Genomic DNA, 57,671 nt, shown 5'->3' with positions numbered 1-57,671 from the left:
ACATGAAGATGGATGTTCGAAATGTCGTCCTGCTTTAAACTACTATTTACGTATGGCGATTCCAGAAGAATATGAAGATGATAAATCATCCCGTTTCGTGAATGAAAGAATGAATGGTAACATCCAGCACGATGGTACCTTCTCTGTTATTCCACGTATGTACGGAGGCGTTACAACAGCAGATGATTTAATGAAAATTGCTGAAGTTGCGAAAAAGTACGATGTTCCACTTGTGAAAATTACAGGTGCGAGCCGAATTGGCTTATACGGTGTTAAGAAACAAGATTTACCTAACGTATGGGCTGAATTAAATATGGCTTCTGGATATGCGTATTCAAAATCTCTTCGTAATGTAAAATCATGTGTTGGCTCTCGTTTCTGCCGTTTCGGTACGAAAGATTCATTAGGACTTGGTATGTTGCTTGAACAATCATTAGAAATGGTAGATACACCTCATAAAATGAAGATGGGTGTAACGGGCTGTCCGCGTAACTGTGCGGAAGTACTGACGAAAGATTTTGGCGTTGTTTGTGTCGAAAATGGATACCAACTTTATATTGGCGGAAATGGTGGTACGGAAGTACGCGAAGCTGATTTTGTAATGATTGTCCCTACTGAAGATGATGTCCTTCGCATCGCTACAGCTTACATGCAATATTATCGTGAAACTGGTATTTATGGAGAGCGTACTGCCTACTGGACAGAACGATTAGGCTTCGATCACATAAAGGAAATACTGCAAGATGCAAATATGGTCACTAAGTTAAATGAACGTTTCCAAAAAGCTCGTGGCACATATAAAGAAGCATGGGGACAAGCACTAGAAACGAAATCATTAAAAGCGATGTATGAAGTAGAAACTGTGAAATAAGGAGCTGTGATCTATATGATACAAACGAAAGAAAAAATAAAAGTTATGCGTGCAGAAGACCTTCCTATTCAAATCGGTAAAGAGGTACAAATGAAAGGTATGTCTATCGCCCTATTCCGCCTTTCAAATGGCGATATTCGAGCTGTAGAAAATCGTTGTCCTCATAAAAACGGGCCATTAGCGGAAGGTATTATATCTGGAGAATTCGTCTTTTGTCCACTACATGATTGGAAAATTTCACTACTAACAGGTGAAGTTCAAAAACCTGATGATGGTTGTATTCAAACGTATGAAGTAGAAGTTATTGACGGGGATATTTATATATACATGTAATTTACAAAAGGAAGCCTCCCCTGGCTTCCTTTTAAATAAAAATAGACGAGGTGCGAATATGAACGGATATGTATATTTAGTTGGTGCAGGACCAGGTGATGAAGGGCTTATTACAAAAAAAGCGATAGAGTGCTTAAATCGTGCAGATATCGTCTTATATGACCGCTTATTAAACCCTTCCTTTCTTAATTATACAAAAGAAACATGTGAACTTATTTATTGCGGAAAAATGCCAAAGAATCATACTATGCGTCAAGAAATGATTAACGCACACCTCCTTCAATTTGCGAAAGAGGGAAAAATCGTAGTCCGCTTAAAAGGCGGAGATCCATCTATTTTTGGCCGTGTTGGTGAAGAAGCAGAGACTTTAGCATCAGCAAATATTCCATATGAAATTGTACCAGGTATTACATCTAGCATCGCCGCTAGTATCTATGCAGGTATTCCCCTCACCCACCGTGACTACAGTAATAGCGTCACTTTATTAACCGGACATGCAAAAGGTCCTTTAACCGACCATGGAAAATATAATTCATCTCACAATAGCGACACAATTGCCTACTACATGGGTATAGAAAACTTACCTACAATTTGTGAAAACTTACTACAAGCAGAAAAAAAAGAAGATACGCCAGTAGCAGTCATTGAATGGGGTACAACTGGTAAACAGCGCGTTGTCACAGGGACACTGTCTACCATTGTTTCTATTGTCAAAAACGAAAATATTTCTAATCCTTCTATGACAATTATTGGTGATGTCGTTTCCTTACGGGATCAGATCGCTTGGAAAGAACGTAAACCATTACACGAGAAAAAAGTTTTATTTGCATCTGCAACGAATAAAACAAGTTCAATGAAGCAAAAGTTACAAGAAGCCGGTGCAGAAATATATCAAATTCCTACTTTCAAAAAGGTAGAATACACATTAACACTTGAACAAATCAATGAAATTTTTAACGTTAATCGTCTTGTTTTTTGTTCAGCTGAAAGTGTAGAAATATTGATGCAATCATGTAGTAAACACCAAAAAGATATTCGTTCTTTACAAGCGCAACTACAACATATGAACGTTGCCACTCAAGAAAAACTTATGCAATATGGGCTACTAAGTAAACAAGCAGAGTTCTCTTCCAATACAACAGTTTATTTAGGACGAAACATTAACCGAATTGCTGTTATTCAAGAAAAAATTGGTGCTGGTTCCTATATGATGACTCATGAGTACACAATTGATCATCGCTTCGATGAAATTCATTCACGTATGCTTTCTGAATTCTCATGGGATAGCATTGTATTTGAAGGTCGTGCTTCTATTGATACGTTTCTAGCAGAAATAAAACGCCTTGGCTTTATCAATATTCTTACTCTCCCATTCTCGTATACCGATGTTCCAACTTTATACTATGCAAATAAAGTTGGGTTTCATAACGTAGATCATCAATTACAAGAAACTCTTATGAAGAAAGACATGGTGAGACAATGAAAGGAATTGTATATGTTGGACATGGGAGCCGGCTACAAGAAGGTAATGAACAATTCATTCAATTTATTCAATCTGTTATGAAAGAGCGAAACGAAAGAATTCAAAAAATAGCTTTTCTAGAACTAACGACACCTACTATTTCGGATGCAGTTACAGAAACGATAATAGAGGGAGTAACTGAAATAATGATTGTACCTGTTTTATTATTTGCAGCAGCTCACTATAAACGTGATATTCCTTTTGAAATAGAACAACTACAAAAGAAATATCCACAAATAACATTTTCAGTTGTACCTCCTTTTAGTACACATCCACATATGGTGGAACTTGTAGTGAAAAGAATACGTGAAGCTATGCCAATGCAAAATAGTAGTATTTTACTCGTAGGACGAGGCAGTAGTGATACACAACCGATATATGAGTTACAACAAATCGGAGCAGCTATCGAACGAAAACTTGGTATGCCAGTATCCTGTTCCTTTTTAACGAAAGGAACTCCCTCTTTTACTGCCGAGCTCAAGGCTATAACATCGACTGCGTCCCATGTATATGTCATGCCATACCTTCTCTTTACCGGATTATTACTTCAAAAAATTGAATTGCATACAAAAAAATACAATCATGTTACGACTTGTAACTGTCTTCAGTTTGATACATATATGAAACTAACATTGTTAGAACGAATGGAGGAATGCATATATGTATAACATGTACCCTCTTATGTTTAATCTACAAAATAAAGTGGTTGTTATCATTGGTGGAGGTAAAATTGCATATCGAAAAGCGTCTGGATTAAAAGATACAGGCGCTTTCGTCACTGTTGTCAGCCCAGAAATTTGCGAGGAAATGAAGGAACTTTCTTATATTACTTGGAAGCAAAAAGCTTTTAGTAATGATGATATTAAAGATGCTCACCTTATTTATGCAGCTACAAATCAACACGCTGTAAATATGATGGTCAAACAGGCCGCTCATGATTTCCAGTGGGTTAACGTTGTAAGTGATGGTACAGAATCATCTTTTCACACACCTGGCGTTATAAGAAATAATGAATATGTTGTCACTATTTCAACTTCTGGTAAAGATCCATCATTTACGAAGCGTTTGAAGCAAGAACTAACATCTATATTGCCTAAACTTATAAAAAAGATTTCTCGTACACATAAATTGTAATCTATTTCTTAGTTAAAATAGTAATTACCTTTGGACAAACGTTTTTTAGGGGACGTTTGTTCTTTTTATTGTAGTTCTGTTCTTTTATTTCACAAGCAATCTATGAAGAAAATAAATGGTGTTTGCAACTTGTAAACAAATAAATTTCATGACAAGTGTAACATTACGAGCAACTCTTTCTATTCAGTTTTTATATTGGATATTCATTCAACCAAATTAGCGCTTGTTCATAATCATCAAAAAACTCCACGGATTCTTTTGTATTGGATTGTTGTAAATACTTCAGTATCTCTCCTTCTTCAAGAAGAAATGCAATTGCCTTACTATGATTCAAAATGGTTTCATTGAAGAACTTATCTTTCCATACTTTTTGAACAGAAAAATGATTTGGGGTATACCCTTTTCTATCCACCAACAATTTGTATTTCCGACCCTCAGAAATAAATTGCTGACAAACCTGCTCAAAATCATTAAACCATTCATACACATCCTCTGTATTAATCTGGCCAATTAGATGGGTAACAATCAAATCTCCTGAAACTATTGTGCTGATATTCTGTTTACTCAACTTTTAATCATCTCCCTTAGTGGCAATTATGCATAAAATTCTTACTTGACACTCCCACCCCATCGCTATCACCCTAAGCTCATATAACTTTAATTATAAGCGAGATTGTGTCTTTTTTTCGCAAGTCTATATGTAAATACTTTAAAGATTTCCATACGAAATAAACCCTAATAAGTTTCTTTTTTTGAATTAAGTCACTAGATTTTGAAACATGGTACAATTGTAAACGACACCCAATATATGAAAGACTGCTTTCTTCTCATATCTATAGGACTTCTGTCCATCATTTACCGCCTCAAATCTTTTCGTTTTTGCACGTATATTCAAAACAAAATATATGATAAATAAATAACGACAGTTACTGTAATAATGCTGAAAATTGTTGAAAATAAAACGATTTGTGCATGTAATTCAGGCTCTATTTGATATTCCATAGCAATGGTTGATGTATTTCTTGAAGTAGGAAAAGAACTTGCAATAAATAACGATTGTGCAACAATACCATCGATGTTTAGTATGTATATTACAGCAAGTGCTAATAATGGTCCCATCAGTAACCTTCCAATTAAAGCCCATGTTATGACTCGATGGAAAAAATTAAGTTTAATGTTGGATAATTGCGCCCCTAGCAATATGAGTGCTATTGCAACAAAACCATTCGCAAGCTGATTAAGAGGTAGCAAGATAGAATTAGGTATTTGAATTCTAAAAGATTGAAAGAGAACCCCTAATACGAGCGCATGAAATACAGGCAGTCTTAGAAATGATTGAATAATACCTCCGATTGTTTTTGTTGCTGATAGTAAGTTATATATCCCATATGAATAAGTTAAAAGATTCTGGAAAATCACAATAAAAATCTGAATGGAAACCCCCACTGGATTGTGACTGAAAATCAATTGACTTACTGGTAACCCATAATTACCGGAATTCATTAACGAAATGCTATTTTTTAGAGCTGCACTTTCTCCTTTTTCTAACTTTAATGTTTTTGAAATGAAATGACTTACTATGATTAGACTCAGACTATAAAGCATTAAATAGTATATTATTTGGAGCAACAAACCTGTCTCTATACTAATATCATATATATTCACAAATACAGCCGCTGGCATTAAGCAATAAGTAATAAGTGTAGAAAGCTGCTTTAAGTTAAATTGGAACTTTCTTTGTAAGATTGCACCAATTAGCATTAATATTAATATTGGTAATATTACGTCTAGTATAATAAAAACAAACATGTAAAACCTCATTCTAAATATATTTTAGTTGGATTAAACACTTTACTAAATATGAATCACATTTAATCAGTCGGAAAACCCCTTCAATTCTCAATAATCAGAAAAACTTAAACCAATAATATGAAAATGTGCATCAAAAATTCTTATTTCATTTCCCTCTCCTCTCTTTTCTTTAACATACCAAATATAACTCATAAAGAAAATTATGGATTATTTATACAAATTCATAATTTTATCTTATTGACCTAAACTATCTTCTTTATTTTAAGTATACTTTTTCACAATATCCATTAACCTTACCAAAAAATTTGGCCCTAAAAAAATCTGATAATGCAGTTACTATGCGAAGGATACTTGCATCAATCCTATACTTGTCGCTTAAACTACCTAACACACCTGATACTTGTTTATCTTGAGTGGACTTATATTTTTTTCATCTAAACATCCCGATTCAATTAAATATTTGCATTCTAAAAATGAGTTCGATCTTTAGAATAGATTTAAGATTTCCTTAATTAATCTGCCCTTTAATTGAATAACTTTTGACATCTTCATTTTAAAAGCACATTCTTATAGAAAACAAGCGTTTATTGAGAGATCAATAAAAACATGTTGAAGCCTATTACTAAAAGAACCATCCCAAAATACTTTGGGATGGTTCTTTTTCCTTATTAATGATTCTTTAACATCACTAACAGCTTTTCTTGACTATACATCCACACTGTAATGATTAAACAAGCAAGTGCGACTTCTGATAATGCCATAAATCCAATTGCATAATGGCCTGTTAGTTGGAATAGTAATGTTAAAATTAGGGGCGGGAAGAACCCTCCTAGTCCGCCTAAAGCTGAAACGAGTCCATTTACAATACCTGCTTGTTCTGAGAAGTACATTGGAACGAGTTTAAAGATTGTACCATTACCAATGCCTGCACAAAATGCGACTAGTAAGCAACCAAATGTATACACGTTCATACTAGGCATGAATGATAAAATAATACCTGAAAGTGTTAAACCGATAAATACGAAGATTAATATTTTAAATGGATTAAACTTATCGCCGAGCCAACCACCAATCGGACGCATAATTGTTGCGAGTACGATGAATCCTGCAGTTCGCATACCAGCATCTACTTTCTCTAATCCGAAGTGAGATACTAAAAAGTTTGGTAAGTATACTGTAAATGCGACAAATGATCCGAATGTTAAAAAGTAAAAGATACATAAAAACCAAAGTTTCTCATTTTTATATACACCTTTTATTTGTTCCATTAATGGTGTATTCACCTTTTTCTCCTTACGATCACCTAATAAAAAGTTCATAAGTGCAAATGCTGCAAGTAAAACTAAATAACATTGTACTGTCGTTCTCCAGCCAACTGAAGTTGCGATAACAGGCGCTAAAAATGAAGTAATTGCTGTTCCGGCGTTACCGACACCGTAAATACCATTTACAAAACCATGACTCTCTTTCGGAAAGTATTTTGGTAAAGAAGTTACTCCTACAGAGAATACAGCACCACCGATTCCTACAAATAATCCACCAATAATTAAATCCATCATAGAATTGGCAACACTAATATAAAAGACAGGAAGTAATAATAGAATAAAACTAATAAAGAATAATTTTCTTGCTCCGAAACGATTTGTCCAATAACCAATTGGAATGCGAAGAACAGAACCTAAAATAACGGGTACTGCTGTGACCATAGAAATTTGCCCCGCAGTTAATGGGATATCCACTTTAATATAAGGCATTAATGATGATAAAATGACCCATACCATAAAACCTATAATTAGATTAGAAGTTTGTAAGCTTAATTGAAAATTAGGACTTTTCATCCTGTTCCCTCCTATGTATGCATAGTTATATTCATTCTCTCCAGCCTAATCACGTCGTAACATGATTAGGTCGAAAAGAATCAACCACCACTTACTGGCGGAATCATCGCCACAGTATCACCAGTTTGAATGATGTCATTCTCATTTGCATACTCTTCATTTATAGCTACCATGATTTCATTTGAAATCGCTACGTTGTATTTCTTAATGAGTACCTTCTTTAGTTCAGCAACTGTAATATTTTCACAATCGATTTGTAATGCTGGCTTACTTACTTCTTCTTGTAAATGTGCAAATAATAGTACTTCAATCATATTCTCATCTCCTCTTCAGGCTCACCATTCTCATATGCTACATTCTCTAACTGATCACCAATCCATGATTCACCATCTTCCCAAAATTCTTTCTTCCAAATTGGAACGATTTGTTTTATACGCTCCATAATATATTCGTTCGCCTCATAGGCTGCTTTCCGGTGTGGTGTAGAAACAGCGACGACAACAGCAAGATCAGAAATTTGTAATGTACCAATGCGATGTGTAATGGCGACAAATGTCCCAGGCCACCTCTCTCCTACTTCAGTACCAATTCTCTCAAGTTGTTTTTCTGCCATTGTTTTATATGCTACATACTCTAAATGTAGCGTACGACGTCCTTTCGTAAATTCTCTAACAGTACCAACGAAAGTAGTAACTGCGCCACACTCACGACGAATTACTTTGTTTGTAACTTCCTCAATTGAAATAGGTGTATCAATTACTTCATAATACGTTTGTATCATTTTGCACCTCTTATCTTTGTATAAGTTAGTAATCTATTTTTCTATTATTTGTATGATCGAAGTGGTTCTTCCCAAGGCCACTCACTTCCAGCGTTTGATTCTAATAACAGTACCGAAACAGTTATTCCTGCTTCAAATCCTCTCGTTCCTCCCGGCAGGACGATAAATGCGTTCGCCTCTGCAAGTGAAGAAATTGCACTAGATTTATCTAAACCAACTGGTATAGCTTGCAATGTTCCATCTACAATTTCCACTTTCCCTCTTACAAATCGAGTAAATGGATTTGCTTTCGGAAAGTCTTTTTGTAATATTGCCTCTGCACGAAATACGTGCGGATTTTTCTTATACAAGTATGTTCGAATAACTGGCCGAACAAATAATTCACAACCGACATAGCAAGCAGAAGGATTACCAGATAAACCAAATAGTAGTTTTCCTTCTACCTCAGCTACAGTTGTCACACTTCCTGGTCGCATCGCTATTTTGTTAAAAAGTACATTAGCTTGTAACCTCTTATGAATAGCAGGTAAATAGTCATAATCTCCTACCGAAACGCCACCAGTTGTAATTAAAATATCGACTTCTTTCATCGCTTTTTTTACAGTGTTATAACACGTCTCTAAATCGTCAGCGAATTGCCCATAATACTGTACAACTCCGCCGGCTCGTTCAATTTGAGCAGCAATCATATAAGAGTTACTATTTCGAATCTTTCCTAGCTTTAATTGTTCATGTACTTCAAGCAGTTCGCTTCCTGTCGTTACAATTCCAATGACTGGCTGTTTTACAACATATACCGTACTATAACCAAACGTAGCAAGAAGCGCTGCAACTCCAGGATTAATAACAGTCCCTTTTTTCACAAGGATGCTATTTTGGTTTACATCTTCTCCTTTAAGAGAAATGTTATCGCCAGAAGAGAAAGAGCGTTTTAATACCATATAAATCTTTTCGTTTTCTTCAAATCCTTCCGTTAGCTCTAACATAACAACCGCATTACACCCTTCCGGAATTGCGGCACCTGTCATAATACGGACAGCTTGAAATGCTTTCACTTCTTCTGTAAAAACAAAGCCTGCTCCAATTTCGCCAATTACTTCAAACTGAATGGGGTTACTACTACTCGCTTCTTTTGTATCTTCCGCTCGAATCGCAAACCCGTCGTACGGAGAGCGATCAAAATGCGGAACATCATGATCTGCAATAACATCTTCTCCAAGTGTTCTACCGTAGCTTTCTATAAGAGAAACCTTTTCTATTTCACCTTGGTAAGCATATTCCATTACACGTGCAACTGCTTCTGCCACTGGAATTGGTATACGTTTTTCTAACATTCTTTTTTCACCTCGTTTTAATAAGGGGCAACTCTCTTTCTGTTCATCCTATATATTTTGCGTATAATCGTTTTGCTATTTTCACATCATTTGTTCCATGAATAAATGCCCTACCGTCTGTAAATAAAACGAAACGATATTCATCAATTAGAAATGATAGTAAGTAAGGCGTTTTTTGGACAAGTACACTTTTTTGTAATCGTTTTTGAACTTCCTCTAAATGAAGAACACGTTTTATCCCTGGACGGATTTGAACCGTATTCCGTCCACATAGCACTTCCGTTTTCATCTGTGCTTCAAATGTTAAACTTGGATACGTGCGTGTATTTCCACAAGATGGACATGTATTTTTCTTCTGTCTATTTACTTTTAATGAGAGATATTGATTGTTCCAAATATCAAATGATAACATTGTCCCTCTTAATGATTCATAATCATCCACCAATATTTTCATCGCCTCTGTAACTTGGTGAGCAACAACCATTTGTACAGCTGGCTGAATGATTCCGGCTGTATCGCATGTTGCACCGCCCATAGGATGATCCATTAGACAGCGAAAACATGGTGTTTTCCCAGGAAGAATTGTATACGTTACACCGTAACTCCCAATGCATCCGCCATATATCCAAGGTATATTTTCTTTTTGTGAAATGTCATTTATAAGTAGACGCGTATCGAAATTGTCAGTCGCATCTAATATGAGATCCACATCTTTTGTTAACTCTTCTATTTCTCGCATTGTGACATCTGTTACAACTGGTACAATTTCCACTTCAGAATTAATCTTTCTTACATGTTCTGCTGCTGCAATTGCTTTTGGTTTACACTGCTGCGCATCTTCTTCTGTATATAACTGCTGCCGCTGTAAATTACTCCATTCGACGTAGTCACGATCAGCAATTGTCAATTTCCCAATTCCCATCCTAGCAAGTGCTTCTGCATTCGCAGCTCCTAGCGCACCCGCACCGATTAGGAGCACATGCTTTTCTCTTATTTTTCTTTGTCCCATTTCACCAATTCCAGAAAACAACACTTGTCTTGAATAACGCTCTTGCATAAGAAATCCTCCTTTCACTATCCACCAATGTAAGACATTTCAACTTTTGGACGTTTACTTGTACTTTCAACCGTTCTTTCATCTGAATATCGATCTGTTCTATATCGCCATGTATCATTTAAAATTTTTAATAGTGATGCATCAGAAATATTTTCTCGAAGAAGCGTTCGCAAATCCGTTCCTTTCGCTCCAAATAGGCACGTGAAAAACTTGCCGTCTGCCGAAATACGAGCTCTCGTACAAGAAGAACAAAATGACTCAGAAACAGAAGTAATAAATCCAACTTCTGCATTACTCCCTACATATCGATACAATTTCGCAACCTCTCCAAAATAACGAGGCTGAGCGGGCTCAATTGGATATACACGATTAATTTTCTCTATTAATTGTTCCTTCGTAATGACTTCTTCAAAATTCCATCCGTTTGTACTGCCTACATCCATAAACTCAATGAAACGGAGCTGAATTTCTTTTTCTTTAAAATAACGAGCCATATGAAGAATTTGACTATCATTCATCCCTTTTTTTACGACCATATTTACCTTTACTTCTAATCCAGCAGCATTTGCTGCTTCTATTCCTTTCAGTACAGGTTTTGTACTTACATTTCTTCCGTTAATTTTTTTGAAGACATGGTCCTCTATCGCATCTAAACTAATATTTACACGTTTTAATCCCGCGTCTTTTAGCGCCTTAGCTTGTTTTGCTAAATGAATTCCGTTTGTTGTGAGTCCGATGTCTTTTAAGCCTTCTAGATTTGTAAGTCTTGCAATTAATTTCGGTAAGTCTTTACGCAATAAAGGTTCACCGCCAGTAAGCCTAATTTTATTAACTCCCATACTTATAAATAATCTCGCTAACCTTTCTATTTCATTAAATGTTAATAAACACTCTTCCTGTAAAAAAGCATAATCAGGTCCGAACACTTCAGCAGGCATACAATATGTGCACCTAAAATTACAACGATCAATAACTGAAATGCGTAAATCTTGAAGTGGCCGCTTTAAAGAATCTTTCATGTTCTCGTGCATCTATATCCCTTCTTTTCTGCTGCAATCCTTAGTAAGCTTTCATTTTTTTATTTGCCTTCATTATAAAAAAGAAGCTACATATTCAATGTGACTTTTCTCACATCACTTTCCCCATTCAAAAATTTTTCACAAATCCGTTCGCATTTTGTTCACATCTTTAGCCACTCCTCCTTACGGTCATTGAAATTTCAATTTATTTTTAAATAGCTCTTGCATTTTCATCATACTTACACTCAAAATAGGAAATGTATTGCTTATAAGAAGAAAGGTGATCACTGTGGCAAACAGTATGACATTATCTCAAGATTTAAAAGAATTACTTGCATCTGTTGAATATAAAATGCAGATAAAAAAAGGTAGTTTTATTTTTCAAGAAGGTATGGAGGCAACAGAACTCTATATCATTCACTCAGGAAAAGTACAAATTAGTAAACTTAGTGCTGACGGACAAGAATTAACACTTCGAATTTGTTCGGAATATGACATTATTGGAGAATTAACATTGTTCACGGATAATGCAAAATATTTATTAAACTCAAAATGTCTTGAAGATGTTGAAGTAGGTGTAATAAAACGTGAAGCGTTAGAAAAAGCATTACTCCAAAAACCCGCTCTTGTATTTGAATTTATGAAATGGATTAGTGAACATTTAAGAAGAATGCAAACGAAGTTCCGAGATTTAGTATTACACGGCAAAAAAGGTGCCCTGTACTCTACTCTTATACGAATGACAAATAGTTACGGTGTATTAAAAGAAAATGGTATTCTCATCGATTTACCATTAACGAATCAAGAACTCGCTAATTTCTGTGCAACTTCACGTGAAAGTGTAAATCGAATGTTAAATGAATTAAAAAAGCAAGGTACAATTTCAATTCATAAAGGAAAGATTACAATCCACGATTTACAATTTTTAAAATGTGAAATTGCTTGTGAAGATTGCTCTGCTTCTGTTTGTAGCATTGATTAGCATCTTATTTAGATGCTAATCTTTTTTCAATTTAAACTACTTATTAACGTTTATTCCCTATGTAAACAAAAACGAGGCCTTCCATATTAGACCTCGTTTCGTTTTAACCATTAGCTCCTATCCGTTTACAGCAGTATTATTTTTTCAACTCATTAGGAATACGTCTTCTGTAAATCACATAACTACGGCTTACATATTTAATTGGGGCACTAAATACATGTACAAGTCTTGTAAATGGCCACACTGCGAAAAGCCCCATCCCTGCGAGAATGTGAATTTTAAACCATATTGGTACTTCCATCATATATTCAACTTTCGGTTGGAAAATAAAGAGACTTCGGAACCAAGGGCCAATCGTTGTACGATAATCAAATCCTTTTGAATCGATATTTAAAAATGTTGAAGAAAGTCCTGCTAGCATTACGATAAGTAATAAAATAAGCGCAATATAATCTCCCTTTGTACTCGTTGCAATGATACGTTTTACAGTTACGCGGCGGTACGTTAATATAATTAAACCGATAATAGAAGCAACACCTGCCGGAAGTCCGAAACTAATTGCTACTACATGATACATATGCTCAGAGATACCTATTGAACGGTATACAGCTTCTGGAATTAAAATTCCCATAACATGACCGCCAATTACGAACATGATCCCAAAGTGGAATAATAGACTCCCGACCCGGAGCATCTTCTTTTCTAATAGTTCACTAGATTTTGATGTCCATCCAAATTGATCATAGTTGTATCTAAAAATATGTCCACCGATAAAGATTGCAAAAATGATATAGGGAAACAATACCCATAGAAATTGATCCATCATTTTAACAACTCTCCTTTCTAATTTGTCTGTACACCCCATGTTTCGATAGCGAGTAGAACAGCCGCAAGAATTGGTTCATACATACTGTCTGCTTCTTTTAATTGAACGTGTAACGCTTGTATATTCTCCGTGTATTTACTCATAATTGGTTCACTGTCTATCTCATTTGCATTTGCAAAGAACTCAAGCAATAGCGGTAAATAATCAGGTAATTCTTTATCTGTTACTTCAAAACCAGATTTTTTATAATGCTGTTTTAACTCCAGTAATTCAATACCTCTTTCTCTTTGTTCACCAGTGTTCATATAAGTAAGATACATATTTGTTTTCTTACCAAAATCGAATGTATATACGTAACTATCAATGAGTTGATCATTCGTTTTATTTAGCACTTGCTTTATAAAGGCTGTAAGTGACGCTTTAACGTCTTCCTGTTTTATTGTTTCAACCTCTTCTTGCAATTCAGTTACAGCTTCTCTCCACCCTAGTTCAGGATAGGAGAGAAGAAAAGAAGAACAAGAAAAAGCTGTTTGTAAACTTTGTCTCATAATTTTCTGCCCCCTTTATTTAAGAAATTGTCATACAAGAGCCTGGACCACCTGTGAATGATAAACCACAGCTTCCTTGTTCGCTATATAAATCTGCCACTTGTTCACGGTGAGATGTCGGGATAACGAAGCGATCTTTATATTTTGCAATGGCAAGAAGACGATACATATCTTCTACATCCTGTTTCGTTAAACCAAGTTCTTTTAATACAGCTTCATTTGGCTCTTTATTAATTTGCAGTGCTCTCATATATGTTCGCATAACAGCCATTTTTTTCAATGTAAGACGAATGTGTGATTCATCCCCTGCAGTGAGTAAATTCGCTAAATATTGAATTGGAATACGCATATTATCAATTGCAGGGAAAACCTCTTCTGCTTGCCAGTTACTACCTTTCCCTTCCACCATGTTCATAATTGGGCTAAGCGGAGGGATATACCAAACCATCGGCATTGTACGATACTCCGGGTGAAGAGGCAGAGCAATTTTCCAATCGATAATCATTTTATAGATAGGTGACTGTTGTGCTGCTTTAATCCATTCTTCAGGAATGCCTTGTTTTTTCGCTTCAGCTGCTATTTCTGGATCATTTGGATCTAGGAAAACAGTAAGCTGAGATTCATATAAATCTTTTTCGTCTTCAACAGAAGCTGCTTCTTTTACTTTATCAGCGTCATATAGCATTACTCCAATATACCTGATACGTCCTACACATGTTTCTGAACAAATTGTTGGCATACCAGCTTCAATACGTGGGAAGCACATTGTACATTTTTCAGCTTTATTCGTTTGCCAGTTAAAATACACTTTTTTATATGGACAAGATGATACGCAGAATCTCCATGCGCGACATGCATTTTGATCTACAAGAACAATTCCATCTTCTTCACGTTTATACATCGCACCAGATGGACAAGATGATACGCAAGATGGATTCATACAATGTTCACATATGCGTGGTAAATACATCATAAAGACGTTTTCAAAATCTGTTTTAATTTCTTCTTCCATTTTCTTTACGTTTGGATCTTGCAATCCAGTTATATGTCCACCTGCTAAGTCATCTTCCCAGTTTGGACCCCATTCAATTTTGTCGATAAATTCGCCTGTAATTGCTGATTTCGGACGAGCAACTGGCTGATGCTTACGCTGCGGACTATTTGTTAACGTTTCATAATCATAGTTCCAAGGTTCAAAGTAATCATCAATCGTTGGTTGATCTGGATTGTGGAAAATATTCATAAGACGTTTCATTTTCGAACCGGATTTTAGCTGAATTTCACCATTTTTCAATTCCCAGCCGCCTTTATATTTCTCCTGATCTTCCCATTGTTTCGGATAACCAATACCTGGTTTCGTTTCTACGTTATTGAAATACATATATTCAGCACCTGGACGATTTGTCCAGGTGTTTTTGCATGTTACGCTACAAGTATGACAGCCGATGCATTTATCTAGGTTCATTACCATTCCGACTTGTGCTTTAATCTTCAAGCCAATCTACCTCCTTCAGTTTACGGATTACAACATTTAAATCACGCTGGTTCCCAGTTGGACCATAATAGTTAAATCCATAACTTAATTGACCATATCCACCAATCATATGTGTCGGTTTTACGTGAATTCGAGTTGGACTATTATGCGTTCCCCCGCGATTACTTGTTAATTTCGTACCAGGTACGTTAATGTGACGATCTTGCGCATGATGCATAAATGCCATTCCTCTCGGTATACGGTGCGTTACAACAGCACGCGCTACAACAACACCGTTACGATTAAAGCACTCAATCCAATCATTATCTGCAACACCCGCTTCAGCAGCGTCCTCTTTATTCATCCAAACAGTTGGACCACCTCTAAATAGCGTTAACATCGGTAATGAATCGAAGTACATACTATGAATCGACCACTTATTATGCGGTGTTAAATAGTTTAATGTAATTTCTTTCCCTTCTACTTCAGGTCGTGATTTACGGAACGGTTTATGTTGCAGAATTGGTTTAAATGTTGCCATCGTTTCACCAAATTCTTTCATCATGTCATGGTCTAAGTAGAAAGATTGTCGACCAGTTATCGTTCTCCAAGGGATGAGACGTTCCACATTTGTTGTAAACGGTGAGTAACGTCGTCCACCTTTTTCTGAACCTGTAAAGGCCGGAGAAGTAATTACTGTTTTCGGTTGTGCTGTAATTTGTTCGAATGTAAAGCATTCTTCTTCACGTTCTTCTGCTAAATCACGTAGTTTTAAATCTGTTTGTTTTTCAAGTGCTTCCCATGCTTTTACTGCCATATGACCGTTTGTTGTAGAAGATAGTGTTAATACCGCTTCAGCAGCATTGATTGCTTCTTTGATGTCTGGACAACCTTTCGCGATAGAATCCGTTCGAACGACTCCTAATTTGCTCTTTAATTGCTCATACTCTTTTTCTGCTGACCAAGAGATCCCTTTCGTACCAATCGGTTGTTTTCCGGCATTTGGTCCAAGCGCAGTCATTTTGTCATAAATCGTTTTATAATCCCTTTCAACAACGTGAATTTGTGGCATCGTTTTACCTGGGATTGGTTCACATTCACCTTTACTCCAATCTTTAATCTTGCCAAGTGGTTGCGCTAATTCTTGCGGTGTATCATGAAGAAGCGGTGTTGCCACAACTTCTTTCATTGGTTCAAGATCGATTTTCTTCGCTAAATCAGACACTGCTTTAGAAAGAGAAGTGAAAATATCCCAGTCAGAGCGCGCTTCCCACGGTGAACCGATTGCCGGATTAAATGGATGTACAAATGGATGCATATCTGTACTGCTTAAATCGTGTTTTTCGTACCAAGTTGAAGCAGGTAAGACGATATCAGAATACAGTGCTGTTCCAGCCATACGGAAATCTAAATTAATGAGTAAATCAAGCTTCCCTTCTGGCGCTTCTTCATGCCACTTTATTTCTTCTGGTCGTAATGAATCACTGTCGTCATTCATTAACCCGTTTGTTGTACCTAATAAATGTTTTAAGAAATATTCATGTCCTTTACCAGAACTCGAAATTAAATTCGCACGCCATACGAATAAGTTGCGCGGGAAGTTGTTTTTGTTATCTGGATCTTCAATCGCAAATTTCAGTTCTTTTTCTTTTAATTTTTGTGCAACATATTTTCCGATTTCTTCTTGCGTTGTTGCACCAGCAGCAACAGCCTCTTTATATAATTCAATTCCATTTTTCTCGAATGTTGGATAAGAAGGTAACCAGCCAAGTCGTGCAGCTAATACGTTGTAATCACCGTGATGTTGATAACGAGAGTTACCTTCAACTGGTGATGCTAAATGTCCAACAGGTGTATCTTCATAACGCCATTGATCTGTTACGAAATAGAAGAAGGATGTACCGTTTTGTAATTTCGGTGGACCTTGCCAATCTTTTGCCATCGCGATTGTTTGCCATCCTTCTGCTGGTCTTAATTTTTCTTGACCAACATAATGAGCCCAACCACCGCCGTTTACACCTTGTGCTCCAACGAGAAGAACAAGATTTAAAACGGCGCGATAAATCGTATCAGAGTTAAACCAATGGTTAATACCCGCTCCGACAATTATCATTGAGCGACCATTCGTATCAACAGCATTTTGTGCGAACTCACGAGCGATTTGAATAATAAGCTCACGTTTTACTCCTGTCATTTTCTCTTGCCATGCAGGTGTAAACGGTATATCATCATTGAAGTCTTTCGGTTCTTGTCCGCCAAGCCCTCGGTTCACACCGTAATTTGCTAACGTTAAGTCGTATACAGTTGTAACGAACAATTCGCCCTCTTCTGTCATAACCTTTTTCACTGGAATTGTACGTTCTAATACTTTGTTTCCATCATCAGAGAAGTACGGAATTTGTACAGTTCCAATCGCTTCTTCCATTCCAAGTAAAGAAAGACGTGGATCAATCTTTTCACCTGTTTCTTCATCTTCTAAACGCAAGTTCCATTTCTTTTCATTATCCCAACGTGACCCCATTGTGCCGTGAGGTGTTGCAAAATCATTCGTATTCTCGTTCCAAAGAACAGGTTTCCATTCCCCTAACTTCGTTTCTCGTCCAATATCAGAAGCATTTAAGAACCGATCAGCAACGAATTGATCTCCTTTTTGTTTCAATGTGACAAAGAAAGGAAAATCAGTATATTGCTTCGCATACTTTGTGAAATATTCCACTTGATTATCCACGTAAAATTCTTGTAAGATTACGTGTCCCATTGCCATCGCAAGTGCACCGTCTGTACCTTGTTTCACACTAATCCAATCATCCGCAAACTTTGTTGATTCAGCGAAATCAGGACTGACAGAAACGACTTTCGTTCCTTTATATCGAACCTCTGCTAAAAAGTGTGCATCTGGTGTTCTCGTCATTGGTACATTTGAACCCCATGTCATAATGTAACCAGAGTTATACCAGTCACTACTTTCTGGTACATCTGTTTGATCACCCCAAATTTGAGGAGAAGCTGGTGGTAAATCCGCATACCAATCATAGAAGCTAAGCATCGGTCCACCCATAAGTTGCATAAAGCGACTACCAGCAGCATGACTTAACATCGACATAGCTGGAATTGGTGAAAAGCCAACATTTCGGTCTGGACCGTATTTCATTACTGTGTACAGTAATGAAGCTGAAACGAGTTGTAACACTTCATCCCAATTCGCACGAATGAATCCCCCTTTACCACGCGCCTGCTTATACGTACGTGCCTTTTCACGGTTTTCCACAATGCTTTTCCAAGCCTCTAATGGTGACTCGTTATTTTGCAATTCTTCTTGCCACATATTCCAAAGAACACCACGTACATACGGGTATTTCACACGAAGTGGACTATAAATGTACCAAGAAAAACTTGCTCCACGTGGGCATCCTCGCGGTTCAAAATCTGGCATATCAGGACCTGTAGTCGGATAGTTAAGCTCCTGCCCTTCCCAAGTTACAATTCCATCTTTCACATATATATTCCAGCTACATGAACCAGTACAGTTCACGCCGTGTGTAGAACGAATTACTTTATCATGCTGCCAACGCTTTCTGTACACATTTTCCCATTCGCGATCTTCATATGTTTCTTGTGTATGATTATCGTTATAACGATCTATTGGCGAAAAATATTTTAAACGTCTCATTAGTGCTGAAGTTTTTTTCTTCATACTGTTCACTCCTTTAATACGTCTCTCTTACATACCCTTACTATAAGAGAGGTTGTAAAATACAGATGTGACATTTCGCACAGTTCAAGAGATTGTCAAAAATTCAGTAGAAAATAAGTTTGTGAGAAAATCTTGTGTTCCGTTGTGAAGATTATGGTTAATCTTAATTATTAGGAGAATGCTATTTTGAGGTATCGACTATTTTGCAAAAGAAAAAACGTAGGAGAAATTCCTGCGTTTTTCTTTTTAAGCACATCGAGAAAATTTTTGATATTTTTTCAAAACTTATTTCGGTTAAACATTTGATAATAATATATTTATTCTAGAATTGGTATTTTACTTCTTTTAATATTGAGACTCATCAGCAGAAGATTGGAAGAAGGCTTTCCAAAAAACATAATAAAAATCAAATTTTTAAAAAGATATGATAAAGTTAAGATCCAATGCGATTTCAACAGATCTTGTCTACTATTTCAGGTAAAACTATATTAGATGCTACTAAGTGTTTAATCAATTAAGCAAGTCAAGCTGGTCATTATGGTCTGGCTTTTCCCTATTTTTATAAAATGTATGTATTAATACCTTGGGATTTTAAATATAGGAGGCATGACCATGAACAAGCATTTCATACAAGAAACTCAAATCAATAAAATAAGACACCATGAAAATTTTTCAATCCCTATTGATGTTCATACATCTAAACGTCTAATTATAACTGGAAAGAATGGATCTAGAAAAACCTCATTGTTGGAAGGAATTAAAGATTTTCTAACACTCTTTGAAAATTATTCTATTCCTCAATTATTAAAATGGAAATAATTATTCATTTATAATGATTATGAGTTAAGTAATAAAGTTGAAGTCTACTATAATCAAGATTAAATGTGCAGTAACCTAGAACATTTCACTTCATCAATACATAAATATTGCGGAAAAATTGAATAGATATATTGTTATATTCATTTCCCTACTTTATTTTATTGTCTTCGTAAATTGCATACTTCCCACTGAAATCTCTAGGATTTCTCAGTTTTTTATCAAATAAGTTTTTATTTTCAACCATAATTAAATGTTGTTCATAATACGCAAGCTTTCTTCTTAGAGTTGAAAATTCACTAAAAATAGTCATTAGCCAACCAAAATAAAGTAGTATTAAAATAAGAGAAGCAATACCATAAGTATTTAAATCAATAATTTTACTTTTTTCAAATACACCTCCAATAAATAGAACTATTATTGGAATCGGTGAAAAAGACTTTAATATATCCACTTTTAATTTTAGCAAATCAATTTCACCATTTATATATACAATACTCCATTCGAAAACAGCTTTTGGATTTTCAAAATCTCTACTAATACTGTACAAATGATCTAATGATTGATGAAATCTATACCGTTTGTAAAATTCTCTAATTATAATCAGTGATACACTCAAAACTATCAATTCTAAACGGATTGGCTTAAGAATTCCTTGCATTAATGACAACAAGTCTATGCCGTAAATTTCTTTAATAATTTTATACACAATAAAAGTAATAATTCCCAATCCAAACGTTTGAAATAACATATTTATTAAAATAACTTTAATTGTAGTCCATTTTGCATTCTCCACAATATCCCCCCTTAAAATTTTATATAAATATAATATAATAATATATAATATAAATTTTATCATCATAAAAGAAAATTGAGTATAAATTAGTACTCAGTGATTCCTCAATTACTTTCCTAATCTTCATCTCTAAATTCACCAACTTCGTCCACGATACAAATCATCCCCATGGTTTTATTGCCTGTAAGGAATTTATTTTCCTCCAACTATACTATTGTATAGTAAGACATATTTCATATAAAACGAGAAATCATTATTTACCATATTGCCCTAAGTTACGGAAACAATTATACTAGATGTAATCAGAATAAATAATCTGAATATTCTTAGAATTAAAGATAAAATCTTTACTGGCCGCAATTAGATGGATACATTCTATTTTCCGCTAAATAGATTAGAAAACGATAATAACATTAGGAGGATTACGATGCCCCAGCTTGATTCATTACATCCCATTGTAGAAAAAATAATCAATAATATTAGAAAAAATAATGGTCGGAAAACGAAAAGAAACAATCTTAGCTTTGACAGCTCTCTTAGCTGAAGGTCATGTGCTATTAGAAGATGTTCCTGGTGTCGGGAAAACAATGCTAGTACGTGCTCTTTCTAAATCCATTGATGCTGATTATAAGCGAATTCAATTTACACCTGATTTATTGCCGTCAGATGTAACAGGAGTTTCTATTTATAATCCGAAAGAGCTCCAATTTGAGTTCAAGCCTGGACCAATTATGGGGAATTTTGTACTTGCTGATGAAATTAATCGTACATCTCCAAAGACACAATCTGCTTTACTTGAATGTATGGAAGAAGGCAATATTACAATAGATGGTATTACAAGACCTTTACCAAAGCCGTTCTTTGTCATGGCTACACAAAATCCGGTCGAATATGAAGGAACATATTCTCTACCAGAAGCTCAGCTCGATCGTTTCTTATTGAAACTAAAAATGGGATATCCTACACCAGAAGAAGAATTTGAAATTTTAAACCGGATGGAAAAAACAAATCCACTCTCTCAATTACAGACCATTACTACAATAGAAGAATTACTTTATTTACAACAAAGCGTACGGGTAGTAAGTATGGACAAAGCAATTAAGCATTACATTGTAAAGCTTGTTAATCAGACTCGTACGTACAGTTCTATACAGCTAGGTGCAAGTCCACGTGGCTCAATTGCTTTAATGAAAGCTTCACAAGCTTATGCATTTATCCATGGCAGAAATTATGTTATTCCAGACGATGTTAAACTTTTAGCTCCTTACGTTTTAGCGCATAGGCTCATTCTAAAAATGGAAGCAAAATTTGAAGGAATAACTGGCGAACAAGTTATCGCAAAAATCGTTGCACGAACTACCGTGCCTACTCAAAGGGCGATGAACCCTTGATGAAACGAATGCTGCGAGCGCTATATCACGTTATGAAGTTATTGCTACTCCCTTTATGCCTAGTCTTAACATTTGTGTACGCTATGTTTCAAGGAGGGTTTGTCAGTTGGTTTTTATTTTACAGCATAATTCCCATTGCTCTTTATTCACTACTACTCCCCTTCTACGCTTTACGGGACGCTGAAGTAAAGCGAATAACAAACCAAAATGGATATGTAGTAGGAGAACAATTTGTAAGCACGATTACAATAAAAAGAAAATTTCCTTTTCCCTTACTTTATTTAGTTATAGAAGATGAACTGCCACCACAATTTATAAGTTGTAAACAAATAAAGATGAATAAGGTAGTACTCTTCCCAGGATTGAAACGAAATATTTCGTTTCAATATGTTATTGACACAATCCCTAGAGGCGAGCACACTTTTTCAAGCGTTCGTGTCAAAACTGGCGATTTATTCGGCATGATGGAGAAAGAAGTAACTTTTTCAGTTCCAAATACATTTTTAGTCTATCCCCAGTATGTAGATATAGCGTATCGACAATTGGAAAATCATTTCGAACAAGGAGCGCTTTCAGCAAATATAAATTCAGCAAAAGACTCTACAATCTCGGTCGGTGTCAGAGACTATAAACCTGGCGATCGCTTTTCATGGATCGATTGGAAAGCAACTGCACGAACAAACAATATTATGACAAAAGAGTTTGAACAACAGCGCAGCCATAATATCATGATATTCATAGACAGAACCGAGTCTCCTCTATTCGAATCAGTCGTCACATTTACTGCCTCTATCGTAAGGGCTGTCTTGAAACAAAATTCACCAGCATCATTCGTGTCTATCGGAAAAGAACAAACTATTTTCCCTTTAGACAATGGAGATACGCAGTTACAACAAATCCTTTGTCATTTAGCAAAAGTACAAGCAGACAGTGTATTCCCGCTCTCCCAGAGTGTAGACATGGAACTAAGAAAAATTTATGAGCCCGTCACGGTTATACTCGTGACCAGTAATCTTTCTCCCGATATTCAAAAGGCGGCTGATTGTGCTGCTATAAGAAATAGAAAATGTATGGTTTTTGTCGTGAAAGAAAAAGCGAATCAACTTTCACACCGAGAACTCAGTATACTAGAAACTCTAAAAAAACGACAAATATTTGTAAACACGGTTTATGAAAACCGGTATACAAACGTGTTTTTTGAGGTGAACAAATGATGATATTACAAGCAAAATACAAGTGGGATACGAACAGATTCTTCATGCATGCATGTGTATTTCTTCTTTTACTAGAATGGCTAAGACCTCTTATAGGTATTACAAATGTAGGTAGATTAGATATTTTCGTAACATTTATAGGAATTTGCTTCGCTCTCTCTTTTTTTCAAACGAGGTGGCAGATTCCTATAAAAATTGTCACAGTCTTATTTATCATTCATTCCCTATATTATAAAAATGCTTTTATAAATCCATCTTGGCTAACAACATTCTTTTCTGATATGTTTCGAAATTCCTCCCTGTTTTTCCAAGGGAATTTACTAGATATTTCTCCAGTTTTTCCGACGGTTTTATTTTTTCTCTCATTTTGGTTTTTGAGTTCTTTCACTTCATTTTGGATTATTCATAAAAAACGTGGGTTTCTATTCCTTGTATTGACTATTATTTATATCGCAACTTTTCATAACTTACATTTATACAATGCAAACTACGCTATTATTCGTACTGTTGTCATCGGCTTTTTTATGCTTAGTCTTCTTCAAGTAGAACGAATAAAAGAACGTGAACACTTACAAAATTATGCTAGAGAAATCTCAAAATTACTTAGACCACTTACAATATTTATCGTATTATTAGCAACCATTGCATACTTTGCTCCAAAATTTGGCCCTCAATGGCCAAACCCAATGGATTTTTTAAAATTCAACACATCTGAAGCAAGTAAAGAACAAAAAATTTCTACAATTGGGTATGGTTTAGATGACTCGCGATTAGGCGGTCCTTTTAAGGCGGATCCTACAGTTGTTTTCACAGCACGAACGCAAAACAAACAATATTGGAGAGTAGAAACAAAAGATTTTTATACAGGAAAAGGCTGGGAAATTTCTGAAAATCCGAAAAAGATTTCTTTTAAAAATAAAAACGACGTCGTAAGCTGGTACGAACAAAATACAAAAATGAAAACGACTGAGGCAACAATTACCATGCAAAAAAGTTACCCTCACCTTACCTATCCAGCAGGATTAGTATCAGTTGAGGCTGCTTCTGATGTATCATACAGTGTTGACCCGTTTTCAGAAAAAATTTATACAATGAATGGAGACTCTTCTACTACTTTACATTCGTATAAAGTAACATATGAGATCCCTGAGTTTTCCATAGAAAACTTGAAAGCTAGTAAAAACAAATGAAGGTCAAGAAACAAATCCTTATTTTATGACAAAGTACACACAACTTCCCAAGTCATTACCACAGCGCGTAAAAGACTTGGCTGTCAATCTTACAAATGATAAAGACAACCGATATGATAAAGTATTAGCTATTGAAAATTACTTCACAGACAACTCTTTTACATACGAATCAACGAATGTCTTATTCCCTGCCAAAAGCCAAGATTATGTAGATCAATTCCTTTTCGATACAAAAAGCGGCTACTGTAATAATTTTTCGACGTCTATGATTGTACTACTTCGTTCTGCCGGGATTCCTGCTCGCTGGGTAAAAGGCTATACAGAAGGAACTCTTGACAATACACTTGCCTCTGCAGAAGGTGAGGATGTTTATACAATCACGAACGATAACGCACACTCTTGGGTCGAAGTATATTTCCCAGGATACGGATGGATTCCATTCGAACCAACAAAAGGATTTACTAATCCCTATAATTTTATAAATAATACGCCTGCTCCTATTTCACAAAATAGCGAAACAAATAATTCTAATAACACGCAAATACAACAACGAAATAATGAAGCAAAACTTAAAAGTTTAATAAAAAATACAGAAGAAGCTTCTACTAAAAAGGTCACAAATTCTCAAACTAGTTTTTCTTGGTGGTACGTATTCCTCTCTACGATACTAATTAGTATTATGGGATACATTCTCTTCACCACTAGAATGATATGGAGGACATTTCTTATTATTCATTTCTATAAATACCGAAAAAATGATGCTGTTTATCAAAAAGCTTACGGTGCACTTTTAAAACAATTTGCGAGAATTGGCATGCCACGGGGTGAAAGTCAAACATTCCGAGAATACGCTCTCCATATCGATACACTTTACAACTCGGCCGATATGCAACAACTTACTGCCAGTTATGAGAATGCTATGTATAAACAGGGGCAGGTTGCAGCAGAATGGAAGAAATCCGTACACTTATGGGAAGTGCTTATGAAAAAAGCAGCTTCTCTACCTAAATCAGATGGCTTTGATACAGTAATTTAATCTTGAAAATGTGAGTTTAAAGAAAACGTCTCAAAGAACTACATTGTTCTTTGAGACGTTTTTTAATAAAGTGAAACTCCTAATTATTCTCCAAGTACCTTCTCAATCTCAACCTCTAAATCTACCGGCTTCGTCTGCGGCGCAAAACGCCCTACTACTTTCCCGTCTTTTCCGATTAAAAACTTCGTAAAATTCCATTTCACTGCTTTCATACCGAGTAAACCTGGTGCTTGTTCTGTCATGTATGTATATAAAGGATGAGCCTTATCACCTTTCACATCAACCTTTGCAAACATTGGGAAGTTTACACCGTAGTTTAATTCACAAAAACTAGTAATGTCCGCTTCTGTACCTGGTTCTTGTCCTCCGAATTGGTTACAAGGGAATCCGAGTATTTCAAGTCCTTGGTCTTTATATTTATCATACACCTCTTGTAATCCTTTATATTGCGGTGTGAAACCACATTTACTAGCTACATTTACAATAAGAAGTGCTTTTCCTTCGTAATCTTTTAACGATTTTTCTTCACCGGTAATTGTTTTAGCTGAAAAACCATAAACTGTCATTGTCTTTGCCCCTCTCTTCACTATCATTCTATGTTTATACTATACTACATTCGTGAATATACATCTCTTATTACGTACTTATAAGATATAATGATAGCGCTTTATTTTCGTTCAAAATTCGACACATACTACTAGACTTTTATGATGGAAAGTTTTACAATTGAAATGTGAACAAAATGTGACAGTTTATATTCCATTATAAAAGAAAAGGATGGTGTCCATTATGAAAACTGCACAACATGAAACGATTTCAAATCGCGAGTTTTATTTCGTACTATATATGATGTTATTGTATGTTACTGGCTGGGTAATCGATGTAAATGGTTTATTCTTAAGCTCCTACTTTAATTTAGCAGGAGAGATTATGCTTCCATTAGTAGGCGGGATTGTTGGACTGTTCATTATGTCTATTAATAAACAACAAACGAAATAATAATATTACAAAAAGGCAGAAGACGAGCTTCGTTTTCTGCCTTTTTTCTATTTTAGCGTATAATAGAAACATGAAGTATATAAGGAGTGGTAAATATGAAAAAAGTAGAGCAATTATCTTCTCACCTATATCTGATTGATGATTTCGATTTACAACATAATGAACGAACTGGTACGTACGTTTTATTAGGTGACGATATTACTTTAATTGAAACTTGTGCAGCCCCTTCTCTTCCGTATATTTTAGAAGGCTTACAACAATTACATATTGATTTAAACGCAGTTAAAAACATTATCGTTACACACGTTCATTTAGATCACGCAGGGGCTGCTGGTTTAATGATGGAAAAGTGCCCAAATGCTACTTTATATGTGCATTCTCGCGGTGCTCGTCATATGATTGACCCAACAAAACTCATTTTAGGTGCAAAAGCTGTATACAAAGAAGATTTTGATAAACTATTTGATCCAATTCTTCCTATAGAAGAAGAACGTGTTCGTATTGTACAACATGGTGATACGTTAAAAATTGCAAAAGACCGCACCCTTACATTTTACGATACACCAGGACATGCGAAGCACCATATTAGCATTCACGATTCATTAACAAACGGGATTTTCACTGGTGATACAATTGGAATTTATTATAGAGAACTCGCAAACGTTGGTGTAGAACTGTATCTACCATCAACGTCCCCTTCACAATTTCAACCAGATGCGATGATTGCTTCTAAAAATCATATTCAAAGTATGGATGTAGATACTATTTATTTCGGTCATTACGGCGCATCCTCTCATGTTACAGAAGTATACAATCAACTGGAATATTGGCTACCTATTTTCGTTCAGACTGGTAAGGAAGTCTTTGAAAAGTATAATGATTTCGATGAAGCGACTAAAGCTTTACAAACTTTGTTAATGGATAAAATATCTTCTCATCTTACAAAGTTAAACGTTCCATCAGATCATTCCGTTTATAATATTTTACATCTAGATATAGAAATTAGTGCAATGGGCATTATTGATTATTTCACGAAGCAAGAAAAAGCAAACTCCACTATTAACTAACAGTAAAAGAAGAGATATACAACAGTAGTTATTGTATATCTCTTCTTTTTTTGAATATATTTTGAGTAAAGGATGGTGGAATATAATGCAAAAAGTGATGCTATACCTCTGCTTTACATTATTTATCGTCTTATTATTATTTGTAGGAGTAAAAATTCAATTTTATTTAGATACAGACACGCAAGTGAACTTTAACGTTTATCCAAGATTATTCTACTTTACACTCTTCCCTCTTATAGTTGGCATTTTATTACGATTCCTTCAATCTATTAATCGCGAAACAAGTAAACAAAACTGGAGCTTTCAACCGGATAAATTTATTGCTATTACAGTGCCTACACTATTCATTTCCTTTTCCCCAGCACTACTCTTTTCACCACTTGCAGAATACCTACCTTATTTAGTTAATATTATTCTAATAAATACAACTTTTGTTACGATAATTAGTTTAATAGCTGGTTATTCCCTTTTAGATTGTTTTATACAAAAAGATAATGCAAATATGAAAAAGTATAATTGAACACTCTTTTTTGTTTCAATAAAAAAGCTCAAAGCTAAGGCTATGAGCTTTTCTAATTATTGCACCTTTTCATTTACATATTCCATAAACTGCTCTGCTTTAATAAATCTTTCTTTGTACGCCTCAGGTACTTCTTCTACTTTCATCCCACCAGTTGATTTTGTCTTCACTTGTACGATTTCATATGTCATTAAAGCTTCCACATAACGGTCAAACTCTTTTTGTGTTAATACTTCTTTACTAGACTTATGACCATTTAATTTATCAAAGTATGGCTGAAGACCCATACTTACCTTTTTCATTTCTTCTCTTTTTGCTGGTGATAATTGATCATAATCAATATTACCGTTCGAATCTCCGTACGTAAGTTTTGCATTTGTTAATTTTTTTAGTTCTTTTGTAAACTCTTCATATTCCTTCGTATCCATTTCATCTTTCGCCTCTGATAATTTTGCACTAAAACGCATATACGCCTCTAATGTCATCGTTCCGGCATGTTTTTTTAAATTCTCGAAAGATCCGTATATACCATCCGCCATAATAGATTGATACGCAAAACCAGTCGTCGGGATTAAAAGAGCTGCTGCAAGTACTCCTGCGATAAGGCGTTTCTTCCTCTTACTCCGCCCGTGCTTCATTTTTATTTGTACGATTACTTTTTCTTTTAAATCCGGCGGGGCAACAATACCTTTTGCTTCTTCTTGTATAGATTCCCTAACTCTACAATCTAAACTCATTTCACATTCCCTACCTCTCCTAAAAAGATTTCTTCTACTTGCTCTTTTTGACGTAGTTTCTTTAATGCCGCATGAATTCTAGATTTCACAGTACCAATTGGAATATGTAATATTTGTGCTACTTCTTCTTGTGAATAATCGTGTAAGTATCTTAAGATAATAACTTGTTTCAATTTATACGGTAATTTATGAATGAGTTCAATTAGTTTTTGGTTTGATATTTTACTTACAACATCGTTAGAAAAATCAATTTGCACTGACTTTCTTTGCTCTTCTGCTTTTTTTATAATTCGTAGTCGCATCCACCTCTTTCTTCTATAAGAGTGTATTTGTTTAATCGCAAGTCCAATTAGCCAAGGACGAAATGGCTTCTCGCTATCATACTTACGAAGCGATTCATATAGTTGTATGTATATTTCTTGAACGACATCATCTACATCCGTTTTATCCTCTATTAAAAAATGTGCTGTTTTATATATTTCTTGAATCGTTTTATCATACAACTTGCTATATGCTTCTTTATTTCCTGATAAAGTTAATTGGATTAAATGTGCGTAATCTATTTCACCCTTCATATTCCAGCCCTCCTTTGTCTTACACTATATATTGGCAGGTAATTCATATTTCGTTCGATTTTTTTAAAGTTTTTTTATATAAATTAATATTATGATTCATTGAGTTCATAAGCTTCACTTATAACCACACATAACTATTATATAATTTTCCAATTTCTGATAAAGATTTAAAATAATTTATATAGTCAAATTTAGGAGGATATATGATGAAAGCTATCGTTGTAACGTCGTTCGGTGGTCCTGAAGTGATGAAATATACAGATTTGGATATACCGGCTATTTCAGAAGATCAAGTTTTAATTCGCGTTGTTGCTACTAGTGTAAATTTCGCTGATATTAAATCACGTTATGGTAAAAAAGGAAATAAAGCACACCTTTTATTCCAGGTATAGATGCCACTGGTATTGTAGAACGTGTCGGTTCTCATGTGAAAAATATTCACCCTGGACAACGTGTCATTGCTTTTCCTCAAAATGGATCTTACGCAGAATACGTTGTTGCAAATGAAAATCTTACTTTCGTATTACCCCATGAAGTTGACTTTCAAACTGCAGCCGCTTGTCCAATCGTATCTTTTACAAGCTATAATTTACTCGCAAATGTTGCAAGGCTTCAACAAGGTGAATCTGTACTCATTCATGCGGCTGCTGGCGGAATTGGCACTACTGCTATTCAACTTGCTAAACTATTAGAGGCTGGAACAGTTATAGGCACTGTCGGAAGTGAAGCAAAAAAAGAAATTGCTTTAGATGCTGGAGCTGATTATGTTATTTGTCATCAAGATGAAGATTTTGTAGAGAAAGTCAATGAACTGACAAATGGTGAAGGGGTTGATGTAATTTTAGACTCTATTTCTGGAACGGTTTCTGAAAGAAGTTTAAACTGCCTTGCTTATTACGGTCGCCTCGTTCATTTCGGTAATGCTAGCGGTGAAATTGGTAACTTTCAAACGAAAGATTTACATGCAAGTTGCCGCTCTATACTCGGTTTTAGCTTTGGAACCACACGAAAAAAGCGTCCTGAACTGCTCCAAGAAACTGCAAATGAAGTTTTCCGTTATTTGCGTGACGGACGTTTACAAATTAAGGCTACGAAATCTTTTCCACTTCAAAATGCAGGGAAAGCACATGAATGGGTCGAAAGTAGAAAAAGTACAGGGAAAGTAATACTAACTGTTTAGTCCTCTTCCTGAAATGAATACTGGAAACAGAGGTGGCATTCATGGGATCACGAATTATGCATGTTATTATCGCTAGTGGTATTGCTGAGAAACTATCAATTCACGATAAGACTTCTTTCTTACTTGGAGCTGTAGCCCCTGATGCTGTTCATTCAAAAAAAGAAAAAGGAACCTCACATTTTTATGCCGGTACAACGAAGAACTATACGAGAAGAATAGATTATGATTCATTTTTTCATAAATATGAATCACATATAGATTCCCCATTTATTTTAGGCTATTATACCCACCTCATTGCCGATGATAATTGGCTAAGTGGATTTTTTCTACCTTGGCTAAAAAATAGAATAGAGAATGACGAAACTATCGCACCCCTGTACTATAACGATTTTAAATTGTTAAATGCAAAGTTGCTTCATCATTACGATCAAGAACAACAGCTTTTCTCTCTTCTCAATCAAGAGGCTCACATTGTGGATATTGAAGAGGTTTCTAAAGAAAACGTTTTAGCTTTTCGAAAGTATCTTTTTGAAGATATGTTGTATCCAAAGCAACATTTGCATGAAGACTTACAAGTATTTACGTTTGATCAAATCGTTGGCTATATTGAGACAGCTATTGAAAAAGGAGTATTTTTTATTAAACAACTCTCTAATGAAAAATCCACTTCAAAAATTTAATCCCCCTCAAATATATTTGAGGGGGATTTTCACATAGCAATATTATTATTGGTTCTTCTCCATAACCGCAAAATAATTCCCTTCGCTATCAGCAAAGTTAAACACTTTACCAGAAGGCATAGTTACCATTTCTCCAACAGTAACATTTTTATTTGTTAAATCTGTATATAGTTGATCAAGATTTTCTGAGAAGAACATTAAAGACGGTGTACCAAGATTCAATTCTGGGCTCATTTTCGAAATAACTTCTTTATTATGTAATATAATGCTCGTTTCCGCACCGCTTTTCGGAGCGATTTCAATCCATCTCATTCCTTGCTTATTATCTTCCTCTGCAACTACATGAAACCCTACCTTCTCCGTCCAAAAATTTACTGCCTCATCTTGATTATTTACATATAACATAATTTGTCCTACTTTATGGATCATTACATTTCCCCCTAATGGTTTTTATATTCTATGTAGCTTTCTACAAATACTATCGTTATTCCTTTTGAGTTGGTATGTACTTCTTTGCAAAATTTATCGACTGACTCATCCCATCCAGTTCATCAAAATAATCATTTCTTTCAATCATGTTATATCCGTCGAATCCAATTTTATCTAATACTTTGAAGAATATATCGAAATCTACTTCACCATTCCCTGCTGCGACTTCTATATACTTAGTTGAACGATCACTTTTCACTTCTTTACAATCTTTAATATGAGTTTGTACTATATAATCTTTTAATAGTAATAAACCTTCTCCCGGATTTTCATTTACATCACTTATTAAATTTGCTGGGTCAAAGTTAACAGCTAGTCCTTTCGAGTTTGCAGTTTCTAAAAATCGTTTTAATACTATTGCTTTTTCAGATCCCGTCTCAATGGCGAAGAATCCTCCAAATCTGAACGCTAAGTCCCCTATTTCATTACAAACACGTAGCATTTTATCATAGTACTCACTATTTTCATCATCAGGGATTTCCCCAATATGGGCTGTTACTATGTTAGCTCCTAACCTTAACCCTTTATCAGTAATATATTTAAAACTCTCTATTACACATTCAGCTTCAGTTCCTATTATTCCATTTTCTCCAAAGCTAATTGCTAATGACGGGACTTGAATCTCATTAAAAGATAAGTTTTCTTTTAATGTATTCCATTGTATCTTTGAGATGTTAGCTAAGTTGAAAGTCGGATTCATAGCATATAATTGAATATATTCTAACCCCCATTCTCTCGCCTTTTTTATTCCTTCGTTTACTTCAATATATTTCGTATTCAAAAACATTCCTAATTTCCTATCCATATATGTACCTTCTTTTTATTATTTCACATCATTTTAATATTCGACTTTTTTATATTATTTCCTCGTATAAACCAAATAAATAAACTACCCTTTTTTCGATACTCCCAGTAGAAGCATATATATGATAGGCACATTAAAAACACTAATACAATTCCCATTATCACTTGTTTACAAACAAAAAAGACGTAACTACAAATAGTTACGCCTTCTCCATCATTTATCTAGGCTTTTTCTTCCCAGTAAATGCTGGTTTCTTTTTCTTTGGTGCTTTCGGTTTCGTTTCTACGAATGATCCTTTGAACATTTCTTGCTTCGTAAATACGATGCCTAGTTTTTTCGCAAATTGCAGTAATTTGCGCTCTTCTTGTGGAGTTACAAGAGATACGACAGTTCCTTCTTTACCCATACGTCCAGTACGTCCTGAGCGGTGAATATATTGGTCTACTGTGTCTGGTAACTCTAGATGAATTACATGTGTTAAATCGTCAATATCGATACCGCGCGCTGCAATATCAGTAGCAAGTAGAATTTCTAATTTCCCTCCGCGGAAAGCACGCATTGTCGCTTCGCGCTCTTGTTTACTTGCTTCTGCATGAAGAGCCGCCGCTTTCATTTTACGGAATTTCAATTTCTCTGTAATTTCATCTAAACGGAATGGATCGTTTAAGAAAGCAACTGCTTTTACATCGCCCATATGCATAATTCTTCTTACGTAATCATTTTTTTCGCGTCGCTCACAAATGATATACGTATGCTCAACTAAGCTTTTTGATTCTGCACGTGTTACACGTACTAATTGTGGTTCCACTGCTAAATCACGTGCCGCATCTTCTGCCGCTTTTGTCATTGTCGCCGAGAAGAATACTAATTGACGATCGCGCATCGTTGATTTAATTACATCTTGCACTGCGCCCATCATTTTTTGCTTTACAATTTGATCAAACTCATCAAATACAATTGTTTTTACTTCATGCATTTTTAGCTTTTTCATACGAATTAATTCTAAAATACGGCCTGGTGAACCGACAATTACTCTTGGGTGTTTCTTTAATTTTTCAACTTGGCGCTTAATATCTGCACCACCAATTAAAGATGCACCTGAAATTTCAGTTCCTGCTGTAAACTTTTGAACCTCTTCATGAATTTGCATTACAAGTTCACGTGTTGGCGCTAAAACAACAACTTGTGGCTGTTTTACTTCAGGATTAATTTTATGTAAAAGTGGTAATAAGTACGCTAATGTTTTTCCTGTTCCAGTTGGAGATTCAGCTATAACGTCTTGTCCTTCTAAAATAGTTGGAATCGCTTGTTTTTGAATTTCAGTTAACTCTTTAAAACCAGCCTTCTCCCAAGCTTGTTGTAAAAATGGTTGCATATCTTTTATCATTTGTTTTTCTCCTTTATCTCTATTTTTGAAGAAAATGCTGTATTGTTCGTACCGTTTCTATCATGTGTGAAATAACAGCTATTAAATCATCAACATGGTCTTCTGTAATCGCTTTTTGAAATAGAACCTCTACCTTATTATGATATGAAATCGCTTGCTTATTATATTCGTATGAAACTTTCTGCATAATCATTCTTTCTTTTCCCCATATAGAACGCATTAATGTTTCAATTTCTTCGCATTTTACTTCTGGTTGTTCTAACGGGAATGAAAATGCTAGCTTCATTTCACAACCTGGTGTAAACTGAGGCACTTCTAGTATTTCACCAGACAAGTTCTTTGCATCCACAGATAATGAAAATGTTGCTTCTACTAATGGTTCAAACGGTTCTGTTAATTGAAATGAGATATGATATATACGACTTAATGAAGCAAGATCCATCATATCTTTTCGATCTGTTACAAGAATATCTCCATGTAGATCAAAATCATACACAGCACCTTCTACGATTACTTTTAAATTGTCAAAAGCAGTTGGATCAAACATAATTTCCTCCAAAAAACAGGCGCCTTTCGATGGAAAGGCGCCACTTGATGTATATATAGTTTACAGATAAACGAGATGAATTACAACCTTTTAGAATAAACCTACTGCTTTTCCATCTTCATTTACATCCATTTGAAGTGCTGCTGGTTGTTTTGGAAGACCTGGCATTGTTAACATTGTACCTGTTAACGCAACGATAAAGCCTGCACCGATAGATGGTTTTAACTCACGAATTGTAACGATAAAGTCAGATGGACGACCTAATTTTGTTGCATCGTCAGAAAGAGAGTATTGTGTTTTCGCCATACAAACTGGTAGGTTACTCCAACCTTCTCCTTCATATTGAGCTAATTGCTTACGTGCTTTCGGAGCAAATTCAATATCTTTTGCGCCATATACTTTTTGAGCAATTGTACGAATTTTTTCTTCTAATGGTAATTCTAATTCATAAAGTGGTGCGTAGTTGTTTTCACCTTTTTCGATTTCTTTTAGTACTTTTTCAGCAAGGTCAACTCCGCCTTGGCCACCTTTCTCCCAAACTTCTGTTAAGGATACTGCATAGCCACGCTCATTACACCACTCTTGTAAGTATGTAACTTCTGCATCTGTATCTGTAATGAATTTATTAATTGCAATTACGAAAGGCACACCGAAGCTTTGAATTGTTTCAACATGCTTCTGTAAGTTTTCCATACCTTTTGCTAATGCATCTACATTTTCTTCTTTTAATTGATCTTTTGCAACGCCGCCATGCATTTTAAGCGCACGAATCGTCGCAACAATAACAACTGCTTCTGGTTTAATGCCAGCTGCACGAGCTTTAATATCTAAAAACTTCTCAGCGCCTAAATCAGCACCGAATCCAGCTTCTGTAATAACATAATCACCTAATTTTGCTGCCATTGTTGTAGCGATAACACTGTTACAACCGTGAGCGATATTCGCAAATGGTCCGCCATGAATGATAGCTGGTGTATTTTCTAACGTTTGTACTAAGTTCGGCTTTAATGCGTCTTTTAATAATAGTGTTAACGCACCTTCTACACCTAAATCTTTAACCGTTACAGGTTGATTTGCAAAGTTATAGGCAACTACGATGCGAGATAAACGTGCTTTTAAGTCTTGAATATCTGTTGCAAGGCAGAACACGGCCATAATTTCAGATGCTACTGTAATGTCAAAACCGTCTTCACGTGGTACACCTTGTACAGGTCCACCAAGACCAATTACTACGTTACGAAGGGCACGATCATTTAAGTCAACGCAGCGTTTCCAAACGATTTTACGCGTATCAATTCCAAGTGTGTTTCCTTGTTGGATATGATTATCAATAAACGCTGCTAATGCGTTATTGGCAGTTGTGATCGCATGGATATCTCCAGTAAAGTGAAGGTTAATGTCTTCCATTGGTACGACTTGTGAAAAACCGCCACCTGCTGCTCCACCTTTTAATCCCATCGTCGGTCCAAGAGATGGTTCACGAAGTGCAATTACTGTTTTCTTACCAATTTTGTTAAAAGCTTGACCTAAACCAACTGTTACTGTTGATTTACCTTCTCCAGCTGGAGTTGGGTTAATTGCTGTTACTAAAACAACTTTACCGTCTTTCTCATCTTGTAAGCGCTTAAAAATATCAAGAGATAACTTACCTTTATAATGCCCGTATGGCTCTAATTCATCTTCTAAAATATTTAAATCAGCTGCAATTTCTTGAATCTTCTTCATACTCGCTTCTTGTGCGATTTCAATATCGGATTTCACTGTTGTAGTAGTTGTCATATACCCTAGTCCCCCTTTAATTGGTTCTGATGATATTGTATCAGTTTTTTGTATTTTCTGCACTTATTTACCTCCTAAAAATTCTTTCATTTCTTTATACGTTTTTTAACATAAATACCCATAAGAATGTTAACGATTGTTGCAACTCTGTAGGTAGTTGACCTAACATCTTCTCATTTACTCCGCGCTTATATACGCCGATGCCATCTACAACTTTAAAACCTTGTTCTTTCGCTAACTGTTCAAATTCCCAAGGCATCATTGTATTACAAACAACGTCTTTTCCGTACAAGCGAGGATAACTATTCTCTCGTGGCTTTGCTGTCGGTCCTAAAATTGCAATACATGCATATCCATCTTTCTTTAACACACGCTTTATTTCATTTAACGCTCGTAATGGCTCTTCCGTCCATTCTAAAGAATTAATTGCCATAATTGATTCAAATTGCTCATTTTCAAATGGTAATGCAGAAAGATCTCCTTTTATAAAAGATAAATTTGGTCCTTCTCCGCGCTCCTTACCTTTTTGAATCATCACTTCCGATAAATCTACTCCCACTGCTTTATAGCCTGCGCGACTTAATTTATATGTACCGTAGCCATCACCACAACCAACATCGAGCACTTGTGCTTCTTTCTTCACGTATTGTTCAAAAAACGGAATAATTGTACTTCTGCTACCACTGTCCCACATTTCCTGACTATTTTGATTCCAAAACTCTGCGCTACTATCCCATTTCTTCTCCGCTGACTCGTGCCAATTAAATTTCGTCATACATTCCCCTACCTTCACGTATTATCATTCATTTCATTCTACATCATTTTCCAAAATTCCTGTTTTATCCCGCTTGCAGTAAGACACCTTCCTCAAAATTCAATGGATGCGGATCAGTTAATGGGAGAGAACTGCTCATAAAAATCCAATTGTTGCTGGCTGATAATCAGTCCTAGTGAAAAAAATCCCACACTTTATCTTCAATAGGAGATGGATATGTTAACGATGGAATGCGTATTCTCCAATTTTTGCTTTACTTGGGTTTAACTCATACTCATGCTCTTCTCATTTTGAAAGATACTATAGATACACCCAATTGAAAGAGAGGGATGTACATGCGAAGAAAGAGAAATCATCATTTTAAAAGTGGTGAAAAAAACGAAGAGTATGCTGCTGAAATATCACCAGCTGGCATTCCAATTAGACATAAGCGTAAAGAAATTGCAAATGAGATAGAAGGTACAAATACCGGCACAATGGTAGGCTATGTCGCTTTATTTCTTTCGTTATTCTCCATTGCTTTTTATCCAGTTACGCTCGGCTCCCTAGCAATTTTAGTTGGCCTATTAGCTGTCAATTTCGGAGCAAGAACACTTGGATATACAGCAATTGGTTTTGGTAGTTTTTCTGTTTTATTTACTTTACTTTATCCGCTTGCTTTGTCAGCGTTTTAAAAAAACACACCAAGTTATACTTGGTGTGTTCATTCATGATACAACATAATATGACCGCATCCACAACAATGTTTCGCTGTAATTTCTTGAAACACTGGATAATTTTCTTCATCTCGATGCTCAATAAATACTTTTTCAAATCGATACATGTTTGGTGCATATGCCCAATCTTGTTTCGTACGTGCATATAACGTTGAGGAAAAAAACTCCTCACCACCGCAAACGATACATGTGTTCTTCATCGCTATCCCTCCTATGCTTGTCTTACTTCATCTATATGAACATAAGCATAAAAAAAAGACCTTCTATTACTAGAAAGTCTTCTCTGAAACAAAAAGAAATGTACCAAACATTCCTACTCCGCTATATTCTTTTGAAACACCAGCTTCTGTTTTAAATGTTTGCTTTACAGTCATAAAGAATACACCATTTCGTGCATCTGTACTTTCAAATTGTAGTTTTTCTTTTTTACCATCTACATTTTGCGTGCATTCAAAACTACTCTCATTACAATTCAACGCATACTTATCCTCTACATACACTTTAAAATCTGATTCTTTCGGACAAGTTATAAGTAATATTGCCACGAGAATAATACTTATAATACCCACAATTGTATAATATTTCTTCATTTGTACTCCTTTCAAATGACAAGAAAACTTGACTTCATACGCCAAGTTTTCTTAGTCAACAACCCATTGCCACTCTTGTTCTTTCTTATCAAAAATGAGCCAACCTGTTTCTGTTGCTTCCTCTTTCAATTCATCGATATTATCTAACACCTCATCCGTACTTTCATACGAACCAACTACATATACCGGAATTTCAAGACCTCTTCTTGACTCAATCTTCCCTGCTAGATCTATGTAAAGACCATCTTCCATTAGTGGAATCAGTCCCATGATCAATTCTTTTGAAATTGCTGGGAAAATTTTTGATTTTTGGAAGAAAGAAAAACGTTTCTTACCGAAAGCACCGAGTTTATACGGAATGACTTTACTTAACATTCCTACAAAATCAGCAATTCTACGATAATACACTTTGTTGTACCATCCGTCATCATGTGAAAAATAAACAAATCGATTTTTCAACAGCGGAAAGAATGTTCTTGCAAGTGGTTCTTTTTTGTGAGCCAAATATAATAATTCTGCAATTTCTTTCGGCTCTAATTCATCTAAATCGCTTGCATCATCAAAATCTACCCAACAAAATTCATCAAATTCATCAATCTCTGCTTGAATTAACTTATGTATATTTTCTTCCTCAACATATTCAAATAAAGTATGATAATGAAAATCCGTCCATTCAAAGTTGTGCTTCAAAAGCAACACTTGATGAAGCGGTGAAGGGATGTTACTCGCAAACTCTTTAAACGTAATTCCTGATGTAATAAAACAATGACCTCGACGATTACCATTAATATATATCATATTCTTTACTTGGTCAGATCCTCCAGACAAAGCACCTAGCCACCTTCGTTTTATATGTTTCAATTCTATAGCATATTTTAACATGAAAAATTTTAGAAACATAGAAAAAACTTCAAAAACTATTTACAATTTCATGTGTTTTATTACATAGTGATTACAAGAAAAAACGCCTGCTCATGAGCAGGCGTTTTTAAAGGATTTCATCAGGGTTTTGAGGATGATGATTTCCCTCTTTCTTTTCTTCTTTTTGGAACATCGATTGAATTTTATCAATTGTTTGTGGAGCTAATTCAATCATTTTTTCTGCTAAATGTGTCGCATTTTGTAGATGAAGAATATTTACTCCATCTTTATTCACCACAAGAAATGCTACTGGTGTAATAGAAACACCACCCGCGCTACCGCCACCAAATGCAGCGTTACCGTTCGCTCTTTGTCCATCATTCGTTTGGAAATCAGAACCTCCTGCTCCAAAACCGAACGCTACTTTAGAAACCGTTAACACCACACCACCGTCAGCCGTTTGAACAGGCTCTCCAACAATCGTATTTACATCAACCATTTCTTTTAAATTTTCCATTGCTGCTTTCATTAACCCTTGAATTGGATGATCCACCGTTCATAACCTCCTTTGTCATATCTTTCCTAGTTTTTCCGAAAGTTTGTGAACTAAACATAAAATTTAATATTGATTTCAAAAAACTTAAGTTGTAATATTTAGAAAAATAAAAAAGAGGTCGATTCGTTATGATGCGAAAATTAACAAAGAAAGATCATGAACAAGTATTCCCTTACCTAAAAGAAGAAGCAGCCCTTAACTTGTTTATTATTGGAGATATTGAAGCTTTCGGTTATGACACAGATTTTCAAGAATTATGGGGAGTATTTAAAGAGGATGGAACATTAAAATCAATTTTACTCCGATTCCACGATTCATTTATACTATATAGTAAAGAAGACTTTGTTACCACTGATTATGAGGCACTTCTTTCAGCGTATAAGCCGCTTAAACTATCTGGTAAGTCAACTATCGTAAAAAAATTTGAAACTTCTCCTGCTATTCAACTAGGTGTCAAAAGTGATATGTATTTTTGTGAATGTCTAAATGGCAACAACTTACCTGACACGCCTATTCATGAAACGATTAAGCTTGCATCAATAGATGATGTAGATCGAATTATGCAATTAAGAAGTAGCATCACTGAATTCCGAACTGCTCATGAATCAGAAAAAATTTTACGACAATCTATTGAAACAAATACAGGACGTACATATTATATTGAAAAAGACGGTGCAATCATCGCATCCGCCTCTACTTCCGCTGAAAATTCATTATCCGCTATGGTAGTTGGTGTATGTACACACCCGAATTATCGTGGAAATGGATTTGCTTCACTCATATTACAAAAAATGATTCAAGACTTTACGAAAGAAGGCCGAACACTTTGTTTATTTTATAACAATCCAGCTGCTGGACGAATTTATAAACGACTAGGATTTAAAGACATTGGGATGTGGACGATGTATCGATAATAAGAAGTACTCTATAAGAGGAAATAGTCGTAACTTAGTAATACAAGCAAATTACAAAATAACTCACACCGTTATTATGAAGATGGAGAAACTACTTGTAAAGCCGTGCCCCTAACTAAAACATGTCATGTATTCAAGCTAAATTTAGACAGATAAACGCCCCAGTTGCATCTACTCCAGCAACTGGGGCTACATATTTATACTCAATTTCTTTCCACTACAAATAGAAATATTTATGAAACATTTATCACACTTATGTCGCTATTATCTTTCCGTACAAATGCCCTTCTAAATATTACTGCGTCTCATTATACTTTGCTTTAAAATCAATATATTCCTGTTTCACATCTTGGTTATTACCTTGGTGACTATCAAAAGATGTGTGTATTTGTGATATATATTCTACTAACTTACCTTCATCATTTCGCTTCTTATAATTTATTACAATACTTACCTCCAATATCTGCTCTGAACTATCTTTAGAATCTATATGCAGTACAATCGATCCACCATCATATTCATCATATTGTATTTTCAACTTATCATTAACAATACTCTGAAACTCTGATTCATTTAGTTTATATCCAACTGTACTAGGTTGATCAAACTTTTTTATATCATCTCCGGGCTTCATCTTTAGTTTCCCTATTCCTTTTAAACGATCAACAATTAAGTTTACGTATGAAACATCCAGATTTGAATCCGGACTTTTCACCTGTCCATTTTTATACATAATATTAGTACGATAAACACCTTCTTTTTTATTATCTTTGCTGTCTACTGCTGAAGTAACCGCTTGTGTTGTACTTCCATATAAACTTTTATCTTTCGTATTATATATCCCTTCCGAAGTTTGATAGATTGTTTTTCTATGCTCTCCATCTTCCTTTTGTTCATATGTACTATATATACCTCTTTGTTTCACATACGCATACCCATCATCACTCGCAGACATAACCTTTCTCATGTCACCTTCATCCAAAGCTTTGACAAATGGCTTATAATCTATCTTCGTCTCCCCAAAACTACATCCACTTAATAAACTTGATACTATTAACAGAACTATCATCATCCTAGCTTTCTTCTTTAACTTCATACTGACACCCCCTTGATTTCTCTAGGCATTTTTAGGTTCATTACATTCCCATTTTGATAGTAATATAGTTCACCTTTACTTACCGGTATTTATTAACTCATACAGATTATATTGAAGATACTTTAATTTTTAATAGCATCGATTTTTATACAATCCTTAATTGTTTATATATTCCGTTCGAATTTTCAGAAATCAAAACTTATTTTATTTCTTTGGCTTGTTTTTTTTTCCTTTTCTTCATAAAGCTTTAGTCTTTTCTGACGTTCCTTTTCGTGCTCTTCCCACGAAATATAAAATGACGGAAACTTAAATCTACAATAGGCTAATAATTGGAATTCAGCTGCACCTATGGCTACCGCGTACATTACAAGAGTTCCTGCTATATACCCTGCTAATATCTCTATTTCATAATCATTATGAAAATAAATTAAAATAAGAAGGATTAGTGCATATACCGTAACACCAATCATTACGTTGTTTTTTGTTTTACTAAAAAATGAAGCTGTCCTTTCATCCATACTAAATGCTCCACTCTCTGCTTGTTTAAAGGTATCAATTGTTGTCACCAGATGAACAAAAACTGCTCCTAGAAACAATAAACCCACATACAATAATGTAATTTGATCAATCGAATAATTTGAAATTGCTGGAAGTATAAACAATGTGAATCCTATAGTTCCCAGCTGAAATGTACATAATAATATCACAAGCGCTTGCAACCTTTGACATTTAAAACGAACTTTTGGAAATAGATATAGAATTAAAAAGATTACTTGCAAGGTATATAAAACTAATTCAATACAAACAATTATTTTGTCAAAGAGATTTGGATAGTAACCCCAGCCAAATTTAACTAATGCTCCCAAAATAAAAAGCATGAATAATGAACTATAAACAGTTGCGCCAAGTATAAACACCATGGAGCGTTATGGGCTTAAACGATTTCTACATGTAATTCTAAATTCATCTAAATCTTCTTCTTTTATGTTCCACATTTGTTAACTCCACCTTTCCCCGAACTATAGTATATTACCAAAATAAAGATGCAATTTTCTTAGTCACTGATTTTATACCTTTTTATTTTCATCGCAACTCTTAACAATCTCTTTTGTTGTACTGCGCCTTGTATTTTAAATATTCCTGTCTCGCATCTTGGTTATTATCCTGTTTTCTATTAAAATACGTTATTATTTGGAACATATTTTCTATTAATTTTCCATCCTCATTCTTTTCTTTAAAATCTATATCTATCCTCATTTGCAAAATTTGTTTTGGATTATTTGGGGCATCCAGGTACAATACGATTGTTGCTCCATCAAATTCATCGTATTGTATCTTTAATTTATTATTAATAATATTTTTAAATTCAGATTCAGTTAGTCGATATCCCACTGAATTAGGCTGATCAAACTTTTTCATATCATCTTCAGGCTTCATTTTTAGTTTCCCTATCCCATTTAAACGATCTACAATTAAGTTTACGTATGAAACATCTAGATTTGAATCCGAACTTTTCACCTGTCCATTTTCATACTTAACATGAGTACTATAAATAGTTTCTTTTTTATAATTCTCATTTGTCCTTTTTCCCTTGTCTTTTTCTATATCAGTCGTAACTGTTTGTATCGCCTCTCCATATAAACTTTTATCTTTTGTATTATATACACCTTCCGTAGTTTGACGAATTGTCTTACTATGCTCTCCATCTTCCTTTTGCTCATATGTACTATATATACCTCTTTGTTTCACATAGGCATATCCATCATCACTAGCGGACATAACCTTTTTCATATCACCTTCATCCAAAGCTTTGACAAATGGCTCATATTCTATCTTTTTTTCAAAAAAACTACATGCTTGTAGTAGGCTGATTGTTATTATGATAGTAATCATTTTAGAAACCTTTTTTGTGTTCATTTCATCATCACACTACCCACTCTACATTTTCGATCAGATAACCTTCTAATCACTTTAATCACCTTACATAATTAAATTTTCTTTTAGAAGTTAAAATACTCTCCTGTAAATAATTACTTTTCTATCATCAAAACTTACAATACGCACTTTCTTTATGCCTTACGTTTCGATTTACCTTTTTTATTTTTCTTTCGATATCTTGGAGTCTCTCTTTTATGTTGCTCCCACGTTTTATTAAATGATGGAAATTTAAATCTGCAATATGCTAATAGCTGAAATTCAGCTGCACCGATTGCTATCGTATACATTAAAACAGTTCCTATTACATATCCAATAAAAGTATCAAACGCATAATCATTATGAAAATAAATCAAAATAAGAATGATTAATGCGTATATTGAAGCAACTTTCATCATAGTTCCTTTTGTTTTACTAAAAAAGGATACGGATCTTTCATCCATACTAAACGCACCTTCACTTGCCAATTTAAATGTATCTATTGTTGTTACAATATGAAAAATTACTGCTCCTAAATATAGCAAACATACATAATTCAACGTAATACGATCCATTGAATTATTAGCTATTTCAGAAACAACTAAAACTGTAAGTAATATAGTAGCCATTTGAAGTGCGTATAATAATACGACAAGTGTTTGTAGCTTTTGAAATTTAAATTGAGCTTTTGGAAATAAATATAAAATGAAAAAAATTACTTGCAGAGCATATAACAACACTTCCAGCTTAACAATTCCTATATTAAGGAGAACCATACAGTAATCCCAATCACCTGATACAATAATAGAAAAGACGGCTATTGAACTATAAAGTATTCCTCCAAACATAAATCCTGTAGCACCCTCAGGACTTAAACGATCATTACATGTCATCCTAAACTTATCTAAATCTTCTTCTTTTATATTCCACATCCTGACGTTTCACCTCTATACAGCTTAAATAATTTTCATTCAATAACATCCCATTACATTCCTAACTTTTTAAGTACATTCATCTTTGCGTAACTATATTCAGATAATATTATCTCTACATTAATTACCGTACATAATCAGAATGCTTTTGATAGTTCAAATAGCCTTCTTTCTCCTCAAAAGCTCTAAATATTCTTCTCTCTTTCACTTAAGCATATCCCTCATACTCCCTGAAACTCCACTCACTTAGTAAAAACGTTACTGTCATCACAATTGTATCGAGATAATATAGCTCTTTATTTTTATCTTCAGAAAGGTGATAACCTCCCATCGACAATATGCTAGGAGGTTATTACAGTTATTTAAAATTTGTTTTTTATTTTAATGGATTCGATTTTTGCAAATAATAATGTTGTTTAATTTGAGGAGCGAACATTAAAAACCTACTGCTTAATAACTCGTAATTAAGTCTTCACCCTCATATCTAGGGTCTTTCTCAACTTTACCATCTTTTGTTTTGATGACTTTTAGTCTACCTAACCACTCTGCTCCGTTATATGTCTCTTCACTTACCCATACTTTATGCTTTTTACCATCTACCTCAACTACTAATGTGGGGTGTGTAAACATGAATTCCTTCTCTACATGCCTACCTACAATTTCTGCATGTAATGATGTACCTTCTTCAACTAATTTACTATTTTGATACCCTTCGATAATAGGTAATCCAATAAATACAAAGGGTATCAGTCCAAATACGATTACTTTCTTCTTTGTACTCCATTTATTCTTTTCTTTCAATTCCTTCTGTCTCGCTTCTCTTTCTTCGCGTTCATCCAAACTCTCATTTAAAGCATCTTCCCATGCCTTAATTTCCGCTTCGATTTCTGCTTCAGCTCTTGCTAGTTGTTCTAGTTGTTCATCGGTTGCTACCATCTCATATGACTTATCTCTAACCAAACGAATTTCAGCACCATTTTCTTTTACTTTTCGCAAGTCTTTTTCTGTACAATTAAACTCTCGAATGATTTCCCCTTGTGTGTTTACCAGTCTAACGTAAATGTTTTTTTCTCCTTCTTCTTAAACATCTGAACTCCCCCTTATTTGTTTCCTATCATAGATAACCCTATTGCAATTAAGAGAAAGAAAACGATAATAAGGAACGTCTTCCCTTTGCTTACTTGTGTTGTAGAACCTTCCAAGACAGCCCATATAAAAATTTGGAAAAGAAGAATACCTAGGAGAATATCAACTAACTTGTTGCTACTCTTCTTTAGTGGTTTTTCTTCTACTATCGGTTTTATCTGAACAGCTTCCTTTCTTATTTGTTTCGGTTTCTTTTTCTTGCGTCTATGATTCCCCCAACTTACTCCTTTTAGAATAACTTTTTCCTAACTATAAAAATACCGAAATATCCCATTTTCATCGTATAGGATAAAATGATTTATTTCTTCACAAATAGATTTCCACCATAAAAAACAGTCTATGACTATTATTTACAAATGTTATTTCAACTTTTATTTTATTCTTTTTCTATTCGCTATAAATTCTTGACGTTCTTTTTCATGTTGTTCCCACGTAATACTAGATATTTAGATTCTTATTCAATCAAAAATAGACTTTCCTCTTTCCATGTTGGAAGAGGAAAGTCTATTTATTTCTAAATATATTATAGCCCTTGTTTTATTAATAATTGTTACTTATTATTTTCAGCCTTGTTCTTTATCGTTTTTACAAATTCATTTCGCCATATTTTAAAATTATGAGCAAATTTTCCTTCAATAGAATTTTTATATCCTTCAAATTTTACTTCTAAAATATCAAAGTCATTGAATAATTTATATGTCTCTGCCGTCAATCCTACTGGGTGTAATACCCCACCATAATCATAGAAAGTGTCTTCATCGAGAAGTATTCCTCTTGTAGTAATTACATACTCTACATCTTTTTCTTCCTCAGTACTCAACCTCACTACACTTCCTAAAGGCAAAACTTTCTCCATATAATCTTTCATATTAATTCACCGATCCTTTTAATACGATAATTTTCTCTTCTATTTTTTGTCGCCTTTTTTCTAATTGGCGGATACGATCAATAAAAGCATCACGTGTTTTACCTTGCAAACTATTATCAATACTACTTTCTAATCTTCTAATATCTCCTGTCAAAGATACAGCTGCTTTTTCAAGTTGCATAACAACGTTAATAATTTGATCTCGCCCACCACTGTCCGGAAATGTACTATGAACCCTCGACATTATCATATGTAAATCCATCCTCATACCCCCTTCCTTAACATTTATCAATAATAGGAAACCGAAGCTAACTCTTCATCTTTTGCTATCATAGAAATTACCGCATCTGTTACATCTTGACTTAACTCTTTTAAATCATTTGAAAGTTCGTTCACATCTCTGGAAATCTCTACTAATAATGAACGATTTAATCCTCTACTACCATCATTCATAAAATAGTTTAATAATGATTGGCGATGGCTTCTTACATAATCTCCAGCAATTGAAGCAATATTTGTATCAATTTCAAAGTCACCTTTAAATACATCTAAAATATCTTGAACAAGAGAAGATGCTACTTCTTTTGCAATTGCTATAATTTCATCACGGGATAAATAAAGAATGATGCATCCTACTAAAAAATCTACAGCTGCGTTAAATACTGATTCTAACACTTCAAGTACCTTTTCCTTACATTTTGCTAATTTATTCTCTATCCAATCCACAGCCGCATTCACCTGATTTCTAACTTCTTGTATAACTTCCTTACTAAATTTCAAAGCTTTTTTTCCTGTTTCTACACCTATACTTGCTATTTTTGTTGCTAGAGCACTAGTATCTCCCACTACTGTTATTGCAACTAGAATTGCACTGACTGGGGTTCCATTTACCACTAAATCCACTACAACTTCTTCTGTTGTACTTAATGTTTTTTTTCCAGTGATTCCTTTATATAGGTCCCCAGCAGATTCTGATATTTCTAAAAAACCAAATTTCCAATCAAATCCTGTTTCGCTAACCTTTTTCAATTTATCTATTGCTACATTCCCATTCCTAGAATAAAATTTTGGATCATATAAAAAAGAATGCCCTTCCCCATTTTCCATTTTATAAACCTGTCCAGGTATTACAAAATCTGCGGCCTTAATGGCGCCATACAAAGGATCATATTCATTTATAAGACTGCGGCAATTTTTCATATTGGTCCCGTATCCGTACTTAACCACATCTTTATTTAAAACAGGCGCAGGATTTAAAGCTAATACGTTTATATTATCTTCTTGATGTCTTAATGCAACTGTATTCGCTGCTCCGCCACCTAAGGAGTGCCCTAGTAAAGTTATCTTCTTTCCTTTATTCTTCGCCTTGACTTTTTCATAAAATTTTTCTGCTTGACTATACTGAAATTCCGCTAATGACCCCAATATAGGTGAATTAGTTAAATTATGTAGCCCAATTGCTCCATCGGTTGCTAAATCGCCTACCTGATTCGGTTGAGTTCCAACGTATACTATCAAAATCTCATCCGTATCTTTACTTCGTAAGGCATATGCTCCAAACCCTGATGTTGGATGGTTATCATCATCAGCTATAAGCTCAGCATTAAAATTTTTCTCTAATTCCCTCTGATTTGTCTTTTCATTTGAATTACTATATATTTTCTCTTTCCCATTATATTGATAAATATCTCTACCAGCTAACCTCAGCTTACCTACATCGCTATCTATTTTAAAGTCCTCTTCATTTTTCATTTCTCTCCCCACATTAAACTCCTCCTAATATAAATTATTGCTGATTTATATACTCCTTTTCATAATCTATATATTCTTTTTTGGAATTTTGATTATTTTCTTCCCTAGCATGATAATATGTCGAAATTTCTTGATTTCGCTTTATAATTTTATTCTCTTGTTTTTCTTCATAATTTACCGAAATAGTAATTTCCATTATTCTCATATTATTTTCTTTTGCATCATTAGGTGTATTAAATTCAATCATTAATACTGCAGAATCAAATTTATCATATTTTAAATTTAACTTATCATTAATTATGCTTTTAAACTGTAATTCCGTTAAATTATAGCTTATTATGCTCGGTTCACTAAATCTTTTTTTATCCTCACTTGGCTTCAATTTACTCAGTCCGTTTAACCCTCCAAATATTAATTTTACATATGAAATATCTATGCCTTGATTCTGGGGTATTAAACGGGATTTTTCATTTTTTAAAATTGTACTATAAACAGTTTCTTTTTTGTAATTTTGATTGTCACCAACGTTTTTGTCATTTTTTATATCAGTAGCAACCTTTTGAGTTGTTTCCCCATATAAATCTTTATCTTTCACATTATATACTCCATGAGTTGTTTGATATATTATCCTACTATGTTCACCGTCTTCTTTTTCTTCATAAGTACTATCGCTAACCTCTTCTTTCACATACGCATACCCATCATCACTAGCAGACATAACAGTCTTCATATCCCCTTCATCCAACGCCTTTACTAATCTCTCATACTCTATCTTTGTCTCTCCAAAACCACACCCACTTAATAAACTTGCCACTATTGACACGACTATCATCACCTTAGCTTTCTTCTTTAATTTCATACTGTCACCTCGTTAGTTACTCTAGGCATTTTTAGTTTCATTATGTTCCCTTTTTGATAGTAATACACTTCATCTTTACCTAATGGTGCTTCGTTGCTTATATATTTTATATTGAAGATACTTTGATCATTTAATGGCATTGCGATAATTGCTGCTGTTAGCTTACTTCTCATTTTCATAGGTAGAGCTTCACGATTTCGGTCCATGTAGTCGTGGTGACCTGCTAATACAAAGTAAATGCCTACTGTACGAGATAGATCAATTAAAGTTGCTGCATCCTCCATTTCTAAATAAACAAATTTACTAAACTCTTCAACATTTGTCATGATAATGAGTTGTTTTGTGAATGCAGGAATTTCTCTACCTTCTTGTCTTGCTTGCGCTAATTCAAGAGCTCGTTCGCGAATTACTTCCATCCAATACTTCGCATGCATATTGATTTCATTTTCGTCTACAATGTAGTGCGTCACATTATCTTTATATTGAACGAAACTATACTCTGCTGTATCCACTAACGTCACACTTTCAAAATAATCTTTATTCAATTGAGATAGGATGCTAGATACAATTTGTTTTCTCATACTATCATCTACACTATAAATCATTAAATGATCATTCACTGCAATATCATGAGCTACAACTTCTACGTTTGCAAAATCAAGCCCCATTGGAATTCTTGCTGCTTGTAGAGCTTTTGTAACGTCTTTATTTTTACGATAAGTAGCAATATCAATAATTTCTGGCATCATTGGAATTGCCTTCGGACGTTCTCCATCCCATTCTCGGTCCATATCATTTGCTTCTTGTTGTAATAATTGAATTTGCTGTAATTCATCTTCTGCTTTCGTAGGCAATGCAACCTGGAATAATGTAGGAGATTCTAGTTTTATTAACGCTCTTCCTACTGTTTCTTCCACTTTTATATCAGATCTCCCTACAATACTAGCTACTTCACTTTGATCAATCATATATAGGCAAGTTTGGATTTTAATATTATTGTACAATTGAATTCTAAGTGCATTTTGTCGCCCTGCACTAATTAAGGTATGAATTCCTAAACTTGCACCATCTCGAACAATTTGCATAATTAGCATTTCAAAGCTTTCATAGAACTTCGCTTCTTTTACTGCATCATAATTGTCGATCGCAATAATAATATGTGGTATTTCTTTCCCACTTGCCTTTTCATACATTTCAATATTTGCAACGTCATATTCACTTAATAATCGTTTACGATTTTTCATTTCTTGAGTTAATCTTTCAACAAACTTTAAACATTTTTCAGATTCGTCAATCGTAATCGTATCCGCTACATGAGGTAATCCTTTCAAAGGTAGAAGACCATTTGTTCCAAGGTCCACTAAATACACATGCAAATGCTCCGGACTATGCTGACGAGCTACATCCATAATGACTGATTGTAAGAATGTTGATTTTCCGTAGCCTGGACTTGAGAAGACCGCTACGTGTCCGTCTTTACTAATATCTAGTGTTAATGGTGTTTGTGATTGTAATTCAGGCTGATCTAGTAGGCCAACTGTTGCTTGTAATGGTTTCTTTTCTTTCGTCCATGCTTCTTTGAACTGAATAGCATGTAAGTCTTGTAAATATACGCTTTCTGGAAGTGGTGGTAACCACGGTCTTGCTAATGCTTCAATTTCATTTATTTCTGCGTAATCGTGAATGTAGTCAATAACAGCATCCAGTTCAGATGGTACGCTTATTACTTCTTTACTGCTACCAAGTCCACTTAAGTCTTCACTTAATATTTCATATTGTCCTAGATCATTTATTGCATAGATTGTTGCATCTAAATGTTCTTTATCCTCTTTATTTTCTACATAGTCTGCTCCGCTCCAAGCTGATTGGAATAGTTCATAAATTTCATTATTCCCAACTTGTAAGTAAGCACGTCCTGGTAATGTAATTTCAGCAGCATCCGGTGTTTTTAAAATTTCATTACTATCTGACGTATTTTGAACTTTTAATGCTAGTTTGAATTTCGAGTTACTCCAAATTTGATCATCTACAACACCACTTGGTTTTTGCGTAGCTAATATTAAATGAATTCCGAGTGAACGACCGATACGCGCTGTTGAAACTAACTCTTTCATAAATTCTGGTTGTTCTGACTTCAGTTCCGCGAATTCATCACTAATTAAAAATAGATGTGGCATCGGTTCACTTACTAAGCCTTCTTTATACAGTTTTTGATACTGATTAATATGGTTTACATCATTTTCGCCAAATAATCGTTGTCTTTTTTGTAATTCAGCTTTAATTGATGCGAGCGCTCTCATACTTTGTGCTCCATCTAAGTTCGTAATTGTTCCTAATAAATGTGGTAAGTTTTTGAATAAATTCGCCATACCGCCGCCTTTATAGTCAATGAGTAGAAAGGCTACTTCGTAAGGATGGAAATTGACTGCTAGAGATAAAATATACGATTGTATAATTTCCGATTTACCTGAACCTGTTGTACCTGCTATTAATCCGTGTGGTCCGTGTGCTTTTTCGTGTAAGTTTAAGTTTACGATATCTTCTTTACCACGTAATCCAAGTGGTACAGCTAAAGATTTATGCGCTGCATTTTTCTCCCAACGACTTGTGATATTCAGTTCTTTTACTTTTTCAACGCCGTACATTTCTAAAAATGTTACGCTTTCTGGAATACTATTTTTTAAGTTTTGCAAATGATTTAATGGTGCTAATGCCCGTGAAATATCTTCTAAATTGAACCCTTTCGGTACGTGATTTAGTTTAAATTGACGGTTAACAAGCTCTCCTTGCTCTAAGATGATGTTCCCTTGTTTTGCATCTCTTATATCTATTACCGTTTTCACATGCTCCGGTAAACTTTGCATAACATCTTGTACAAATACAAGTGATACACCTAATTGACTCGGATCATCATTAAAAAATTCCATAACAACATGGTCTAATATTAGTTTTTCATCTGTAATGAGAACGACATAGTGCGGTGCAAAGTACATTTTTTCATTCGTTGAACTTTTTTCATCTAGTTTTAATTTTCGTTCTTTCAATATTTGATACAAACTATTTAACACTTGATCACGGCTACGATCATGGTATACAAATCCACGTACATTTATATCGCGAACACTTCCGTGAGGTAACCAGCGCATCCAATCCCATTTTTCTTTTTCTTCTTCCGGAAAAATAGTAATAAACTGCAAGTCATAATAACTATGGAATAAAGCCGTTTGTGCAACTAATAATTGTAATTGCTCTAACACTAAAGAGCGTTGGCCAATATAACCGACTGGTCCATTCATTAAATCTGTTACAACTGGTACATCTTCCAATGATAGATAACGCTGTCTTAGTTCACGTGCTATATCGATTAATTCATCTTTCGTTTGACTAAATTCTTCTTCATTAAATTGAATTTCAAAACTCGTATTAGCTTGTCCTGTTCCAACGCTAAATGTTAAGAAATCATGATGTAACATTGTTTTTTCATAAATTCGAGGATTTACTTGAACTGCCATATTACGTATTACTTCTACATTTGGATTGTGATAATGTAATGCGTGACGCTGTTTTTCACTTTCTGCATGTAAATCTTTCGTTTTTTGTTTTATATACTCTCTATAGCTTTTATCTCGTTCAACAATGTCGACTTTATATTGCTTCAAATTTTTAATATACGATGTGACAGAAACAATGATTGTTACTAATGTCATCGCAATCGATGCGATAATAAACATTCCATATTTCATGAAAATAGCAAGTAATACAGTTACGACAATCATGACAAGTGAAGGTGCAATGATTCTTGCTAAATGCTCCGTTGGTTTTGATGGCATACTTGAAGGCTTTGCAATTGTCATTTTCTCTTCTGGTTCACGGTAAATAATACGTGGTGAACGATGATAGTCTGGATAACCACTTTGATAATTCGTTTCTGATTCTACTAAAATAGGTAACGCAGATTTCACTTTATCTTCTGAAGAAAGTACTTGAATGTCTTCACTACCAATCTCCAATAAAATACCATCAAAATATAATACGTCTCCTGATTCCAACATAACGCTATCTTTTAACTTCGTATAATTATGAAATACATCCCCGCCATACACGTTCACTTTAAAAGAATCGTACAACGTTTCGCGAGATAGCATTAAATCTACACTAGTCCCGGTAATAGAAATATCATCGTAATCGTTTTGACTCACTGTAAGAGAATGTTTCGTTCCAATATCAAACACTTTAGTTGTGCCAACAATAGATATAAAGATTTTCAAGCTCACATCTCTTGTTTTCCCAATCTCAATTTCCTTATTGAATTCTATTAATTGATCCTGTACCATCCAAGCATTTACTTCATTATTCCACTTTAACTCTACTTCTTGTTCTAAACTTGGATTCGTAATATCATTTGTCCACTCTTTTCCAATCGACACTATTGATTGCTCATTTGGATGTAATGTGCACTTATATATCTTGTCTCCATAAGTCAATACTAATAGTTGCTCCATCCGTGTTCACTGCTCCTTTTCAACTGTCTCATCAAGTGCTTACTCTTTTTTCTCTGTGTCCGACAAATTTTTATCGTTTGATGAATTGCCATATTTCTTTTTATATTCATCTAATTGTTGCTCATATGTTTTTAACTTTTGATCACGTTCTTCCCCTGATAAATCCGGATTATTTTTCAGTGATTCAATTTGTTTAACAAGGCCGTACATAATAAGCTGAGGATCATCAAGTGTCTTAGCTAAATCTAATGATTTATCAAAATTACCTTTTCCGTTATACATCCAATACAGCAAATACTTTTCATCACTTTTCAAACTAATATTTTTCATAATCGATTTCTTTTGAGCTTCACCTAGTTTTTCAGCTGTAATGTATGCAAATGCTAACTCATATTTAGATGCAATCGGTAATGATTCAAACTCCTCTTCATTCAATTGCGTAATGACTTTGTCATAATCAGTTGCTATGAAACTTGCATTTGCTTCTAACAATTTATTTTGATAAGGAAATTTTATAAAAGTGAAATATATTAAAGGAGCAGCTAAAATAACTGTCGCCGCTATGAAGGAAAAAGCTAAGTATTTAAATGATTTGTAGCTTTTTTTAGGTACTAACTGCATATTTTTTTCTGTTTTTGTTTGTTCCTTCTCAAAGCTGTCATCAAGAAACTGCAGTAATGCATCTAAGCTTTCCATTTGAGCAACGGTCTGTTCAAATGTTGTTTCTTTTGCATCTTTTAGTAACCCAGCATACAAATCATCAAAGTTATGTTTTTGGGAGAATAAAGCAATAATTAGACACTTATATTGTGTTAAAAATTGCTCTTCTAATAACGGGGTTGGCGGAACAATATCTCGAATTCCTCTATGTATAATACTTGGTATTAAATTAGCATTAAAAACTATATTGTCTGGATGTAAAAAGAACGTGATTCGTTTATTTAAATATTTACGAAACTGCGCAACATTCCGAAGTAGTCTTAATTTCTCATTTCTTCCAAAACGGCTAAGATCGTCCCACTTATATAATTTTTTATCTACTTGATATAGAAACGTAAACATATCATCCGTTTCTTCTATTGTTAATGGTACAAATTCAGATGATTCGCCCGTAATTATATCGAATTGACGGAAGTCTTTTATACGTGTTTGAGATTTGGTCATCTCCAATTTCCAATTTTCTTTTTCTATTTGAAATTGATAGTTCATTGCATCAATTTGAATTATTTTTTCCGTCATGTTTATCCTCTTCTCCTTTTCTTTATAACCCGTAATAACTTATTTTCAAATAACTAAAAGTAAAAAATATTCTTTATAAAACTTGCAAAATATCTCCATCTGTTATTTGGTGATCAATTAAACGATCATTATCTGTTAAAACAATTGACTTATTTTTCACTTTAATTACAAAATGTGAACCTTCATGATTATCAATCTTTAGCGTATCTAATAAGTTTTTTAATAAATATTTAATAGATTGATGATTCGGAATACGCAAATCATATGTATTTCCATTCCATTTACTAAAATCTACTGTCACATTGATATGTGTTTGTATTGCCATCGCTTTACCTCCAACTTTTACGAAGAACCGTATAAATACCGATGCAAATAAGTAGAATGCCGCCGCCAAATAATAATATTATTGTTATACTAATTGGCTCTTCATTCATTGTTTCATTACTCGCTACTTCATCTGCACTTTTTCTGACAATGTATTCACTGCTAAACAAACTATTTTTCGTATCTTTAACACTATTATTCTCTTTTGGTTTTGTAAAAAGAGAATCTCGCAAAGCTTCCATATCTTTTTGTTCTTTCTTTTTCTTTTTCTCAATTTCTTCTTCTATATCTTTGTTAAATAACTCAATCGATGCTTTATCTAATTCTGTTTCCTTATGTTCCTTTTTATTTTTTTCTTGGTCGCTTTCTTCAAGTCGATCCACTTTAAACTTAATCTTCCCATCATCACCAAGATAACTGTCAGCCGCGCTCCTTATCGGTAGCGCGACAAACAGTAAAAGGATAGAGAGAAATGATAACTTAGCCACTATGCTCCATTGTTTGATCATTTACTTCTTTTTCCTCCCATTTCTTATGCCATACAAATAGATTACTAACCAATCCAATAATGGCAATTACAAACAATACGACAAAAATAACTTTCCCAGTATCTTTACCACTAATAAAATCATTTAGAAAACTTTCTATATACTGAAGCGGTGAGAATTGACGTATCTTTCCGACAGACGACATTTGATCTACTTTACTTCCAACTGCCTCAGTTAAAAATAGGTACATGCTTAAAAATACTAATAGTATAAACATTCCTACCATTTTTATTTGTCGTAATAAGTAGGTTGAGACCAATACAAACGCCATCATAATAAATGTGATGAACGCAATCCATAGTAAACTTTGATCCTGACCGAACTTTAAAAGACGCCCAGAAATGATACCTATACTAATCCCTTCCACAATTGATATACCGAAAGCTACTACTGTAGTTGGTACATTCATATCAATTAATGAGAATTTCTCTTCAAAATGATCTGATTGCATTCGTTTCTTTTCTTGATTCGCAATTGCGTATGCTGTAAATAATGCAACAATGAAACAAGTTAATACAATTAAGTATGGTGTAAAAGCATTTCCTGCTACAATTACTCCATCATTTTGCTTTTGAACTGGACTAGCTAAAAAGTCATATAGCATCTCATTTTGACGATCTCCAATACGGCTATTCGCTAAAATTTTCGTAAAGTTTTTGGAGAATGATTTATCATCTTCCATTTTCTTCGTAAAGTCATTTAATAATAAATCAGCTTTTGAAACAATTGTCGTTCCGCTGTCTTGAATTTCTTTTGCTTGTCCATTAATTTGATCAAATGTTTTATATACATCGTCTGAAGTTGCTAAACTATGCTTCGAACTTTCGACCAATGACTGACTTTGCATCATTAATGATTTAATACCAGAATCTAACGATAAAATAGCTGTTTGCTCACCAGCATGATTTGTTGTTAATACTTGCTGCTCTTCAACTAGCTTTAAGCTATTCTCACGCCATTTCGCTAAACCTTTTAAATACTCTCCTAAATTTTCATTCATACTAGTTGCTTGTTGCGTCGTTCCATTTAATTTCTCCGCTAGTAGCATAGAATTTTGATCCGCACTAGTAATAGATTGTTGATAAGAGTTTATTTTTTGTTTTAAACCTGACATATCTTGCTTTATTTCTGTAGTAATACTTGATGAAACAAGATTTGAAATTAAATCAATTAAACTTTGTTTATTTAATACGTAGTACAAAGATTGATCCGTCGCAATTGCATCTAAACTTCCCTCTTCTAACTTAGGACCTACATCTTTCGTTCTTAAATCAATCCCATAATACATTTCGTAAAGGCTCATTAAACCTTGATAACTTTCGACTGTATCTACTGCTTCTTTTATTAATACACTAGATATATTTTTTGTTAATACTTCTGCTTTTTGATGTACTACTTGATTCGTTGTACTTTCAGTAACTTTACCGTTGTCTGTTCCCGTTCCGCCTCCTGGGTTTCCTCCGGTTCCGTTGTCTGTTCCCGTTCCGCCTCCTGGATTTCCTCCGGTTCCGTTGTCTGTTCCCGTTCCGCCTCCTGGGTTTCCTCCGGTTCCGTTGTCTGTTCCCGTTCCGCCTCCTGGATTTCCTCCGGTTCCGTTGTCTGTTCCCGTTCCGCCTCCTGGGTTTCCTCCGGTTCCGTTGTCTGTT

Annotated in this window: 52 protein-coding genes and 8 pseudogenes (1 of these 60 running past the window's edge); 17 read left to right on the top strand and 43 right to left on the bottom strand. The window is 34.6% G+C overall.

From position 1 onward, the window contains the following. The 5 genes in view from nirB to HMPREF1014_RS10745 are tightly spaced (at most 58 nt apart) and all read left to right on the top strand, a layout consistent with a single transcriptional unit that may run on beyond the window. Window positions 1-871, top strand: partial view of an NADPH-nitrite reductase large subunit gene (nirB, locus tag HMPREF1014_RS10765; protein ID WP_000746946.1) — the final stretch only. Its footprint begins 1,535 nt before the window's first position; only the last 871 of its 2,406 coding nucleotides appear in the window; the start codon falls outside the window, past its left edge; the stop codon is at window positions 869-871. A gap of 15 nt (window positions 872-886) precedes the next feature. Continuing rightward, entirely contained in the window at window positions 887-1,204 is a 318-nt protein-coding gene (gene nirD, locus HMPREF1014_RS10760) for a nitrite reductase small subunit NirD (RefSeq protein WP_000616686.1), read from the top strand. 58 nt (window positions 1,205-1,262) lie between these two features. After that, window positions 1,263-2,687, top strand: a complete 1,425-nt coding sequence (locus HMPREF1014_RS10755; protein WP_001014973.1) for a uroporphyrin-III C-methyltransferase — start codon at window positions 1,263-1,265, stop codon at window positions 2,685-2,687. Beyond that, complete coding sequence (locus tag HMPREF1014_RS10750) at window positions 2,684-3,394, top strand: sirohydrochlorin chelatase (protein WP_000676476.1); 711 nt, start codon at window positions 2,684-2,686, stop codon at window positions 3,392-3,394. Before HMPREF1014_RS10755 ends, HMPREF1014_RS10750 begins: the two co-directional genes overlap by 4 nt. Continuing rightward, entirely contained in the window at window positions 3,387-3,860 is a 474-nt protein-coding gene (locus tag HMPREF1014_RS10745) for a precorrin-2 dehydrogenase (protein WP_000282595.1), read from the top strand. Before HMPREF1014_RS10750 ends, HMPREF1014_RS10745 begins: the two co-directional genes overlap by 8 nt. Before the next feature lie 190 nt (window positions 3,861-4,050). Here the strand turns inward: HMPREF1014_RS10745 and HMPREF1014_RS10740 are convergent, their stop codons facing one another. From HMPREF1014_RS10740 to moaA, 9 genes and pseudogenes are all read right to left on the bottom strand, one after another. After that, entirely contained in the window at window positions 4,051-4,428 is a 378-nt protein-coding gene (locus HMPREF1014_RS10740) for an STAS/SEC14 domain-containing protein (RefSeq protein WP_000043362.1), read from the bottom strand. Between the two features lie 323 nt (window positions 4,429-4,751). Continuing rightward, window positions 4,752-5,669 carry an AEC family transporter gene (locus HMPREF1014_RS10735; protein WP_000497509.1) on the bottom strand — a complete coding sequence of 306 codons (918 nt, stop codon included), beginning with the start codon at window positions 5,667-5,669 and terminating at the stop codon, window positions 4,752-4,754. Window positions 5,670-5,973: 304 nt separating this feature from the next. After that, window positions 5,974-6,102: pseudogene (locus tag HMPREF1014_RS10730) on the bottom strand (PspC domain-containing protein); the annotation flags it as partial. 238 nt (window positions 6,103-6,340) lie between these two features. Next, window positions 6,341-7,510, bottom strand: a complete 1,170-nt coding sequence (gene narK / locus HMPREF1014_RS10725) for a nitrate transporter NarK (RefSeq protein ID WP_000841857.1) — start codon at window positions 7,508-7,510, stop codon at window positions 6,341-6,343. 80 nt (window positions 7,511-7,590) lie between these two features. Then, on the bottom strand, window positions 7,591-7,824 hold the full coding sequence (gene moaD, locus HMPREF1014_RS10720) for a molybdopterin converting factor subunit 1 (protein WP_000573682.1): 234 nt from the start codon (window positions 7,822-7,824) through the stop codon (window positions 7,591-7,593). Further along, window positions 7,821-8,291 (bottom strand): molybdenum cofactor biosynthesis protein MoaE, encoded by a 471-nt coding sequence (locus HMPREF1014_RS10715; RefSeq protein ID WP_000616829.1) that lies wholly within the window; start codon window positions 8,289-8,291, stop codon window positions 7,821-7,823. Before HMPREF1014_RS10715 ends, moaD begins: the two co-directional genes overlap by 4 nt. A gap of 44 nt (window positions 8,292-8,335) precedes the next feature. Further along, entirely contained in the window at window positions 8,336-9,625 is a 1,290-nt protein-coding gene (locus HMPREF1014_RS10710) for a molybdopterin molybdotransferase MoeA (protein WP_000890782.1), read from the bottom strand. A 43-nt stretch (window positions 9,626-9,668) separates the two neighbouring features. Then, window positions 9,669-10,682 (bottom strand): molybdopterin-synthase adenylyltransferase MoeB, encoded by a 1,014-nt coding sequence (locus tag HMPREF1014_RS10705; protein WP_001158128.1) that lies wholly within the window; start codon window positions 10,680-10,682, stop codon window positions 9,669-9,671. 17 nt (window positions 10,683-10,699) lie between these two features. Continuing rightward, window positions 10,700-11,713, bottom strand: coding sequence for a GTP 3',8-cyclase MoaA (gene moaA, locus HMPREF1014_RS10700; RefSeq protein ID WP_000545030.1), 1,014 nt, complete (start codon window positions 11,711-11,713; stop codon window positions 10,700-10,702). A 277-nt stretch (window positions 11,714-11,990) separates the two neighbouring features. On the opposite strand from moaA, the gene HMPREF1014_RS10695 reads away from it, so the two are divergent. Further along, window positions 11,991-12,683, top strand: coding sequence for a Crp/Fnr family transcriptional regulator (locus HMPREF1014_RS10695; protein ID WP_000013866.1), 693 nt, complete (start codon window positions 11,991-11,993; stop codon window positions 12,681-12,683). A gap of 136 nt (window positions 12,684-12,819) precedes the next feature. Here the strand turns inward: HMPREF1014_RS10695 and narI are convergent, their stop codons facing one another. The 4 genes from narI to HMPREF1014_RS10675 are packed head-to-tail and all read right to left on the bottom strand — an operon-like array spanning window position 12,820 to window position 19,225. After that, on the bottom strand, window positions 12,820-13,509 hold the full coding sequence (narI, locus tag HMPREF1014_RS10690; protein WP_000969225.1) for a respiratory nitrate reductase subunit gamma: 690 nt from the start codon (window positions 13,507-13,509) through the stop codon (window positions 12,820-12,822). A gap of 17 nt (window positions 13,510-13,526) precedes the next feature. Beyond that, entirely contained in the window at window positions 13,527-14,057 is a 531-nt protein-coding gene (gene narJ, locus HMPREF1014_RS10685; RefSeq protein WP_001249925.1) for a nitrate reductase molybdenum cofactor assembly chaperone, read from the bottom strand. Between the two features lie 19 nt (window positions 14,058-14,076). Next, window positions 14,077-15,552 (bottom strand): nitrate reductase subunit beta, encoded by a 1,476-nt coding sequence (narH, locus tag HMPREF1014_RS10680; protein WP_000692664.1) that lies wholly within the window; start codon window positions 15,550-15,552, stop codon window positions 14,077-14,079. Next, a complete protein-coding gene (locus tag HMPREF1014_RS10675) occupies window positions 15,542-19,225 on the bottom strand; it encodes a nitrate reductase subunit alpha (RefSeq protein WP_000730782.1) in 3,684 nt (1,227 codons plus the stop codon). Before HMPREF1014_RS10675 ends, narH begins: the two co-directional genes overlap by 11 nt. 612 nt (window positions 19,226-19,837) lie before the next feature. Here HMPREF1014_RS10675 and HMPREF1014_RS10670 point away from each other — a divergent pair. After that, the gene (locus tag HMPREF1014_RS10670; RefSeq protein ID WP_001032755.1) at window positions 19,838-20,044 is read left to right on the top strand and encodes a hypothetical protein; all 207 of its coding nucleotides are present in this window, start codon (window positions 19,838-19,840) and stop codon (window positions 20,042-20,044) included. A gap of 148 nt (window positions 20,045-20,192) precedes the next feature. Here HMPREF1014_RS10670 and HMPREF1014_RS10665 read toward each other — a convergent pair whose 3' ends face one another. Continuing rightward, a complete protein-coding gene (locus HMPREF1014_RS10665) occupies window positions 20,193-20,837 on the bottom strand; it encodes a hypothetical protein (protein WP_000426466.1) in 645 nt (214 codons plus the stop codon). A gap of 427 nt (window positions 20,838-21,264) precedes the next feature. On the opposite strand from HMPREF1014_RS10665, the pseudogene HMPREF1014_RS10660 reads away from it, so the two are divergent. From HMPREF1014_RS10660 to HMPREF1014_RS10650, 3 genes and pseudogenes are all read left to right on the top strand, one after another. Then, window positions 21,265-22,228: pseudogene (locus HMPREF1014_RS10660) on the top strand (AAA family ATPase). Further along, window positions 22,228-23,442: a DUF58 domain-containing protein gene (locus HMPREF1014_RS10655; RefSeq protein ID WP_000827541.1), complete on the top strand. Its 1,215-nt coding sequence runs from the start codon at window positions 22,228-22,230 to the stop codon at window positions 23,440-23,442. The pseudogene HMPREF1014_RS10660 and the gene HMPREF1014_RS10655 overlap by 1 nt, the downstream one beginning before the upstream one ends. Beyond that, a pseudogene (locus tag HMPREF1014_RS10650) lies at window positions 23,439-25,668 on the top strand (transglutaminase TgpA family protein). The gene HMPREF1014_RS10655 and the pseudogene HMPREF1014_RS10650 overlap by 4 nt, the downstream one beginning before the upstream one ends. A gap of 83 nt (window positions 25,669-25,751) precedes the next feature. Here HMPREF1014_RS10650 and bsaA read toward each other — a convergent pair. Beyond that, on the bottom strand, window positions 25,752-26,234 hold the full coding sequence (bsaA, locus tag HMPREF1014_RS10645; RefSeq protein ID WP_000219448.1) for a glutathione peroxidase: 483 nt from the start codon (window positions 26,232-26,234) through the stop codon (window positions 25,752-25,754). 223 nt (window positions 26,235-26,457) lie between these two features. On the opposite strand from bsaA, the gene HMPREF1014_RS10640 reads away from it, so the two are divergent. The 3 genes from HMPREF1014_RS10640 (at window position 26,458) to HMPREF1014_RS10630 (ending at window position 28,254) form a co-directional block, all read left to right on the top strand. Further along, complete coding sequence (locus tag HMPREF1014_RS10640; RefSeq protein ID WP_000844984.1) at window positions 26,458-26,667, top strand: DUF3925 domain-containing protein; 210 nt, start codon at window positions 26,458-26,460, stop codon at window positions 26,665-26,667. Window positions 26,668-26,762: 95 nt separating this feature from the next. Next, window positions 26,763-27,734, top strand: a complete 972-nt coding sequence (locus HMPREF1014_RS10635) for an MBL fold metallo-hydrolase (RefSeq protein ID WP_000755003.1) — start codon at window positions 26,763-26,765, stop codon at window positions 27,732-27,734. Between the two features lie 85 nt (window positions 27,735-27,819). Beyond that, on the top strand, window positions 27,820-28,254 hold the full coding sequence (locus tag HMPREF1014_RS10630) for a hypothetical protein (protein ID WP_001174543.1): 435 nt from the start codon (window positions 27,820-27,822) through the stop codon (window positions 28,252-28,254). A gap of 56 nt (window positions 28,255-28,310) precedes the next feature. On the opposite strand, the gene HMPREF1014_RS10625 is transcribed toward HMPREF1014_RS10630, so the two are convergent. Both HMPREF1014_RS10625 and HMPREF1014_RS10620 read right to left on the bottom strand, forming a co-directional pair. After that, on the bottom strand, window positions 28,311-28,991 hold the full coding sequence (locus HMPREF1014_RS10625) for a DUF3600 domain-containing protein (RefSeq protein WP_000050674.1): 681 nt from the start codon (window positions 28,989-28,991) through the stop codon (window positions 28,311-28,313). Continuing rightward, window positions 28,988-29,566: a sigma-70 family RNA polymerase sigma factor gene (locus HMPREF1014_RS10620; RefSeq protein WP_000675559.1), complete on the bottom strand. Its 579-nt coding sequence runs from the start codon at window positions 29,564-29,566 to the stop codon at window positions 28,988-28,990. The genes HMPREF1014_RS10625 and HMPREF1014_RS10620 overlap by 4 nt, the downstream gene beginning before the upstream one ends. A gap of 206 nt (window positions 29,567-29,772) precedes the next feature. Here HMPREF1014_RS10620 and HMPREF1014_RS10615 point away from each other — a divergent pair. Together HMPREF1014_RS10615 and HMPREF1014_RS10610 are read left to right on the top strand one after the other, a co-directional pair. Continuing rightward, a pseudogene (locus HMPREF1014_RS10615) lies at window positions 29,773-30,746 on the top strand (quinone oxidoreductase family protein). Window positions 30,747-30,787: 41 nt separating this feature from the next. Continuing rightward, a complete protein-coding gene (locus HMPREF1014_RS10610) occupies window positions 30,788-31,426 on the top strand; it encodes a zinc dependent phospholipase C family protein (RefSeq protein WP_000535630.1) in 639 nt (212 codons plus the stop codon). Between the two features lie 45 nt (window positions 31,427-31,471). On the opposite strand, the gene HMPREF1014_RS10605 is transcribed toward HMPREF1014_RS10610, so the two are convergent. From HMPREF1014_RS10605 to HMPREF1014_RS10580, 6 genes are all read right to left on the bottom strand, one after another. Continuing rightward, complete coding sequence (locus HMPREF1014_RS10605; protein WP_000581467.1) at window positions 31,472-31,855, bottom strand: VOC family protein; 384 nt, start codon at window positions 31,853-31,855, stop codon at window positions 31,472-31,474. 55 nt (window positions 31,856-31,910) lie between these two features. Beyond that, a complete protein-coding gene (locus tag HMPREF1014_RS10600) occupies window positions 31,911-32,720 on the bottom strand; it encodes a sugar phosphate isomerase/epimerase family protein (protein ID WP_000375215.1) in 810 nt (269 codons plus the stop codon). 217 nt (window positions 32,721-32,937) lie between these two features. Next, complete coding sequence (locus HMPREF1014_RS10595) at window positions 32,938-34,107, bottom strand: DEAD/DEAH box helicase (RefSeq protein WP_000588613.1); 1,170 nt, start codon at window positions 34,105-34,107, stop codon at window positions 32,938-32,940. Window positions 34,108-34,126: 19 nt separating this feature from the next. Beyond that, window positions 34,127-34,654, bottom strand: coding sequence for a hypothetical protein (locus HMPREF1014_RS10590; RefSeq protein WP_000460219.1), 528 nt, complete (start codon window positions 34,652-34,654; stop codon window positions 34,127-34,129). Window positions 34,655-34,744: 90 nt separating this feature from the next. After that, window positions 34,745-36,433 carry a formate--tetrahydrofolate ligase gene (locus HMPREF1014_RS10585; protein ID WP_014482011.1) on the bottom strand — a complete coding sequence of 563 codons (1,689 nt, stop codon included), beginning with the start codon at window positions 36,431-36,433 and terminating at the stop codon, window positions 34,745-34,747. A 94-nt stretch (window positions 36,434-36,527) separates the two neighbouring features. Continuing rightward, window positions 36,528-37,208 (bottom strand): class I SAM-dependent methyltransferase, encoded by a 681-nt coding sequence (locus tag HMPREF1014_RS10580; RefSeq protein ID WP_000160044.1) that lies wholly within the window; start codon window positions 37,206-37,208, stop codon window positions 36,528-36,530. 335 nt (window positions 37,209-37,543) lie between these two features. On the opposite strand from HMPREF1014_RS10580, the gene HMPREF1014_RS10575 reads away from it, so the two are divergent. After that, on the top strand, window positions 37,544-37,882 hold the full coding sequence (locus tag HMPREF1014_RS10575; protein ID WP_001253202.1) for a hypothetical protein: 339 nt from the start codon (window positions 37,544-37,546) through the stop codon (window positions 37,880-37,882). Between the two features lie 29 nt (window positions 37,883-37,911). Here the strand turns inward: HMPREF1014_RS10575 and HMPREF1014_RS10570 are convergent, their stop codons facing one another. The 4 genes from HMPREF1014_RS10570 to ytfJ all read right to left on the bottom strand — a co-directional run bounded on the left by HMPREF1014_RS10570 (window position 37,912) and on the right by ytfJ (window position 39,928). Next, entirely contained in the window at window positions 37,912-38,124 is a 213-nt protein-coding gene (locus tag HMPREF1014_RS10570) for a hypothetical protein (RefSeq protein ID WP_000798747.1), read from the bottom strand. A gap of 69 nt (window positions 38,125-38,193) precedes the next feature. Next, on the bottom strand, window positions 38,194-38,514 hold the full coding sequence (locus tag HMPREF1014_RS10565) for a hypothetical protein (RefSeq protein ID WP_000761171.1): 321 nt from the start codon (window positions 38,512-38,514) through the stop codon (window positions 38,194-38,196). Between the two features lie 51 nt (window positions 38,515-38,565). Next, on the bottom strand, window positions 38,566-39,342 hold the full coding sequence (locus HMPREF1014_RS10560) for an oxalate:formate antiporter (RefSeq protein ID WP_000014087.1): 777 nt from the start codon (window positions 39,340-39,342) through the stop codon (window positions 38,566-38,568). A 160-nt stretch (window positions 39,343-39,502) separates the two neighbouring features. Next, a complete protein-coding gene (ytfJ, locus tag HMPREF1014_RS10555) occupies window positions 39,503-39,928 on the bottom strand; it encodes a GerW family sporulation protein (RefSeq protein WP_000349986.1) in 426 nt (141 codons plus the stop codon). 131 nt (window positions 39,929-40,059) lie between these two features. Here ytfJ and HMPREF1014_RS10550 point away from each other — a divergent pair, with 131 nt between their 5' ends. Next, on the top strand, window positions 40,060-40,845 hold the full coding sequence (locus HMPREF1014_RS10550; RefSeq protein WP_000984778.1) for a GNAT family N-acetyltransferase: 786 nt from the start codon (window positions 40,060-40,062) through the stop codon (window positions 40,843-40,845). A gap of 295 nt (window positions 40,846-41,140) precedes the next feature. On the opposite strand, the gene HMPREF1014_RS10545 is transcribed toward HMPREF1014_RS10550, so the two are convergent. From HMPREF1014_RS10545 to HMPREF1014_RS10480, 16 genes and pseudogenes are all read right to left on the bottom strand, one after another. Next, on the bottom strand, window positions 41,141-41,941 hold the full coding sequence (locus HMPREF1014_RS10545; RefSeq protein ID WP_000768488.1) for a DUF3952 domain-containing protein: 801 nt from the start codon (window positions 41,939-41,941) through the stop codon (window positions 41,141-41,143). Between the two features lie 185 nt (window positions 41,942-42,126). Continuing rightward, window positions 42,127-42,936 (bottom strand): annotated as a pseudogene (locus tag HMPREF1014_RS31195) (hypothetical protein). Between the two features lie 100 nt (window positions 42,937-43,036). Continuing rightward, the gene (locus tag HMPREF1014_RS10535; RefSeq protein ID WP_029960852.1) at window positions 43,037-43,858 is read right to left on the bottom strand and encodes a DUF3952 domain-containing protein; all 822 of its coding nucleotides are present in this window, start codon (window positions 43,856-43,858) and stop codon (window positions 43,037-43,039) included. Window positions 43,859-44,010: 152 nt separating this feature from the next. Continuing rightward, window positions 44,011-44,787 (bottom strand): hypothetical protein, encoded by a 777-nt coding sequence (locus HMPREF1014_RS10530; protein WP_000267127.1) that lies wholly within the window; start codon window positions 44,785-44,787, stop codon window positions 44,011-44,013. Window positions 44,788-45,237: 450 nt separating this feature from the next. Further along, window positions 45,238-45,783, bottom strand: coding sequence for a hypothetical protein (locus HMPREF1014_RS10525; protein ID WP_009326853.1), 546 nt, complete (start codon window positions 45,781-45,783; stop codon window positions 45,238-45,240). A gap of 104 nt (window positions 45,784-45,887) precedes the next feature. Beyond that, window positions 45,888-46,169: a hypothetical protein gene (locus HMPREF1014_RS29840; protein ID WP_074595851.1), complete on the bottom strand. Its 282-nt coding sequence runs from the start codon at window positions 46,167-46,169 to the stop codon at window positions 45,888-45,890. Window positions 46,170-46,483: 314 nt separating this feature from the next. Next, a complete protein-coding gene (locus HMPREF1014_RS10520) occupies window positions 46,484-46,801 on the bottom strand; it encodes a DUF4176 domain-containing protein (RefSeq protein ID WP_000656387.1) in 318 nt (105 codons plus the stop codon). Window position 46,802: 1 nt separating this feature from the next. Then, entirely contained in the window at window positions 46,803-47,063 is a 261-nt protein-coding gene (locus HMPREF1014_RS10515) for a hypothetical protein (RefSeq protein ID WP_000363091.1), read from the bottom strand. A 26-nt stretch (window positions 47,064-47,089) separates the two neighbouring features. After that, window positions 47,090-48,553, bottom strand: coding sequence for an alpha/beta hydrolase family protein (locus tag HMPREF1014_RS10510; RefSeq protein WP_043307434.1), 1,464 nt, complete (start codon window positions 48,551-48,553; stop codon window positions 47,090-47,092). 34 nt (window positions 48,554-48,587) lie between these two features. Continuing rightward, entirely contained in the window at window positions 48,588-49,412 is an 825-nt protein-coding gene (locus HMPREF1014_RS10505; protein WP_000768475.1) for a DUF3952 domain-containing protein, read from the bottom strand. Next, window positions 49,409-53,638, bottom strand: a pseudogene (gene essC, locus HMPREF1014_RS10500) (type VII secretion protein EssC); the annotation flags it as partial. The gene HMPREF1014_RS10505 and the pseudogene essC, both read right to left, overlap by 4 nt. Then, window positions 53,633-53,914 (bottom strand): annotated as a pseudogene (locus HMPREF1014_RS32580) (FtsK/SpoIIIE N-terminal domain-containing protein); the annotation flags it as partial. The pseudogenes essC and HMPREF1014_RS32580, both read right to left, overlap by 6 nt. 39 nt (window positions 53,915-53,953) lie before the next feature. Further along, window positions 53,954-55,153, bottom strand: a complete 1,200-nt coding sequence (gene essB, locus HMPREF1014_RS10495) for a type VII secretion protein EssB (RefSeq protein WP_000136611.1) — start codon at window positions 55,151-55,153, stop codon at window positions 53,954-53,956. Window positions 55,154-55,226: 73 nt separating this feature from the next. Further along, window positions 55,227-55,478 carry an EsaB/YukD family protein gene (locus HMPREF1014_RS10490; protein WP_001007571.1) on the bottom strand — a complete coding sequence of 84 codons (252 nt, stop codon included), beginning with the start codon at window positions 55,476-55,478 and terminating at the stop codon, window positions 55,227-55,229. A gap of 4 nt (window positions 55,479-55,482) precedes the next feature. Next, complete coding sequence (essA, locus tag HMPREF1014_RS10485; protein ID WP_000595655.1) at window positions 55,483-55,986, bottom strand: type VII secretion protein EssA; 504 nt, start codon at window positions 55,984-55,986, stop codon at window positions 55,483-55,485. Beyond that, window positions 55,958-57,671: pseudogene (locus HMPREF1014_RS10480) on the bottom strand (type VII secretion protein EsaA); the annotation flags it as partial. The gene essA and the pseudogene HMPREF1014_RS10480, both read right to left, overlap by 29 nt.

The sequence above is a fragment of the Bacillus sp. 7_6_55CFAA_CT2 genome (assembly GCF_000238655.1).
In the GTDB taxonomy this organism is placed as follows: Bacteria; Bacillota; Bacilli; order Bacillales; family Bacillaceae_G; genus Bacillus_A; species Bacillus_A cereus.
This window is presented reverse-complemented; position numbering and strand designations above follow the sequence as displayed.

Coding starts and splice junctions, on each gene's coding strand:
- HMPREF1014_RS10735 (WP_000497509.1), bottom strand. CDS start 5,669: ATGTTTGTTTTTATTATACTAGACGTAATATTACCAATATTAATATTA.
- HMPREF1014_RS10565 (WP_000761171.1), bottom strand. CDS start 38,514: ATGAAGAAATATTATACAATTGTGGGTATTATAAGTATTATTCTCGTG.
- moaD (WP_000573682.1), bottom strand. CDS start 7,824: ATGATTGAAGTACTATTATTTGCACATTTACAAGAAGAAGTAAGTAAG.
- bsaA (WP_000219448.1), bottom strand. CDS start 26,234: ATGACAGTTTATGGTTTTTCAGCTAAAACAATTACCGGTGAAGAAAAA.
- HMPREF1014_RS10655 (WP_000827541.1), top strand. CDS start 22,228: ATGAAACGAATGCTGCGAGCGCTATATCACGTTATGAAGTTATTGCTA.
- HMPREF1014_RS10715 (WP_000616829.1), bottom strand. CDS start 8,291: ATGATACAAACGTATTATGAAGTAATTGATACACCTATTTCAATTGAG.
- HMPREF1014_RS10635 (WP_000755003.1), top strand. CDS start 26,763: ATGAAAAAAGTAGAGCAATTATCTTCTCACCTATATCTGATTGATGAT.
- HMPREF1014_RS10580 (WP_000160044.1), bottom strand. CDS start 37,208: ATGACGAAATTTAATTGGCACGAGTCAGCGGAGAAGAAATGGGATAGT.
- HMPREF1014_RS10545 (WP_000768488.1), bottom strand. CDS start 41,941: ATGAAGTTAAAGAAGAAAGCTAGGATGATGATAGTTCTGTTAATAGTA.
- HMPREF1014_RS10510 (WP_043307434.1), bottom strand. CDS start 48,553: ATGAAAAATGAAGAGGACTTTAAAATAGATAGCGATGTAGGTAAGCTG.
- HMPREF1014_RS10515 (WP_000363091.1), bottom strand. CDS start 47,063: ATGGATTTACATATGATAATGTCGAGGGTTCATAGTACATTTCCGGAC.
- HMPREF1014_RS10585 (WP_014482011.1), bottom strand. CDS start 36,433: ATGACAACTACTACAACAGTGAAATCCGATATTGAAATCGCACAAGAA.
- essA (WP_000595655.1), bottom strand. CDS start 55,986: ATGATCAAACAATGGAGCATAGTGGCTAAGTTATCATTTCTCTCTATC.
- HMPREF1014_RS10520 (WP_000656387.1), bottom strand. CDS start 46,801: ATGAAAGATTATATGGAGAAAGTTTTGCCTTTAGGAAGTGTAGTGAGG.
- HMPREF1014_RS10610 (WP_000535630.1), top strand. CDS start 30,788: ATGGGATCACGAATTATGCATGTTATTATCGCTAGTGGTATTGCTGAG.
- HMPREF1014_RS10745 (WP_000282595.1), top strand. CDS start 3,387: ATGTATAACATGTACCCTCTTATGTTTAATCTACAAAATAAAGTGGTT.
- HMPREF1014_RS10625 (WP_000050674.1), bottom strand. CDS start 28,991: ATGAGTTTAGATTGTAGAGTTAGGGAATCTATACAAGAAGAAGCAAAA.
- HMPREF1014_RS10590 (WP_000460219.1), bottom strand. CDS start 34,654: ATGTTTGATCCAACTGCTTTTGACAATTTAAAAGTAATCGTAGAAGGT.
- HMPREF1014_RS10535 (WP_029960852.1), bottom strand. CDS start 43,858: ATGAACACAAAAAAGGTTTCTAAAATGATTACTATCATAATAACAATC.
- HMPREF1014_RS10620 (WP_000675559.1), bottom strand. CDS start 29,566: ATGAAGGGTGAAATAGATTACGCACATTTAATCCAATTAACTTTATCA.
- HMPREF1014_RS10675 (WP_000730782.1), bottom strand. CDS start 19,225: ATGAAGAAAAAAACTTCAGCACTAATGAGACGTTTAAAATATTTTTCG.
- HMPREF1014_RS10530 (WP_000267127.1), bottom strand. CDS start 44,787: ATGTGGAATATAAAAGAAGAAGATTTAGATAAGTTTAGGATGACATGT.
- HMPREF1014_RS10755 (WP_001014973.1), top strand. CDS start 1,263: ATGAACGGATATGTATATTTAGTTGGTGCAGGACCAGGTGATGAAGGG.
- HMPREF1014_RS10705 (WP_001158128.1), bottom strand. CDS start 10,682: ATGCAAGAGCGTTATTCAAGACAAGTGTTGTTTTCTGGAATTGGTGAA.
- HMPREF1014_RS10670 (WP_001032755.1), top strand. CDS start 19,838: ATGAACAAGCATTTCATACAAGAAACTCAAATCAATAAAATAAGACAC.
- narI (WP_000969225.1), bottom strand. CDS start 13,509: ATGATGGATCAATTTCTATGGGTATTGTTTCCCTATATCATTTTTGCA.
- HMPREF1014_RS10595 (WP_000588613.1), bottom strand. CDS start 34,107: ATGATAAAAGATATGCAACCATTTTTACAACAAGCTTGGGAGAAGGCT.
- HMPREF1014_RS10640 (WP_000844984.1), top strand. CDS start 26,458: ATGAAAACTGCACAACATGAAACGATTTCAAATCGCGAGTTTTATTTC.
- nirD (WP_000616686.1), top strand. CDS start 887: ATGATACAAACGAAAGAAAAAATAAAAGTTATGCGTGCAGAAGACCTT.
- narK (WP_000841857.1), bottom strand. CDS start 7,510: ATGAAAAGTCCTAATTTTCAATTAAGCTTACAAACTTCTAATCTAATT.
- HMPREF1014_RS10605 (WP_000581467.1), bottom strand. CDS start 31,855: ATGATCCATAAAGTAGGACAAATTATGTTATATGTAAATAATCAAGAT.
- moaA (WP_000545030.1), bottom strand. CDS start 11,713: ATGCACGAGAACATGAAAGATTCTTTAAAGCGGCCACTTCAAGATTTA.
- HMPREF1014_RS10575 (WP_001253202.1), top strand. CDS start 37,544: ATGCGAAGAAAGAGAAATCATCATTTTAAAAGTGGTGAAAAAAACGAA.
- narJ (WP_001249925.1), bottom strand. CDS start 14,057: ATGAGACAAAGTTTACAAACAGCTTTTTCTTGTTCTTCTTTTCTTCTC.
- HMPREF1014_RS10570 (WP_000798747.1), bottom strand. CDS start 38,124: ATGAAGAACACATGTATCGTTTGCGGTGGTGAGGAGTTTTTTTCCTCA.
- HMPREF1014_RS10630 (WP_001174543.1), top strand. CDS start 27,820: ATGCAAAAAGTGATGCTATACCTCTGCTTTACATTATTTATCGTCTTA.
- HMPREF1014_RS10490 (WP_001007571.1), bottom strand. CDS start 55,478: ATGGCAATACAAACACATATCAATGTGACAGTAGATTTTAGTAAATGG.
- essB (WP_000136611.1), bottom strand. CDS start 55,153: ATGACGGAAAAAATAATTCAAATTGATGCAATGAACTATCAATTTCAA.
- HMPREF1014_RS10750 (WP_000676476.1), top strand. CDS start 2,684: ATGAAAGGAATTGTATATGTTGGACATGGGAGCCGGCTACAAGAAGGT.
- HMPREF1014_RS10710 (WP_000890782.1), bottom strand. CDS start 9,625: ATGTTAGAAAAACGTATACCAATTCCAGTGGCAGAAGCAGTTGCACGT.
- HMPREF1014_RS10550 (WP_000984778.1), top strand. CDS start 40,060: ATGATGCGAAAATTAACAAAGAAAGATCATGAACAAGTATTCCCTTAC.
- HMPREF1014_RS10505 (WP_000768475.1), bottom strand. CDS start 49,412: ATGAAATTAAAGAAGAAAGCTAAGGTGATGATAGTCGTGTCAATAGTG.
- HMPREF1014_RS10600 (WP_000375215.1), bottom strand. CDS start 32,720: ATGGATAGGAAATTAGGAATGTTTTTGAATACGAAATATATTGAAGTA.